This is a genomic window from Saccharopolyspora sp. 6V (genome assembly GCF_020176785.1).
GTDB lineage: Bacteria > Actinomycetota > Actinomycetes > Mycobacteriales > Pseudonocardiaceae > Saccharopolyspora_C > Saccharopolyspora_C gregorii.
This window is the reverse complement of record NZ_JAIUKB010000036.1, coordinates 56,331-114,001: the sequence shown is the minus strand read 5'-3', so window position 1 is coordinate 114,001 and position 57,671 is coordinate 56,331. Positions and strand designations below refer to the sequence as shown.

The 57,671-nt window shown below is 74.0% G+C and carries 45 protein-coding genes and 1 pseudogene (1 of these 46 only partly in view); 22 read left to right on the top strand and 24 right to left on the bottom strand.

Features of this window, described 5'->3' with window-relative positions; translation table 11 throughout:
- The 5 genes from hydA to LCD35_RS08560 form a co-directional block, all read right to left on the bottom strand.
- Window positions 1-278, bottom strand: partial view of a dihydropyrimidinase gene (hydA, locus tag LCD35_RS08580; RefSeq protein ID WP_224966530.1) — the start only. It extends 1,123 nt beyond the left edge of the window; only the first 278 of its 1,401 coding nucleotides appear in the window; its start codon is at window positions 276-278; its stop codon lies off the left edge, out of view.
- Window positions 275-1,570 (bottom strand): aspartate aminotransferase family protein, encoded by a 1,296-nt coding sequence (locus tag LCD35_RS08575; RefSeq protein WP_374108048.1) that lies wholly within the window; start codon window positions 1,568-1,570, stop codon window positions 275-277. The genes hydA and LCD35_RS08575 overlap by 4 nt, the downstream gene beginning before the upstream one ends.
- 55 nt (window positions 1,571-1,625) lie before the next feature.
- Window positions 1,626-2,468, bottom strand: coding sequence for a nitrilase-related carbon-nitrogen hydrolase (locus tag LCD35_RS08570; RefSeq protein WP_224959111.1), 843 nt, complete (start codon window positions 2,466-2,468; stop codon window positions 1,626-1,628).
- A gap of 260 nt (window positions 2,469-2,728) precedes the next feature.
- Window positions 2,729-4,129 (bottom strand): FAD-binding oxidoreductase, encoded by a 1,401-nt coding sequence (locus LCD35_RS08565; RefSeq protein ID WP_225044015.1) that lies wholly within the window; start codon window positions 4,127-4,129, stop codon window positions 2,729-2,731.
- Window positions 4,120-4,536, bottom strand: coding sequence for a DUF5313 family protein (locus tag LCD35_RS08560; RefSeq protein ID WP_224959115.1), 417 nt, complete (start codon window positions 4,534-4,536; stop codon window positions 4,120-4,122). The genes LCD35_RS08565 and LCD35_RS08560 overlap by 10 nt, the downstream gene beginning before the upstream one ends.
- A gap of 380 nt (window positions 4,537-4,916) precedes the next feature.
- Between LCD35_RS08560 and LCD35_RS08555 the strand changes: the two genes are divergently transcribed.
- The 5 genes from LCD35_RS08555 (at window position 4,917) to LCD35_RS08540 (ending at window position 10,318) form a co-directional block, all read left to right on the top strand.
- Complete coding sequence (locus LCD35_RS08555; RefSeq protein ID WP_224978076.1) at window positions 4,917-5,894, top strand: formylglycine-generating enzyme family protein; 978 nt, start codon at window positions 4,917-4,919, stop codon at window positions 5,892-5,894.
- Window positions 5,895-5,960: 66 nt separating this feature from the next.
- Window positions 5,961-6,032, top strand: coding sequence for a putative leader peptide (locus LCD35_RS30700; protein WP_373690076.1), 72 nt, complete (start codon window positions 5,961-5,963; stop codon window positions 6,030-6,032).
- A gap of 124 nt (window positions 6,033-6,156) precedes the next feature.
- The gene (locus LCD35_RS08550; protein WP_224978075.1) at window positions 6,157-7,494 is read left to right on the top strand and encodes a bifunctional o-acetylhomoserine/o-acetylserine sulfhydrylase; all 1,338 of its coding nucleotides are present in this window, start codon (window positions 6,157-6,159) and stop codon (window positions 7,492-7,494) included.
- Between the two features lie 4 nt (window positions 7,495-7,498).
- Window positions 7,499-8,626 carry a homoserine O-acetyltransferase gene (locus LCD35_RS08545; RefSeq protein WP_225044014.1) on the top strand — a complete coding sequence of 376 codons (1,128 nt, stop codon included), beginning with the start codon at window positions 7,499-7,501 and terminating at the stop codon, window positions 8,624-8,626.
- 126 nt (window positions 8,627-8,752) lie between these two features.
- Window positions 8,753-10,318, top strand: coding sequence for a class I adenylate-forming enzyme family protein (locus tag LCD35_RS08540; protein ID WP_225044013.1), 1,566 nt, complete (start codon window positions 8,753-8,755; stop codon window positions 10,316-10,318).
- On the opposite strand, the gene LCD35_RS08535 is transcribed toward LCD35_RS08540, so the two are convergent.
- Window positions 10,319-11,488, bottom strand: coding sequence for a 4-hydroxybenzoate 3-monooxygenase (locus LCD35_RS08535; protein WP_224966537.1), 1,170 nt, complete (start codon window positions 11,486-11,488; stop codon window positions 10,319-10,321).
- 155 nt (window positions 11,489-11,643) lie between these two features.
- On the opposite strand from LCD35_RS08535, the gene LCD35_RS08530 reads away from it, so the two are divergent.
- A complete protein-coding gene (locus LCD35_RS08530; RefSeq protein ID WP_224966538.1) occupies window positions 11,644-12,087 on the top strand; it encodes a MarR family winged helix-turn-helix transcriptional regulator in 444 nt (147 codons plus the stop codon).
- 30 nt (window positions 12,088-12,117) lie between these two features.
- On the opposite strand, the gene LCD35_RS08525 is transcribed toward LCD35_RS08530, so the two are convergent.
- On the bottom strand, window positions 12,118-13,440 hold the full coding sequence (locus tag LCD35_RS08525; protein ID WP_224966548.1) for a M1 family metallopeptidase: 1,323 nt from the start codon (window positions 13,438-13,440) through the stop codon (window positions 12,118-12,120).
- On the bottom strand, window positions 13,437-17,480 hold the full coding sequence (locus LCD35_RS08520; RefSeq protein ID WP_225044018.1) for a Pls/PosA family non-ribosomal peptide synthetase: 4,044 nt from the start codon (window positions 17,478-17,480) through the stop codon (window positions 13,437-13,439). The genes LCD35_RS08525 and LCD35_RS08520 overlap by 4 nt, the downstream gene beginning before the upstream one ends.
- Before the next feature lie 526 nt (window positions 17,481-18,006).
- Here LCD35_RS08520 and LCD35_RS08515 point away from each other — a divergent pair.
- From LCD35_RS08515 to LCD35_RS08495, 5 genes are all read left to right on the top strand, one after another.
- The gene (locus tag LCD35_RS08515; RefSeq protein ID WP_224978072.1) at window positions 18,007-21,147 is read left to right on the top strand and encodes a BTAD domain-containing putative transcriptional regulator; all 3,141 of its coding nucleotides are present in this window, start codon (window positions 18,007-18,009) and stop codon (window positions 21,145-21,147) included.
- Window positions 21,148-21,257: 110 nt separating this feature from the next.
- The gene (locus LCD35_RS08510) at window positions 21,258-22,982 is read left to right on the top strand and encodes an alpha/beta hydrolase (RefSeq protein ID WP_225044012.1); all 1,725 of its coding nucleotides are present in this window, start codon (window positions 21,258-21,260) and stop codon (window positions 22,980-22,982) included.
- A 24-nt stretch (window positions 22,983-23,006) separates the two neighbouring features.
- On the top strand, window positions 23,007-23,750 hold the full coding sequence (locus tag LCD35_RS08505) for an SDR family NAD(P)-dependent oxidoreductase (RefSeq protein ID WP_224966541.1): 744 nt from the start codon (window positions 23,007-23,009) through the stop codon (window positions 23,748-23,750).
- 116 nt (window positions 23,751-23,866) lie between these two features.
- Entirely contained in the window at window positions 23,867-24,259 is a 393-nt protein-coding gene (locus tag LCD35_RS08500; RefSeq protein WP_224959131.1) for a DUF2237 family protein, read from the top strand.
- A gap of 391 nt (window positions 24,260-24,650) precedes the next feature.
- On the top strand, window positions 24,651-26,729 hold the full coding sequence (locus tag LCD35_RS08495) for a diguanylate cyclase (protein ID WP_224959132.1): 2,079 nt from the start codon (window positions 24,651-24,653) through the stop codon (window positions 26,727-26,729).
- Window positions 26,730-27,067: 338 nt separating this feature from the next.
- On the opposite strand, the gene LCD35_RS08490 is transcribed toward LCD35_RS08495, so the two are convergent.
- The 5 genes from LCD35_RS08490 to LCD35_RS08470 all read right to left on the bottom strand — a co-directional run bounded on the left by LCD35_RS08490 (window position 27,068) and on the right by LCD35_RS08470 (window position 33,508).
- Window positions 27,068-27,748, bottom strand: a complete 681-nt coding sequence (locus LCD35_RS08490; protein WP_224956705.1) for a transcriptional regulator — start codon at window positions 27,746-27,748, stop codon at window positions 27,068-27,070.
- A gap of 80 nt (window positions 27,749-27,828) precedes the next feature.
- On the bottom strand, window positions 27,829-28,434 hold the full coding sequence (locus LCD35_RS08485) for an acetoacetate decarboxylase family protein (protein WP_224956706.1): 606 nt from the start codon (window positions 28,432-28,434) through the stop codon (window positions 27,829-27,831).
- Between the two features lie 55 nt (window positions 28,435-28,489).
- A complete protein-coding gene (locus LCD35_RS08480; RefSeq protein WP_224956707.1) occupies window positions 28,490-30,178 on the bottom strand; it encodes a GMC family oxidoreductase N-terminal domain-containing protein in 1,689 nt (562 codons plus the stop codon).
- A gap of 73 nt (window positions 30,179-30,251) precedes the next feature.
- A complete protein-coding gene (locus LCD35_RS08475) occupies window positions 30,252-31,724 on the bottom strand; it encodes an NAD(P)/FAD-dependent oxidoreductase (RefSeq protein ID WP_224956709.1) in 1,473 nt (490 codons plus the stop codon).
- A 149-nt stretch (window positions 31,725-31,873) separates the two neighbouring features.
- Window positions 31,874-33,508, bottom strand: a complete 1,635-nt coding sequence (locus LCD35_RS08470; protein ID WP_225044011.1) for an AMP-binding protein — start codon at window positions 33,506-33,508, stop codon at window positions 31,874-31,876.
- 434 nt (window positions 33,509-33,942) lie between these two features.
- Between LCD35_RS08470 and LCD35_RS08465 the strand changes: the two genes are divergently transcribed.
- The 3 genes from LCD35_RS08465 to LCD35_RS08455 all read left to right on the top strand — a co-directional run bounded on the left by LCD35_RS08465 (window position 33,943) and on the right by LCD35_RS08455 (window position 36,409).
- On the top strand, window positions 33,943-34,524 hold the full coding sequence (locus LCD35_RS08465) for a chorismate mutase (RefSeq protein WP_224966544.1): 582 nt from the start codon (window positions 33,943-33,945) through the stop codon (window positions 34,522-34,524).
- Window positions 34,525-34,672: 148 nt separating this feature from the next.
- Window positions 34,673-35,428: an SDR family oxidoreductase gene (locus tag LCD35_RS08460; protein WP_224956715.1), complete on the top strand. Its 756-nt coding sequence runs from the start codon at window positions 34,673-34,675 to the stop codon at window positions 35,426-35,428.
- A gap of 108 nt (window positions 35,429-35,536) precedes the next feature.
- Window positions 35,537-36,409 carry a LysR substrate-binding domain-containing protein gene (locus LCD35_RS08455; RefSeq protein ID WP_224956717.1) on the top strand — a complete coding sequence of 291 codons (873 nt, stop codon included), beginning with the start codon at window positions 35,537-35,539 and terminating at the stop codon, window positions 36,407-36,409.
- A 25-nt stretch (window positions 36,410-36,434) separates the two neighbouring features.
- Here LCD35_RS08455 and cynS read toward each other — a convergent pair whose 3' ends face one another.
- On the bottom strand, window positions 36,435-36,878 hold the full coding sequence (gene cynS / locus LCD35_RS08450; protein WP_224956718.1) for a cyanase: 444 nt from the start codon (window positions 36,876-36,878) through the stop codon (window positions 36,435-36,437).
- Between the two features lie 175 nt (window positions 36,879-37,053).
- On the opposite strand from cynS, the gene LCD35_RS08445 reads away from it, so the two are divergent.
- The 3 genes from LCD35_RS08445 to LCD35_RS08435 are packed head-to-tail and all read left to right on the top strand — an operon-like array spanning window position 37,054 to window position 41,035.
- Window positions 37,054-39,429 (top strand): WS/DGAT domain-containing protein, encoded by a 2,376-nt coding sequence (locus LCD35_RS08445; protein ID WP_224956719.1) that lies wholly within the window; start codon window positions 37,054-37,056, stop codon window positions 39,427-39,429.
- Window positions 39,426-40,325, top strand: coding sequence for a DMT family transporter (locus tag LCD35_RS08440; protein ID WP_225044010.1), 900 nt, complete (start codon window positions 39,426-39,428; stop codon window positions 40,323-40,325). Before LCD35_RS08445 ends, LCD35_RS08440 begins: the two co-directional genes overlap by 4 nt.
- Entirely contained in the window at window positions 40,322-41,035 is a 714-nt protein-coding gene (locus tag LCD35_RS08435) for an SDR family oxidoreductase (RefSeq protein WP_225044009.1), read from the top strand. Before LCD35_RS08440 ends, LCD35_RS08435 begins: the two co-directional genes overlap by 4 nt.
- 67 nt (window positions 41,036-41,102) lie before the next feature.
- Here LCD35_RS08435 and LCD35_RS08430 read toward each other — a convergent pair whose 3' ends face one another.
- From LCD35_RS08430 to hpnC, 8 genes are all read right to left on the bottom strand, one after another.
- Window positions 41,103-41,753, bottom strand: a complete 651-nt coding sequence (locus LCD35_RS08430) for a VC0807 family protein (protein WP_224956722.1) — start codon at window positions 41,751-41,753, stop codon at window positions 41,103-41,105.
- Window positions 41,754-41,835: 82 nt separating this feature from the next.
- A complete protein-coding gene (hpnH, locus tag LCD35_RS08425) occupies window positions 41,836-42,837 on the bottom strand; it encodes an adenosyl-hopene transferase HpnH (protein ID WP_224956723.1) in 1,002 nt (333 codons plus the stop codon).
- 41 nt (window positions 42,838-42,878) lie between these two features.
- Window positions 42,879-43,520, bottom strand: coding sequence for a hypothetical protein (locus LCD35_RS08420; protein ID WP_225044008.1), 642 nt, complete (start codon window positions 43,518-43,520; stop codon window positions 42,879-42,881).
- 13 nt (window positions 43,521-43,533) lie between these two features.
- On the bottom strand, window positions 43,534-45,471 hold the full coding sequence (shc, locus tag LCD35_RS08415; RefSeq protein ID WP_374108047.1) for a squalene--hopene cyclase: 1,938 nt from the start codon (window positions 45,469-45,471) through the stop codon (window positions 43,534-43,536).
- Window positions 45,465-46,478, bottom strand: a complete 1,014-nt coding sequence (locus tag LCD35_RS08410) for a polyprenyl synthetase family protein (RefSeq protein ID WP_225044007.1) — start codon at window positions 46,476-46,478, stop codon at window positions 45,465-45,467. The genes shc and LCD35_RS08410 overlap by 7 nt, the downstream gene beginning before the upstream one ends.
- Entirely contained in the window at window positions 46,475-47,839 is a 1,365-nt protein-coding gene (gene hpnE, locus LCD35_RS08405; protein WP_225044006.1) for a hydroxysqualene dehydroxylase HpnE, read from the bottom strand. Before hpnE ends, LCD35_RS08410 begins: the two co-directional genes overlap by 4 nt.
- Window positions 47,836-48,699 (bottom strand): presqualene diphosphate synthase HpnD, encoded by an 864-nt coding sequence (gene hpnD / locus LCD35_RS08400; RefSeq protein WP_224956728.1) that lies wholly within the window; start codon window positions 48,697-48,699, stop codon window positions 47,836-47,838. Before hpnD ends, hpnE begins: the two co-directional genes overlap by 4 nt.
- Window positions 48,696-49,595: a squalene synthase HpnC gene (hpnC, locus tag LCD35_RS08395; protein WP_224956729.1), complete on the bottom strand. Its 900-nt coding sequence runs from the start codon at window positions 49,593-49,595 to the stop codon at window positions 48,696-48,698. The genes hpnD and hpnC overlap by 4 nt, the downstream gene beginning before the upstream one ends.
- A gap of 261 nt (window positions 49,596-49,856) precedes the next feature.
- Between hpnC and LCD35_RS08390 the strand changes: the two are divergent.
- Window positions 49,857-50,082: pseudogene (locus LCD35_RS08390) on the top strand (Atu4866 domain-containing protein).
- A gap of 103 nt (window positions 50,083-50,185) precedes the next feature.
- On the top strand, window positions 50,186-51,226 hold the full coding sequence (locus tag LCD35_RS08385; protein ID WP_225044005.1) for an aldo/keto reductase: 1,041 nt from the start codon (window positions 50,186-50,188) through the stop codon (window positions 51,224-51,226).
- Between the two features lie 407 nt (window positions 51,227-51,633).
- Here LCD35_RS08385 and LCD35_RS08380 read toward each other — a convergent pair whose 3' ends face one another.
- Window positions 51,634-52,467: an RNA polymerase sigma factor gene (locus LCD35_RS08380; protein WP_224956731.1), complete on the bottom strand. Its 834-nt coding sequence runs from the start codon at window positions 52,465-52,467 to the stop codon at window positions 51,634-51,636.
- Between the two features lie 61 nt (window positions 52,468-52,528).
- Here LCD35_RS08380 and LCD35_RS08375 point away from each other — a divergent pair, with 61 nt between their 5' ends.
- From LCD35_RS08375 to LCD35_RS08365, 3 genes are all read left to right on the top strand, one after another.
- A complete protein-coding gene (locus tag LCD35_RS08375) occupies window positions 52,529-53,728 on the top strand; it encodes a TetR/AcrR family transcriptional regulator (RefSeq protein ID WP_225044004.1) in 1,200 nt (399 codons plus the stop codon).
- Window positions 53,729-53,943: 215 nt separating this feature from the next.
- Window positions 53,944-55,086 carry an acyl-CoA dehydrogenase family protein gene (locus LCD35_RS08370; protein WP_224956733.1) on the top strand — a complete coding sequence of 381 codons (1,143 nt, stop codon included), beginning with the start codon at window positions 53,944-53,946 and terminating at the stop codon, window positions 55,084-55,086.
- Between the two features lie 6 nt (window positions 55,087-55,092).
- A complete protein-coding gene (locus LCD35_RS08365; RefSeq protein ID WP_225044003.1) occupies window positions 55,093-56,568 on the top strand; it encodes an aldehyde dehydrogenase family protein in 1,476 nt (491 codons plus the stop codon).
- 40 nt (window positions 56,569-56,608) lie between these two features.
- On the opposite strand, the gene LCD35_RS08360 is transcribed toward LCD35_RS08365, so the two are convergent.
- Complete coding sequence (locus LCD35_RS08360) at window positions 56,609-57,625, bottom strand: NAD-dependent formate dehydrogenase (protein WP_224956736.1); 1,017 nt, start codon at window positions 57,623-57,625, stop codon at window positions 56,609-56,611.
- Window positions 57,626-57,671: the final 46 nt, after the last annotated feature.

Below are 57,671 nucleotides of genomic sequence, written 5' to 3'. Positions count from 1 at the left end.
GTGGTGCCGCCCCACGCGGCCGCCCGGGTGCCGGTCTCGAAGGTGTCGGCGGAGGAGGTGCCGCCGAACGGCATCTCCATGTGGGTGTGCCCGTCGACGCCGCCGGGGATGACGTAGAGCCCCTCCGCGTCGAGGACCGCGTCGGCGCCGGGCAGCCACTGCTCGGCGAGTTCGGGGGTGCCGAGCGCGGCGACCTGCTCGTCGACCACGAGCACGTCGGCTTCGACCTCCTCGGTCGCGGTGATCACCAGTCCGCCGCGGATCACCGTCCTGGTCATGGCCGCTCCCCCGCTCTGCCCAGCGCGTCGACCAGGATCGCGGCGCCCTCGCGGGCCTCCTGCTCGGTGAGGCTCAGCGGCGGGGCGATGCGCAGCACGTTGCCGTCCAGCCCGCCCTTGCCGATGAGCAGCCCGTCGCGGCGGGTGTGCTCCAGCACCGCGGTGGCGGCGGCCGGGTCGGGGGCGCCGGTGCCGGGGTCGGCGAGTTCCACGCCGAGCATCAGCCCCTTGCCGCGCACGTCGGCGACGAGCGGCAGTCGCGGCCGGGCCTCGTCGATGGCCGCGCGCAGCACGGCGCCGACGCGCAGCGCGTTGCCCTGCAGGTCGTGCTGGAGCAGGTGTTCCAGATTCGCCAGCGCCCCGGCGGTCGTGACCGGGCTGCCGCCGAAGGTGGACAGCGAGTTCACCCCGATGCTGTTCATGATCTCGGCGCGGGCCACGACGCCGCCGATGGACAGCCCGTTGCCGAGCCCCTTGGCGAAGGTCACGATGTCCGGCGCTCCGCTGCCGCCGTGCGCCTGCCAGCCCCAGAAGTGCTCGCCGGTGCGGCCCCAGCCGGTCTGCACCTCGTCGCTGATCCACAGGATGCCGTGCCGGTCCAGCACCTCCTTGAACCGGGCGAACAGCCCGTCCGGTGGGACGGCGAACCCGCCGACGCCCTGGATCGGTTCGGCGATCAGGCAGGCCACGTTGCCGTGCAGCTGCCCGAGCACGTCCTCCAGGTCCTGCACGCAGGCGTCGGTGAACTCCGCGTCGGGCAGGTCGGCGAGCGGGGTGCCGCGCCGCCTGCTGCCGTGCACGTAGCTGGTCTGCACCGGGGACAGGCTGGTCGGCGACCACGCCCGGTTCCCGGTGATGGCCAGCGCCGAGAAGGACCGGCCGTGGTAGCTGTTGCGCAGCGCCAGCACCTGGTTGGAGCCGCGGTACCCGGTGGCCAGCAGCAGCGCGGTGTCGTTGGCCTCGGTGCCGCTCGCGGTGAAGAACACCCGCGGGTCGTCGATGCCGGACAGCTCGGCGACGCGTTCGGCCAGCTCGACCATCGGCCGGTTCAGGTACAGCGTGGAGGAGTGCAGGATGCGCCCGGCCTGCTCGGAGACGGCGGCGGTGACCTCGGGCAGCGCGTGCGCGGTCATCGTGGTGAGGATCCCGCCGAAGAAGTCCAGGTACCGGTTCCCCTCGGCGTCCTGGACGTGGCGGCCCTCGCCGCTGACCAGGTCGATCGGCTGCTCGTAGTAGGTGGACAGCCAGTCCGGCAGCACCGCCCTGCGCCGCTTCGCCAGCTCTTCGTGCATGCCCTCGTCGGTCATGGCCGTCCTTCCTCTCCAGCGGGTCCGGAACGGGTGTCGGTCAGGGCGCGGTGAGCGGCCCGTAGGCGTCCGGGCGGCGGTCCCGGTAGAAGGCCCACTTGGCGCGGACCTCGTCGATCAGGTCGAGGTCGAGGTCGCGCACCACGAGTTCCTCGTCGCGGTCGCCGGCGACGTCGCCGACGAACCGGCCGTACGGGTCGACGAAGTAGCTGCTGCCGTAGAAGTCGTTGTCCCCGTACTCCTCCACGCCGACCCGGTTGATCGCGGCGACGAAGTACTCGTTGGCGACCGCGGCGGCCGGCTGCTCCAGCCGCCACAGGTAGGAGGACAGGCCCCGGCTGGTCGCGGACGGGTTGTAGACGATCTGCGCCCCGGCGAGCCCGAGGGCCCGCCAGCCCTCCGGGAAGTGCCGGTCGTAGCAGATGTAGACGCCGACCTTGCCGACCGCGGTGTCGAACACCGGCCAGCCGAGGTTGCCGGGGCGGAAGTAGAACTTCTCCCAGAACCCGGGCAGGTGCGGTAGGTGGTGCTTGCGGTACTTGCCGAGGTATTCGCCGTCGGCGTCGATGACGGCGGCGGTGTTGTAGCAGAAGCCGGGACCGTCCACCTCGAAGATCGGCACGACGATCACCATCCGCAGCTCGCGGGCCAGCGCGCGCATCCGCTCGGTGGTGGGGCCGTCGGGGACGGCTTCGGCCCACCGCTGGTGCTCGGTGTTCTGCACCTGGCAGAAGTAGGGGGCGTTGAACACCTCCTGGAACCCGATCACTTGCGCGCCCTGCGCGGCGGCGGCGCGGGTGTGCTGCTCGTGGACGTCGATCATGGACCGGGCGTCGCCGGTCCACTTCGCCTGGACCAGTGCGGCGCGAACCAGGTTCGGCATGGCGGCACCTCTCGGACTGTGACCGGCCGGGGACGCTCCGAACATATGGCGCGGTACCGGGACCTGCAATGACCGCGCGGCCCAGGATCACCGGCGCTGAGCACCACCGGCGCCGCGGGCGCGGTCGCTCGCTGCGGGAACGGGTGCGGCGGGCTCCCGGCGCGGGGCCGCGGGTTCGCTCGGAAGGAGGAAGCGCCGGTGTGTCGGCACCGGTGGACGCGGTGCGGCGGACGGCGGTCCGGCGGCCGCCGGGCGGGCGATCAACTCCCGAGGCCGATCCCGTGCCGGTCCAGCAGCCGCAGCCACCACCCGCGCCGGCCCGCGGTGGCGTCGGCGCGGGCCAGCGCCCGGTGGGTCAGCCGCACCAGCGGCCAACGCAGCGGTTCCGGCGGGTACAGCAGTGGCCGGGTCCGCGCCAGGGCGGAGCGGGTGCGCCGCGTCTCGGCGCCCGCCAGCAGGTCCAGCGCGACCTGCGCGCCGAACCGGGAGGCGGCCACGCCGAGCCCGGTGAAGCCGGTGGCGTAGGCGACGCGGCCCGCGCAGGCCGTGCCGAACACCGGGGTCGAGCGGGTGGTGGCGTCGATGGGCCCGCCCCAGCGGTGGGTGAACCGGGTGCCCTCCAGCTGCGGGAACGTCGCGAAGAACCGGGCCGCGAGCCTGCGGTGCACCTCCGGCCGGTCGGCGAAGCGGCCGGAGGTGCGCCCGCCGAAGAAGTACTCCGGCGCGCCGCCGCCCCACAGGACCCGGCCGTCCGGGGTGGGGCGGAAGTAGTGGAACAGGTTGTGCGAGTCGGTGACGCCCTGGCGTTCGCGCCAGCCCAGGGAGTCCCACGCCGCCGCGGACAGCGGTTCGGTGACCAGCACGTGGTCCCAGACGGGCAGCACCCGGCGGCGCAGCCCGCGCAGCGGGGCGGGGAACGCGTTGGTCGCGAGCACCACCCGCCCGGCCTCGACAGTCCCTTGTGGACACCGAAGTCGCACGGCCGCCGAACCGGCGCGCACCGAGCGGACCGGGCTGCCCTCGTGCACCCGCACCCCGGCCCGCTCGGCGGCCGCGAGCAGGCCGCCGACGAGCTTCACCGGGTCGACCAGTCCCCCGGCCTCCGGCAGGCGCAGTCCGGCGCGGAACGAGTCGGAGCGCAGGTCCGCCCGGACGCCGCCGGCGCCCTGGAAGAGCGCGGTGAACCCGTGCTCGCGGTAGAGGTCGGCCTCGTCCCGCAGCTCGCCGACCTGGTGCGGTTCGGTGGCCACGGCGGTCTTGCCGCACCAGCTCAGGTCGGCGTCGATGCCCTCCGCGTCGAGGAACTCCCCGATCTCGCGCAGGTTCCGCCTGCCCAGCTCCACCAGCCCGCCGATCTCGGCCGGCCACAGCCAGGTGCCGTGGGCGAGGCCGTGGGTGAGGGACTCGGACAGGAATCCGCCGCTGCGGGCGCTGCCGCCGGACCCGGCGCGGCCCGCGTCCAGCACGAGCACGTCGAGGCCCGGGTCGCGCTGCTTGGCCAGCACCGCCGTCCACAACCCGGTGAGCCCGGCGCCGACCACGGCGAGGTCGGCCCGGCTCGGACCGGGCAGCGGCGGGCGCGGCGCGATCGGCGAGCGCTGCGGCCAGAACGCGACCGGTTCCGCGTCGGCGAGCGCGGAACGCGGGACGGTCAGTGCCACCACGGGCGGAACCCGGTGCCGTGCTTGCCGGCCCGCTCCACGTCCTTGCGCACCTGCCGGGTCTCGCGGGCCAGGCCGGGCGGATGGCCGTGCTTGATCGACCGGTGCTCGCACGCCTCCCCCATCAGGTACAGCGAGCAGAACAGCCCCACGAACAACCCCATCCCGATCGTGCTGAGCCGCAGGTCCAGCGGCCCGGGCAGCAACAGCAGCAGCAGGCAGAACGGCGCGAGCTGGGTCAGCGCGCGGGCCACGTGCCGCAGCGCCCAGGTCCGGCAGGTCACGTCGTGCAGCACCCATTCCGCGCAGCGCGCGGGCAACCGGCCGCCGAACGCGTACCAAACCCACTGCGCCGGGTTGGGCCGCCCGGAGACCGGCCGCGGTGAAGGTGGCCGAGGTGTCCGCACCCGCCTAGATTAGTGGTCCCGGCGGAACTCCCGAAGGGTGCGGGTGACCGCGTCGCGCGCGTCACCCGGACGCCCCGTAACGATCATGGCCGGTCGACGATGATCCAGGTGAAAGGGGTTGTGTCGATATGTTCGCTGTTGTCGTGGTGATGTTGTTCGTTCTCGTGGTGGGCGCGGTGATGTTCACCGACGTCCTGGACGACGGTTTCCGGGGCGCCGGTGCCGCTCTGGTGCAGCGGCTGCGCGGGCCGCGCACGCATCCCTGACCGTCCTCAGTGGACTGATCCGGTCGTGGACCCGGCCGGATCGGTCCCCGTGCCTCCCGATGCGGCCCACCCCGCTCCCCGGTTCCGGCGCCGAGCGCTCCTAGAGTGGACGCCGTGAGCGAAGCGGACCCGAAGACCTCCGAGCGGCACGACGGCTGCTGCGCGCCCGGGCGCACCCGCGAAGCCGGCGACGCCCCGGCCGTGGCGCCGGGCGCCGCGGCCGAGACCGTCGAGCACCGGTGGATCGCGCTCGACGGCGGCGCGTTCCTGATGGGCACCGCCGACGCGGACGGGTTCCCGCAGGACGGCGAAGGCCCGGTGCGCGAAGTGCGGGTGAGCCCGTTCGAGATCAGCGCGCTCGCCGTCACCAACGCCGAGTTCGCCCGCTTCGTCGCCGACACCGGGTTCACCACCGACGCCGAGCGCTTCGGCTGGTCCTACGTCTTCGCCTCGTTCCTGCCCGGTTCGCTGCGGCGCTCGGCGCCCCGGCCGGAGCAGACCCCCTGGTGGTGCGGTGTGGAAGGCGCGACCTGGAACCGGCCGGAAGGCCCCGGTTCCGACGTCGACGACCGCGCCGACCACCCGGTGGTGCACGTGTCCTGGCACGACGCGGTCGCGTACTGCCGGTGGGCGGGGGCGCGGCTGCCCACCGAGGCGGAGTGGGAGTTCGCGGCGCGCGGCGGCCTGGAGCAGCGCCGCTACCCGTGGGGCGACGAGCTCACCCCGGACGGCGAGCACCGCTGCAACATCTGGCAGGGCTCGTTCCCGGTGAAGAATCTCGCCGAGGACGGCCACCGGGGCACCGCGCCCGCCGACGCGTTCCCGCCGAACGGCTTCGGTCTGCACAACGCGGCGGGCAACGTGTGGGAGTGGTGCGCGGACCGCTGGGGCACCGAGCACGCCGCGGCGGGCGCCACCGATCCGCAGGGGCCCGCCGAGGGCGAGAACCGGGTGATGCGCGGCGGTTCCTACCTGTGCCACGACTCGTACTGCAACCGCTACCGCGTCGCGGCCCGCACCTCCAACACCCCGGACAGCTCCGTCGGCAACCTCGGGTTCCGCTGCGTACGGCACTCAGGACACGCTGGGTGACCGGCCTTGCTCCCGAATGGTGAACGTTCTGTTGCTCCGGGTGGTGCAACGGTTAGGCTCGCCGCCATGATCCGCTTAGTGGAGCGCCGCCACGTCGACCTCGTGCGCGTGACCGCGTCCGCTTGTCGCACTCGCTGATCTCCTCGCGAGGCCGTTGAACCGCGGCCACCCTCCTCTCGGCCCGCCGCCGCGCATCCGCCGCGGGGGCCTCGTCCGCACGCTCGATCTCGACGCGTCCGCGTCGTCACACCGTGGAGTACTCATGTCCGCTGACGTCCCCGCCCAGAACGAGTCGCCCGAGGCGAACTGGTCGTTCGACACGCTCCAGATCCACGCCGGGGCGCAGCCCGACCCGGCGACCGGCGCCCGCGCGACGCCGATCTACCAGACCACCTCGTACGTCTTCCGCGACACCCAGCACGCGCAGGACCTCTTCAGCCTGGCCGAGCCCGGCAACATCTACACCCGCATCACCAACCCCACCCAGGACGTGCTGGAGCAGCGCGTCGCCAAGCTGGAGGGCGGGGTCGGCGCCGTCGCGGTGTCCTCCGGGCAGGCCGCGGAGACGCTGACGGTGCTGACCCTGGCGCAGGCCGGGGACCACCTGGTCTCCAGCTCCTCGCTGTACGGCGGCACCTACAACCTGTTCCACCACACGCTGCCGAAGCTGGGCATCGAGGTCACCTTCGTCGACGACTTCGACAACCCGGAAGCCTGGCGGGCCGCGATCCGCCCGAACACGAAGCTGCTGTTCGCGGAATCGCTGGGCAACCCGCGCAGCAACGTGCTCGACGTGCGGGCGATCGCCGACATCGCGCACGAGGCCGGGGTGCCGCTGGTCGTGGACAACACGGTCACCACCCCGTACGTGCTGCGACCGCTGGAGCACGGCGCGGACATCGTGGTGCACTCGGCGACCAAGTACCTCGGCGGCCACGGCACCGCGGTCGGCGGCATCGTGGTGGACGGCGGCACCTTCGACTTCGGCGCCGACCCGGAGCGCTTCCCCGGCTTCAACGAGCCGGACCCGAGCTACCACGGCCTGCGCTACTGGCCCGCGCTCGGGCACGGCGCGTTCGCCGCGAAGCTGCGGGTGCAGGGGCTGCGGGACCTCGGTCCGGCGATCTCGCCGTTCAACGCGTTCCTGATCTTGCAGGGCCTGGAGACGCTGTCGCTGCGCATCGAGCGGCACGGCGCGAACGCCCTGGAGCTGGCCCGCTGGCTGGAGGAGCGGGACGAGGTGGCGAAGGTGCACTTCGCGGGCCTGCCGTCGAGCCCATGGCACGAGCTGGGCAACCGCTACCTGAACAACGGCTTCGGCGCCATCGTGTCCTTCGAGCTGCGCGGCGGGGTGTCGGCCGGCCGGAAGTTCGTGGAGGGCGTGTCGCTGTTCAGCCACCTGGTCAACATCGGTGACGTGCGCAGCCTCATCGCCCACCCGGCGAGCACCACGCACAGCCAGCTGACCGAGCAGGAGCAGTTGGACGCGGGCGTGACGCCCGGCCTGGTGCGCCTGTCCGTCGGCATCGAGAACGTCGACGACCTGAAGGCGGACCTGGAGTCGGCGTTCCGCGCGGCGAAGGCCGAGCTGGAGAGCTGAGCGGATGAACACGCGGTTCCTTCCCGCCACCGGTGCCTGGCGGGAAGGGGATCCGCCGGGGCGGCGGCGGTTCCTGCACCTCGATCGGCCACGGCTGGAGTCGGGTGCGGTGCTGCCCGGCGCGCGCCTGGCGTACGAGACGTGGGGTTCCCTCGACCCCGACGGCGGCAATGCGGTGCTGGTGCTGCACGCGCTCACCGGTGACGCGCACCTGCGCGGACCCGCCGGGCCGGGGCATCCGGCCGCGGGCTGGTGGGAAGGCGTGGTCGGGCCCGGCCTGGCGCTGGACACCGACCGCTGGTTCGTCGTGGCGCCGAACGCGCTCGGCGGCTGCCAGGGCAGCACCGGCCCGGCCGACCCGGCACCGGACGGGCGACCGTGGGGCGGCCGGTTCCCGTCGCTGACCGTGCGGGACCTGGTGCGTTCGGAGGTCGCGCTCGCGGAGGCCCTGGGCGTGCCCCGGTGGGCGGCGGTGATCGGCGGTTCGCTGGGCGGGATGCGCGCCTTGGAGTGGGCCGTGGACCAGCCGGACCGGGTCGGTTCCGCACTGGTGCTGTGCTGCGGGGCGGCCGCGACGGCGGAGCAGATCGCCTGGTCGTCGACGCAGCTGCACGCGATCCGCGCCGATCCGGACTGGCTGGGCGGTGACTTCCACGAGCTGCCCGACGGGCGCGGACCGCACGCCGGGCTCGGCCTGGCGCGGCGGATCGCGCACCTGACCTACCGCAGCCCGCAGGAGCTCGAAGCCCGGTTCGGTTCGGCTCCCCAGGACGGTGAGGATCCGGCGGCGGGCGGGCGCTACGCGGTGGAGTCGTACCTGGACCACCACGCGGCGAAGCTGGTGCGGCGCTTCGACGCCGCCAGCTACGTGCGGCTCACCGAGGCGATGAGCGGGCACGACGTGGGGCGGCTGCGCGGCGGGCTGGCGGCGGCGCTGGGCCGGGTGCGGGCGCGGACGCTGGTCGCCGGGGTGGACAGCGACCGGCTGTTCCCGCCCGCCGACCAGCACGCCCTCGCGGAGGGGCTGGGGACCAGCGCGCGGATCATCCGGTCCGCGCACGGCCACGACGGGTTCCTGGTGGAGACCGAGCAGGTCGCCGAACTGGTCGCCGAGCTGCTCAAGGGAGCTTGACGCGGAGCTCGGCGGGGCCAACGGTGGTCGCATGGCCGCCCACGAGGAGCACCCCGGCACGACGCGGCGCAGCACGACCTGGCGCCGCCCCACTCCCGGCGCTCCGAGGCCGAGCCCCCGCACGCGGTGGCCGCGTTCGCCGACGCGGTGCGCCGGTGCCCGGACGCCCCGCTGATCCGCTACTTCGACGCGACGATCACCACCACCGAGCTCGACGAGCTCACCGACGCGTTCGCCGCCGCGCTGCAGGACCGCGGGGTGGTACCGGGCGAGCGGGTGGCGCTGTACCTGCAGAGCACGCCGCAGTTCGCCATCGCGCTGCTCGGCGCATGGAAGGCCGGCTGCACCGCGGTGCCGGTCAACCCGATGAACAAGCGGCGGGAGCTCGCGCTGCTGCTGGCCGATTCGGGAGCGGCGGTGCTGGTGGCGCTGCGCGGGCTGCACGAGTCGGTGGCCGCCGAGGTGCTCCCGGACACCGCGGTGCGGCTGGTGATCACCACCGCCGAACGCGCCTTCCAGGGCCGCGACGACGCGCGGGTGCTGCCGGAACCGGACGGGCCGGTGCCCGCGGGCACCACCGATCTCGGCGAGCTGCTCGCGGCGCACCGCGGACGCCGGCCGGAGCCGGTGGAACCGGGCCCGGAGGACGTGGCGGCGCTGAGCTACACCTCCGGCACCACCGGCCCGCCGAAGGGCGCGATGAACACCCACCGCAACGTGGTGTTCGACGCGCGGGTGTGGCGGGACCTGGCCGGGCTCGGCGCGGACGGCTCGGTGCTCGGCGTGGCGCCGCTGTTCCACATCACCGGCCTGGTGGGGCACGTGGCGCTGGCGCTGCTCACGCCGGTGCCGCTGGTGCTCACCCACCGGTTCGAGCCGGAGGTGGTGCTGGACGCGATCCGCGAGCACCGGCCCACCTTCGCGGTCGGGGCGATCACCGCGTTCATCGCGTTGCTCGGTACCGAGGGCACGGCGGCGGACCTGGCGAGCCTGCGCCGCGTCTACTCCGGTGGCGCGCCGATCCCGCCGAGCACGGTGCGGGACTTCGAGCGGCGGTTCGGGCAGCGCATCCACAACGTCTACGGCCTCACCGAGACCACCTCGGCCGCGTTCGCGCAGCCGTGGGGCGTGGCGGGCCGGGTCGACGAGGCCTCGGGCGCGCTGTCGGTGGGCGTGCCGGTGGGCTCGACGCGCGCCCGCGTCCTCGGCGAGGACGGCCGCGAGCTGCCGCCCGGCGAGATCGGCGAACTGGCGATCTCCGGTCCGCAGGTGGTGCCCGGCTACTGGGGCAGGCCCGCGGAGACCGAGGCGGCGCTGCCCGGCGGCGAGCTGCGCACCGGCGACGTCGCGCACCGGGACGCCGACGGCTGGTTCTACCTGGTGGATCGCAAGAAGGACCAGATCAACGCGGGCGGCTACAAGGTGTGGCCGCGGGAGGTGGAGGACGTGCTCTACGAACACCCCGCCGTCCGCGAGGCCGCCGTCGTCGGCGTGCCGGACCCGTACCGCGGCGAGACGGTGCGGGCGTACGTGAGCCTCCGCGCCGGGCAGCGCGCCGATCCCGCGGAGCTGGTGGAGTTCTGCCGCGCGCGGCTGGCGGCCTACAAGTACCCGCGGCAGGTCGAGGTGCTGCCCGAGCTGCCGAAGACCGCCACCGGCAAGCTGCTGCGCCGCGCCCTGCGGGACCGCTGACTACAGCGGGAGGCCCGCGTAGTTCTCGGCCAGCGAGGTGGCGGCCGCGGCCGAGTCGACGAGGTGGTCCAGCTGCGCGCGCTGCAACCGGCGGCCGAACTCGTCGGCCGCCGGATCGGCGTGCAGCAGCGTCGTCATCGAGTACGAGAAGTGCTCGGCCCGCCACACCCGCCGCAGCGCGGTGTCCGAATAGGACTCCAACGGGCGCGGGTCGCCGTGCTGCACCGCCGCGGCCAGCGCCCGGTCCAGCAGCACCACGTCGGCGACCGCGAGGTTCAGCCCCTTCGCCCCGGTGGGCGGCACGATGTGCGCGGCGTCCCCGGCCAGCAGCAGCCTGCCGTGACGCATCGGTTCGGCGACGAAGCTGCGCATCGGCGTGATGGAGCGGTCGGTGATCGGTCCGCGCCGCAGCCGCCACCCGTCGGCGGCGAAGCGCACGTCCAGCTCGTCCCAGATCCGCTCGTCCGGCCAGTCGGCCAGGTCGGCGTCCGGCGGGACCTGCAGGTACAGCCTGCTCACCTGCGGCCCGCGCATGCTGTGCAGCGCGAATCCCCTCTCGTGGCAGGCGTAGACGAGCTCGTCGGTGGACGGCGGCACGTCGGCGAGCACGCCCAGCCAGGCGAACGGGTAGCTGCGCTCGTAGGTGCGGATGCGGTCGGCGGGGATGGATCTCCGCGCCACGCCGTGGAACCCGTCCGCGCCGACCACGTGGTCGGCGGTGAGCTCGTGCTCGGCGCCGCCGTGGCGGTAGCGGACCCGCGGCCGCTCGGTCTCGGCGTCGTGCACCGCGAGCACGTCGGCGTCGAACAGCAGCGGCGCGCCCGAGTCGAGGCGCAGCGCCACCAGGTCGCGCACGACCTCGGTCTGCGCGTAGACCATCACCCGGCGCCCGCCGGTGAGCGCGGCGAGGTCGATGCGGTGGGCGGCGCCGCCGAAGCGCAGTTCGATGCCGTCGTGCACCAGGCCTTCGCGGTCCATCCGCTCCCCCGCACCGCAGGCGCGCAGCACGTCGACGGTGCCCTGCTCCAGGATCCCGGCGCGCTGCCGGTGCTCGACGTGGTCGCGGGAGCGGGATTCCAGCACGACCGACTCGATGCCCCGCTGCTGCAGCAGCCGCGCGAGCAGCAGGCCCGCCGGTCCCGCTCCGATGATGGCCACGCTGGTCCGCATCGACCGCTCCTCCGGGCTCGATTCGATCCGTGCACGGATCAATTGGGTTGCACGTTCCACCCGGAAGGACCGCTTGTCAACGAGTTCGCGCCGCCTTGCTCGATGCAGATCTGCTCCGTGCCCGGATCGTTCTGCGGGCGGGGCACAATGGCGCGGTGGTTTCCATCGATCTGAACGGTCATCCCGGGCACCTGATCCGCCGGGTCCAGCAGGTGCACACGATGCTGTGGACGGCCGCGGTGTCCGAGGAGATCACGCCGCCGCAGTTCGCCGTGCTCAACGGGCTCGCCGACGAATCCGGGCTGGACCAGCGCACCCTCGCGGGGCGGGTCGCGCTGGACCGCTCCACCGCGGCCGACGTGATCGCGCGGCTGGTGCGGCGCGGGCTGGTCGAGCGCGCCAGGGACAGCGCGGACGGCAGGCGCAACGTGCTGCGGCTGACCGGCACCGGCCGCGAGGCGCACGCCGGTCTGCTGCGGCGCACCGAGCGGATGATCGAGATCCTGCTGACCCCGCTGGACGGCGCGGAGCGCGAGCAGCTGCTCGGCCTGCTGGAGCGGGTCGCGCAGGCCGGGGAACGCATCCGCGACCCCGGCTGATCCACCTCCCGCAGCGGGACGGACCGCGGGTCAGAAACCGGGGTCCGCGGGCGGTTCGGTGCCGTGCAGCCAGCCGGCGAAGAACTCGGCCAGGGAACGACCGGCGATCTCCTCGGCCAGCGCGGTGAACTCGGCGGTGCGCACCGTGCCGTGCCGGTGCTCGGCGGCCCAGCGGCGCAGCAGGCCGATGAACGGTTCGTCGCCGAGCTCGACGCGCAGCGCGTGCAGCGCCAACGCTCCCCGCTTGTACACGCCCTCGTCGAACAGCCGCGCCACGCCCGGATCGGCCACCCGCAGTCCGGGTTCGGCCTGCCGCATCCGCCGGTGCCAGTCGCGGGCGTGCTCGGCGGCGGTGCGCTCGCCGACGGCCTCCGCGAACAGCCACTCCGCGTAGGTCGCGAAGCCCTCGTTGAGCCAGATGTCGCGCCAGTCGCCGATGGTGAGGCTGTTGCCGAACCACTGGTGCGCCAGCTCGTGCACCACCAGCCGCTCGTGGGTGCGAGTGCCGTCGAGCAGGTTCCGGCCGAACACCGCCATGCCCTGCGCCTCGATCGGCTCGTCCAGCTCGTCGTCGGTGATCACCACGACGTACTCGGTGAACGGGTACGGGCCGAACAGGCCGCACAGCACCCGCATGATCTCGTCGTGGCGGCCGAACATCTCCCGGAACGACGCCACCAGGTGCGGCGGCACCGCGGCGCGCTGCGGCACCGGGCCGGTGGCCAGCGGCACCTCCCGGTAGCGGCCGGTGTGCACGCCCATCAGGTAGGTCGGGGTCGGTTCGGTCCGCTCGTAGACCCACCGCTCGGTGCCCGCGCCCGCCGCGCGCCGGGACACCAGGTCTCCGGTGACCAGCACCTCGAACCCGGTGTCGGCGGTGACCGCGACCCGGTAGGCGGCCTTGTCGGACGGGTGGTCGTTGCACGGGAACCAGGACGGCGCCCCGACCGGCTGGCCGGCCACCAGCGAGCCCTCGGTCAGCTCGTCCCAGCCGATGTCGCCCCACCGGCCGCGGATCGGGCTCGGGTTGCCGGCGTACCGCACCCGCACCCGGAACCGGGCGCCGTCGGCGATGGGCGCCGCCGGCCGGATGCGCAGCTTGCCCGCGCGGTGGGTGAACTTCGCGGGACGGTCGTCGACGGTCACCCGGCGCACCCGCAGGTCCGCGAGGTCCAGGCTCAACGCGGACAGCGCCTGCCCGGCCACCGCGGTGAGCACCGCCTCCCCGGACAGCCGGTTCGGGCCGACCCGGTAGTCCAGGTCCAGGTCGTAGTGCTCCACCCGGTAACCGCCGTTGCCGTGCTCCGGCAGGTACGAGTCCGTCGAGCGGTCCGCTCCCGGCGCGGCCGTCATGCCCGCCACGCCGAGATCGGGTTGCCGCACCAGCGCGAGTCCGCGGGCACCGCGTCGCCGCGGGTGATCAGCGAGCCCGGCCCGACGGTGGTGCGCGCCCCGATGCCCGCACCGGGCAGCACGATGCCGTGCGGGCCCAGCGTCGCGCCCTGCTCCAGCGCCACCTCGTCCATGCTCATGATCCGATCATGGAACAGGTGGGTCTGCACCACGCACCCCCGGTTGACCGCGGCGCCCGCGCCGATGCGCACCAGGTCCGCCTCGGGCAGCCAGTAGGTCTCCACCCAGGTGCCGCGCCCGATGCGCGCCCCCATGGTGCGCAACCACATCGACAGCAGCGGCGTCCCGGTCGCCGGGCCCGCCAGCCACGGCACCGCGAGCACCTCGACGAAGGTGTCGGCGAGTTCGCCGCGCCACACGAAGGAGCTCCACAGCGGGCGCTGCCGCACCCGGAACCGGCCGATCAGCAGCCACTTCGCCGCCGTCGTCACCGCGCACGCCAGCACACCCGCCACCAGCAGCACGATCCCGGACAGCGCCGCGGCCGCCCACGGACCCGCGACCAGCCACACCTCGGCGAGGGCGCCGAGCACCAGCACGGCCAGCGCCGCCGACACCATCACCGGCACGAGGCGGCACAGCTCCACCAGCGCCCGGGCGAACACCAGCCGCAGCGGCGGGTCGAAGGTGCGCTCGGCGTCCGCGGCGACCTGCGCGCGCCGCAGCGGCATCGGCGGCAGGCCCAGGTACGAGGAACCCTTCTTCGCCTTCCGCGGCGTCGAGGACAGCACCCCGACCAGCCCCCGCTTCGGCACCGAGCGGCCCGGCGCCGTCATCCCCGAGTTGCCGAGGAACGCTCCCTTGCCGATGCGGGCCGGGGCGACGTGCAGCCAGCCGCGGGAGAGCTCGTAGGTGGCGACCATCGTGTCGTCGGCGAGGAACGCGCCGTCGGCGACCTTCGTCATCTTCGGCACCGCGAGCACCGTCGAGATCTCCGTGCCGCGCCCCACCTTCGCGCCGAGCAGCCGCAGCCACGTCGGCGTGAACGTGCTGGCATACAGCGGGAACAGCGCGGTGCGCGCCATGCCCATCAGGCGTTCCGAAGCCCACACCTGCCAGCCGATCCGGCCGTGCACCGGGTGGTGCCCCTCGCGCAGCCCGATGCCGAGGACGCGGACCGCCACCAGCACCAGCAGCGCGTAGCCGCCGAAGCAGGCGACCGTGGCGGCCGGGACCAGCGGTAGCACCCGCCGCACCGCGTCCTGCGCGGTGGCCGACGCCACCAGCTCGGGGACGACGACGGGCAGCGCGGGCAGCACCGCCAGCACCGGCACCAGCGCGAACAGCACCGAGGTCAGCCCGTACACCGCGCTCCACCGGCGGGAGCGCGGCGCCCGCCGCGCCGGCCACTTCGCCGGGGAACCGGAGGTGCGGGCCGCGGGCGAACCGGACCAGCGCTGCCGGGCGGGGATCACGCCGTGCACGGTCGATCCGGCCGCGGCCTCCGCGCCCTTGCCGACGTGCGCGCCCGGCAGCAGGGTGCTGCGCGCGCCGACCCGCGCCCCCGCGCCCACCTTGATCCGTCCGATGTGGACGACGTCGCCGTCGACCCAGTGCCCGGACAGGTCCACCTCGGGTTCGATCGCCGCCCCGCGACCGATCTTGAGCAGGCCGGTGACCGGCGGCGGCGAGTGCAGGTCGACGTCGTCGCCGATCTTCGCGCCCAGCGCCTTCGCGTAGTGCGTCGTCCAGAACGCGCCGGAGACCGCGCTCGCCCCGCACCGCTGATCCCACTGCTGCGCGGCCCACAACCGCAGGTGCACGCCACCGCCGCGCGGGTAGGTACCCGGCCGGACCCGGTGCAGCAGCAGCCGGATCCCGCTGACCGCCAGCGCGATCCGGCCCGGCGGGCTGAACAGCACCAGCCACGCCACCAGCAGCAGCCACCAGGACACCCGCGGCGCCCACGGCGCTCCCGCCGCCGCCAGCAGCGTGCCGCCCGCGGCCAGCACCGCGGTCCAGCGCAGCCCGGTGAGCGTGCTCAGCGGCACCAGCATCGCGAGCTGCGCCCACCCCGTCCGCTGCGGCACCTCGGCGATCTCGCGCCGGTCGGCGGTGACCGCGTCCAGCTCGTCGAGCTGCGCGGCCAGCTCGCCGAGGCGCGGGTGCTGGTAGACGTCGGCGACGGACACCTGCGGGTGCCGGGTGCGCAACCTGGTGACCAGCTGCGCGGCGGCGAGGCTGCCGCCGCCGAGGGCGAAGAAGTCGGCACGCGGGCCGTCGGGGCGCATGCCCAGGACCTCCGCCCACTCCCCCGCCAGCCACGACTCGGTGACCGACAGCGAGCCGTCCGCCGCGGGTTCCTGGCTCGGCAGCGGCCAGGGCAGCGCGGCCCGATCGACCTTGCCGGAGGTGCGGGTCGGCAGCTCGGCCACGACCGCGAGCAGCGGCACCAGCGAAGCGGGCAGCACCTCGCGCAGCCGCCGCACCGCGTCGTCGGTGTCGAACGAGTCCTCCGCCGCCAGGTAGCCGACGAGCAGCTCGCCACCCGCCTTCGTGCGGCGCACCGCCGCGGCGGCGCCCGCCACCCCGGGCAGGGCCTGCAGCGCGGCGTCGACCTCGCCGAGCTCGATGCGCCTGCCGCCGAGCTTGACCTGCTCGTCGGCGCGACCGACGAACACCAGCCCTTCCGGGTCGGCGCGGACCAGGTCACCGCTGCGGTAGGCCCGCTCCCAGCCCAGCGAGGGCAGCGGCGCGAACTTCTCCGCGTCCTTGGCCGCGTCCAGGTAGCGGGCCAGCCCGACGCCGCCGATGACCAGTTCGCCCTGCTCGCCCGGCCGGACCGGGCTTCCCACGGCGTCCACGACGGCGAGCCGCCACCCGTCCAGGGGCAACCCGATCCGCACCGGTCCCGCGCCGTCGAGGCGCGCCGCGCAGGCCACCACCGTCGCCTCGGTCGGGCCGTAGGTGTTCCACACCTCGCGGCCGTCGGCGACGAGCCGCTCGGCGAGCTCCGGCGGGCACGCCTCCCCGCCGAAGATCAGCAACCGCACCTCGGCCAGCGCCTCCGGCGGCCACAGCGCCGCGAGCGTCGGCACGGTGGAGACCACGCTGATCCGCCGCCGCACCAGCCACGGCCCCAGGTCCGCGCCGGTGCGGACCAGGGACCGGGGCGCGGGCACCAGGCAGGCGCCGCGCCGCCACGCCAGCCACATCTCCTCGCAGGACGCGTCGAACGCCACCGACAGCCCCGCCAGCACCCGGTCGCCCGGCCCGATCGGGTCGTCGGGGAGGAACAGCCGGGCCTCGGCGTCCGCGAACGCCGCCGCCGCGCGGTGCGGCACCGCCACGCCCTTCGGGGTGCCGGTGGAACCGGAGGTGAAGATGATCCATGCGTCGTCGTCCGGGGCCGGCGCGCCACCGCGGCCACCCGGCGTGCCGAGCAGTTCCGGGGCACCGCCGGTCAGCACCGCGCACACCCCGGCCTCGCCGAACACCAGGTCCGCGCGCTCCTGCGGGTCGTCGGCGTCCACCGGCACGTAGGCCGCGCCCGCGGCGAGCACCGCCAGCACCGCCAGGTACAGCTCGGCGGTGCCGGATTCGACGCGGACGCCGACCCGGTCGCCGCGGCCGACGCCGAGGTCGGTGAGCTCGAGCGCCGCGACCCGGACCCGCTCCGCCAGCTCCCGGTAGGTGAGGGTCCGCTCGCCCGCGTCCAGCGCGAGCGCGTCCGGGTGGGCGCGCGCGGTCGCGGCGAACACGTCGAGCAGGGTGCGTTCCGGCGCGGCCGGCCCAGAGTCGAACACGGCGACGGGCGCGGCACCGGCGGCCTGCTCCGGTTCCGTTCGCCCGTCGGCCACGGCCTCCGGGACGGCCGGTTCTCCCGCTGCTCCCGGGCCGGGCCGGGTGGCCGTCCGATCGGGCTCCAGCAGGGCTCGGGCCAGCGCCGCCGCCGCGGCCGTCGACCCCGGCGAGTGCGCGAGCAGATCGGTGATGGGGGTGGTGCCCGCGGCCGGCCCGGTCCCGCGGTTCATCGACACCGTCAACGGAGCGTCCTTCCGCCCGGGTCTCCCGCAGCCGGAACTCGATCACCGTTGACGCCCATGTCCCACCCTTTTCCGCCGCCGCCCGCGGACCCCACCTCCGCGGCCGCTGAGAACGATCACATTACCCCTGGTGAGCGGCACGATCGGCGGCAGCGCCCACCGGACGTGTCCCGCTTCACCGCGTTCCGGACCGGACGGTCAATACTCGGTGAACGTTCCTACCCGGGCAGGTGACCAGCCCGCGGCGCACTTCACCCGATGTGCGGGGGCTCGACGGCGGGCCGACCACGCACCGGACTCGGGCTCGCCCCCGAGGTGGCAGCGGATCACCGGCGCGCCAGCACGTTGAGGCGAACCTCGGATTCGATTCAGCACCGAGCGTCCCGACCCGCGCCACCACCTCGTTCCCGCACCCAGCGGTGGGCCCGGACCGATCTCACCATGGCTGGCAGCCCACCGGAACGGCTCCGGCGCGGCGGACCGGGCGCGGAAACCCGGAGCGGAACGGCGGGGAGGGGCGATGCGAGGTCGAGACCGGCACGGCACGAGCACCATCGCGCGCCCGGTGCTGGCGGACGCGCTCGCCACCGCCACCCGCAACCGGGTCTGCCTGGTGATCGCGGCGGCGGGCTGGGGCAAGACCACCGCGGTCCGCGCCTGGGCCGCGTCCGCGCGCGGCACCGCCTGGTGGTCTCCCGAGGGCGCCGGGGACGACGCGGGACGGCTGCTGGCGACGCTCGTCGACGCCGCGCGCCCGCACCTGCCCGGTCCCGCCCCGGAACCCGACCGCGGTGCCGTCCGAGAGTGGCTGCGCGAGCTGGCGGTGGACCTGCACCTGGTCGTCGATGACCTGCACGAGGCCGGGGAGCACGCGGCGGCGCTGCTCGCCGACCTGTGCCGGAGCGCTCCCCCGCGGCTGCGGATCGTGCTGCTGTCCCGGCACGAACCGCCGTTCTCGCTGGAACGGCTGCGCGGACAGGGCAAGGTCAGCGAGATCGACGCCGGGCTGCTCGCCTTCGACGCCGACGAGATCGCCGAGCTCATCGAGCGCTGCCTCGGCACCGCGGACATCGCGCTGGCCCACGAGCTCGGCGAACGCACCGGCGGCTGGCCCGCCGCGGTGTGCCGGGCCATCGACTCGCTGCGCGCCGTGCCCGAACCGCGCGGCGGCGGGTTGCCACCCGCCACCCGGTTCCACCCGTACCTCGCCGAAGAAGTCCTCGACCGCGAACCGGAGCGGGCGCGGCACGCGCTGCACCGGCTGGCCGTGCTCGGCGACGTCACCCACGAGGAGCAGGGCGGGGTGTTCACGGACCTGGCCCGGCGAGGACTCCTGCGGCCCGCCTCGACCGGGCGGTGGGCGCTGGTGCCACCGCTCGCGGAGTTCCTGGCCGAACCGCGCACCGTCACCCCCGAGGTCCGCACCGCGCTGCACCGGCAGGCCGCCGACGAGCACCACCGCGCGGGCAGGCACGAACGCGCGCTGCGGCACCTCGTCGCGGCCCGCGAGACCGAGCGCTGCGCCGCGCTGCTGGTGGAGGCGGGCGCCCGGCTGCTCGACGACGGGCACGTGGACGTCGTGCTCGACGCCGCCACCCTCCTCGGCGAGCAGCACGACCAGCGGATCGCCCGCGTGGTCGGGCAGGCGCACCGGCTGCGCGGACGGTGGCCGGAAGCCGCCGCGCACTGGGCCCGCGCCGGTGACCCCGCCGAACCCGGCCTGGCGTGGCGGATCGCCGACGCCGCGCTCGCCAGGGCCGAACCCGCCGAGGCGCTCGCCGCCTGCGCCGCCGCCGCGGGCACCGCGGGCGATCCGGCCGACGAAGTGCGGCTGCACGCGACCGCCGCGCTGGCGCACCGGCTCACCGGCGACACCGCCCGCGGCGAGCGGGAGGCGCGGCGGGCCGCCGACATCGCCGAGCAGCGCGGTCACCCGCGCACCGCACCGGTCGCCGCGCTCGCCGGTGCCGTGCTCGCCGCGGCCCGTGGCGACCAGCGCGCGGCGCGCACCGCGTGGTTCGCCGCCGCGGACAACGCCGCCGACGCGCACCTCGGCAGGCTGCACGTGCTGCGCGCGCTGCACCGCACCGAATCCGGCGAACCCGGCGCGGCGCTGGCGCAGGCCGACGCGGCGCTGCGAACGGCGGAGCAGCACCACGACCCGCTGCTGCGCGCGCACGCGCTCACCCAGCGCGCCCACGCGCTGACCAGGCTCGGCAGGTTCGACGAGGCGACCGTCGCGGTGGACGCGGCCTGCGAGGTGTTCGGCCGCTTCGGCACCGGGTTCCTCGCGTGGCCGCTGTGCGTGCGCGGCGACGTGCACCGCCTGCGCGGCAGGCTCGAACGCGCCCGCTCCGCCTACGAGGAGGCGCTGTCGCTGGCCGAACCGGCGCGCGACGTGCTCGCGACGAGCTCCGCGCTGGTCGGGCTCGCCCGCACCCGCGCCGCCGACGACCCGGCGCGCGCCCGGCTGCTCGCCCAGCGCGCCATCGACCTCGGCGAACACCTGCACGAGGTGCGCGCGCTGCTCACCCGCGGCTGGATCTCCTGGGAGGCGGGGGACGCGGAACCGGCCAGGGCGGACGCGGCGCTCGCCGCCGAGCAGGCCCGCGCCCGCGGGGACGAGCCGGGGCTGGCCGAAGCGCTCGCGCTCACCGCCGTCACCGCCACCGATCCGCTGGTGCACGGGCCCGCGCTGGACGAAGCGGTGCAGATCTGGCGCGACGGCGGCTTCGCCTTCGACGAGGCGCAGGCCCTGCTGCTGCGCCACCGCCTGGCCCCGGCGCCCGGCGGGGCGGGCGCGGTGGCCGAGCTCGCCGAACGCACCTTGCTGGAGCACGGTGCCGCCCCCGACGCCCGCGCCGCCGCCGGCCCGCTGGCCGCGGTCGCCCGGCTGGCGCCGCCGGTCCTGCTGCGCGCGCTCGGCGTGTTCCGGATCGAGCACGCGGGGGTGCCGGTGCCGCGCGCGGCCTGGCAGTCCCGCAAGGCCCGCGACCTGCTGAAGATCCTCGTCGCCAAGCGGCGCCCGATGCGCCGCGAAGAGTTGATGGAACTGCTGTGGCCGGAGGTGGACCCGGTACGCGCGGGCAACCGGCTCTCGGTGCTGCTGTCCACCGTGCGCGACGTGCTGGCCACGTCCGGCCCGGCCGCGGGATCGGTGCTGCGCACCAGCGAGACCGGCACGGTCGGTCTCGACCCGAGGTGCGTGCGCATCGACGTCGAATCGTTCCTCGCCCTCGCCGACAGGGCGTTGCAGGCCGACCGCGAGGACTCCCCCGCCGCGACCGCGCTGTTGCTGGACGCCGAGGCCGCCTACACCGGCGACTTCCTGGAGGACGACCCGTACCAGGAGTGGGCGGACGCGCTGGCCGACGAGCTGCGCACCACGCACGCCGCGCTGCTGCGGGCGCTGACCCGGCGCTCCCGCGACGAGGGCGACACCGACCGGGTGGCGCGGTTCGCGCTGCGGCTGCTGCGCGACGACCAGTACGACGAGGAGGCGCACCTCGACCTGGTCGCCACCCTGCTGCGCGCGGAACGCTTCGGCGAGGCGCGGCGGCGCTACGAGCTCTACCGCAAGCGGATGGAGGAGATCTCCATCGATCCGCGCCCGTTCCCCGGCGTTCCCGGAACTCGCCGCCCGGCTGACACCTCCGAGTGAGGATCCTGCCCGGGACGGGTGATACAGGCTCACCTCTAAGGAAACCCTAAACCGCCCTGAACTGCGGTTTCCTACTCTCGCGGAGTGCAATCCGCCCTCCCGGGGTGCTCATGAGCGCACCCGCACCGATCCGGCCGGCCACGTCCGCCGTGTCCAGGTCGAACTTCGGCTTCTCCCCGGATGGCCGGGAGATCGCGTGCATCCGCACCAGCGCCGAGGTCTCGACCTTGGAGCTGTGGTCGTTCGCCCCGCGCGGCCCCCGGCCGCACTCGCTGCGCGCCCGCCGCTTCGGCCAGCTGCCCGGGAAGGTCCGCGGCGAACCGGAACTCATCCACACCGACTCCGGTGTCGACCCGCGCGCCCAGGTGCTGCCGCTCGGTGACGGCCGGGTGCTGCTGCTGGTGAACCGCGGCGGCGGACTCGCCGAACTGGAACTCGTCGACCCGTCCGCACCGCGCGCGCACATCGTCGGCCAGGTGCGCGCCGCGGACGGCTATCTGCTGCCGAGCCCGTCGGCGGCGCAACTGGGCTTCCTGGTCGCGCAGGAGGACCCGGAACGAACGGCCGTCTGGCGACTCACCGACGGCCCGCCCGGTGTCGAGCCACTCGTGCGGCTGCCCGGTGCCGCCACTGGGGGTGTGTGGCTCGACACCGACGCGGATCTGCTGGCGCTGAACCTGACCCGGCCCGGGCAGGCCGTGGAAGGGGTGCTGGCCGATCTGCGGCGCGGCTCGTGGCAACCGCTGTTCTCGCTGTCCCCCAGCAGCGACGACCGGATCCTGCTGCACCACCAGCGGTCCAAGCTGCTGCTGGTGCGCTCCACCTCCAGCGGCGCGGACCGGGTCGGCTGGGTGCTGCTGGACGGGGCGGGCAGCGTCCGGTTCCCGGACCGGCTGTGCCCGACGCACATCCCGCTGACCGTCGACGACGGCGGGCAGCGGGTGCTGCTGCGGCGGGAATCGGGCGCGCTGTCGGCGCTCGACCTCTACGCGCCGCGGGAGGACAAGCTGACCGCGCTGACCCTGCCGCCGGGCCGCACCGGCGACCGGGCGCACCTGAACGGCAAGACGGTGCGGGTGCCGTTCTCCTCGCCCGCGCGGCCGCCGACGCTGGTCACGGTGTCACCGAGCGGTTCCTGCTCGGCGCTGCCCGAGGAGACCGGCCCGGAGCTGCCGCCGTGGGCCTCCGCGGACCTGCTGCGCCTCGGCGGCGGCATCGAGGCCGTCGTCTACGGCGGCACCAAGTGGCGGACCTGCGACCACGTGGTGCTCGCGCTGCACCACACCGAAGGCGAGCTGTGGCGCTGGGAGTTCCACCCGCTGTTCCAGGACCTGGCGTCGGTCGGGGTGGCCGTGATCGCGCCGAACCGCCGGTCCGACGGCGGCCGGTGGGGCGGGCCGGACCTGGCCGGGGTGATCTCGCTCGGGCACCACCTGCGCTCGCAGCGCGCCGGGCTGCCCGGGCCGGTCCTGCTCGGCGGCGGGCACGGCGGGCGGCTCGCCCTGCAGGCCGCGGGCAGCACCCCCGGCCTGTGGTCGGCGTGCGCGGCGCTGGCGCCGCTGGTGGTGGAAGGCGACGAACTGGCACGCGCCTCCGCGGCGAACACGGCACCGGTGCTGCTGGTGCACGGCACCGGTGACGAGCTGGTGCCGGTGGACCGGGCCAGGTCGCTGCGCCACCAGCTGGCCGGACCGGCGCTGTCCGGGCCCGCGCTGCGGTACCTCGAGGTGGACGCCGGGCACGACGCCGTGGCCGCCGTGTCCGACGGTGCGCTGCGGGAGAAGGTCGTGGCGTTCTGCCGCGGCGGCCTCACCCCCTCACCCGAGCTGCGCTGAACCCCTCGGGCACACTGATCGGCCATGAGCTCCACGGTTCTGGTCCTCGGCGGCCGCAGCGAGATCGGTGTCGAACTGGCCGCCCGCCTCGTCGGCGACGGCAACCGCGAAGTGGTCCTGGCCGCGCGCCGCAGCGGCGACCTCGACGAGCAGGAGGCGCGGCTGCGCGAAGCGGGTGCGGTGGCGGTGGAACGCGTCGAGTTCGACGCCGACGACCTCGGATCGCACCGCCCGCTGCTGGACGAGCTCACCGCGCGGCACGGCTCGCTCGACGAGGTGATCGTCTCCTTCGGCATCCTCGGCGACCAGGAGCGGGCCGAGCAGGACGCCGAGCACGCGGTGTCGATCGTGCACACCGACTACGTCGCGCACGTCTCCGTGCTCACCCACCTCGCGAACCTGATGCGCGCCCAGGGCCGCGGCCGCCTGGTGGTGTTCTCCTCCGTCGCCGGGGTGCGGGTGCGGCGGGCCAACTACGTGTACGGGTCGGCGAAGGCCGGGCTCGACGGGTTCGCCGCCGGCCTCGCCGACGCACTGGCCGGCAGCGGCGTCCACCTGCTGGTGGTCCGGCCCGGGTTCGTCGTCGGGCGGATGACCGAGGGCATGTCCCCGGCACCGTTCTCCAGCACGCCCGGCCAGGTCGCCGACGCCGCCGCGAAGGCGCTGCGCCGGGGCCGGGTGGAGGTGTGGGTGCCGTTCGCGCTGCGGGTGCTGTTCGGGGTGCTGCGCTACGTACCGCGCCCGATCTGGCGCAGGATGCCCCGCTAGACCGCCGCGGCCACTGGACGGATACCGCTGTTCTCGCCACACTGGAACCTCATCGGGTTCCGGGCCTGAGGTGCCGGCCCGGACCGGCGTCCAGGTGTTGGAGTGAAGGTGCCCTCATGACGACCGATCGCAACGTTCTCGGTGGCGAGCTGGAGCCCTGCGGCACCGACCCGCTCACCGGTTTCTACCGCGACGGATGCTGCTCGACCGGGCCGGAGGACGTCGGCGAGCACACGGTGTGCGCCGTGGTCTCCACCGAATTCCTGGTGCAGCAGCAGGAAACGGGCAACGACCTGGTGACGCCGCGCCCCGAGCACGGGTTCGCCGGGTTGCAGCCGGGTGACCGCTGGTGCGTGTGCGCGTCGCGCTGGCTGGAGGCGTACTCGGCGGGAGCGGCGCCGCCGGTGCTGCTGGCCGCCACGCACGCGAAGGCCATCGAGGTGGTGCCGCTGAGCGCGCTGCGCGAGCACGCGGTGGACGTGCCCGCGGATCCGAGCGCGCTGACCTGATCGCGGAGGTCGGCGTCCGCACTCGTTGCGGCGCTCCCGAGGGTTCGGGGGTGCCGCGGCTCCCCCTTGCGCGCCGCGCCGGTCCGCCGGGCCCCGTCACGGGCCGCGGCAGCGTCCGGCGGTGAGGAATTTCCCCACGATCGCCGTGCAGCGGTGGGTCCACTGTGCACCGCACCCGGGCGGGACGATCATCGCTCGGACGAACCGTCCACGGCGGCGGACCGTCCACATCGCGCACCGGCGCGTGCGGATTCCGGCCACGAGCCACGTGTTCCCCGGGCCGGGACCGCGCCACTAAGGTGGTGCCGATCTTCGGCGGGCCCGCTCCGCACCGCGCGGAACCGACGCGGACGCGTCGCCGATCGGCCGGGTCCCGAGTGGAGAGGCACCGATGATCAGCACCGTCCGCCGGACGTTCGGCGGCCTCGGATGGCCGGGTTATCTGATCGGCTGCGCGCTGGTCGCGCTGGTCTACTTCGCGCTCGCGGGCGTCGACGGCACCGGTGCGCTGCGCATCGTGCTGTACTGCGGGATCAGCGCCTCCGCCGTTCCGGCGCTGCTGCTGGGCGTGCGCCGGTACCGGCCGCGGTGGCAGCTGGCGTGGCTGCTGATCGCCGCCAGCCAGACCGTGTACTTCTTCGCCGACGCGAGCTTCTACACCGCGCACTACCTGCTGGGCATCACCACGTTCCCGTTCGTGGCCGACGTGCTGTACCTGTCGCACTACCCGCTGATCGTCGCCGGGGTGCTGCTGCTGATCCGGGCCCGCGCGCCGCGGCGCGACCTGCCGAGCCTGATCGACGCGACCGTGCTGGGCGTGGCGGCGGCGCTGCTGTCCTGGCTGTACCTGATCCAGCCGTTGACCAGTGCGGACGAGTCGACGCTGACGACCTCGGCGTACGTGGCGTACCCGGTGCTGGACCTGGCGCTGCTGGCGGTGGGGCTGCGGCTGCTGCTCGACCCCGGGCCGCGGCCGCCGGCGTTCTTCCTGCTGGTCGCCAACCTGCTGGCGTTCCTCGGTGCCGACTCGATCTACGTGCTGCAACGCATCGACGGAAGCTACGCGGCAGGCAACTTCCTGGACGTGCTGTGGCTGGCAGGCAACATCGCGCTCGGCGCCGCCGGGCTGCACCCGACGATGGCGGCGGTGGCCCAGGCCGGACCCGGCAAGGACCTGAACCTGAGCCCGCTGCGGGTCACGATGCTCGCGGCCGCCTCGCTCATCGCACCGGGCGTGCTGGTGCTGGAGAACTCGCGGGTGTCCGAAGGTTCGGTGAACGCGATCGCGGTGGCGTGCGCGGTGCTGTTCCTGCTCACCCTCGGCAGGCTCGTGGTGATGGTCTCCGAGCAGCGCAGGCTCGCGGTGACCGACTCGCTCACCGGGCTGCACACCCGCCGGTACTTCGAGGCGGAACTGCCGAAAGCACTGGCGCGGGCGGGGCGCACCCGCACCCGGCTCGCCGTGTTCATCGCCGACATCGACCACTTCAAGGCCATCAACGACCGGTACGGGCACCCCGTCGGGGACCGGGTGCTGCTGGAGGTCTCGGCGCGGCTGCGCGCGGTGGTCCGCGAAGGTGACGTGCTGGCCCGCTACGGGGGCGAGGAGTTCGCGCTGCTGGCCACCGACGTCGCACCGGAGGACGTGCCCGCGATCGCCGAACGGCTGCGGAACGCGATCGCCCGCGAACCCGTCGCCCGCGCCGAACGGGCGAGCATCGCGGTCACCACCTCCGTCGGAGCCGCCCTCGCCGACGGCCACCAGGACGACCCGGTGCGCATCGTCGCCGCCGCCGACCGCGCGCTGTACGCGGCGAAGGCCGAAGGCCGCGACCGGATCTCCGTCGGCGACCGGCCCGGCTCGGCGTCGGAGCACACCGCCTCGCTGGGCTACCTGCACGCCGTCAGCGACCTGGTCGACCGGCACCTGTCCTCGCACTCGCACGGCCGCGCCGTCGGCTCCTACGCCCGGATCGTGTGCGAGGCCATGGGTGCGGCGGCGGGCACCGTGCAGGACGCGGAACTCGCGGGACGGCTGCACGACGTCGGCAAGATCGTGATCCCGGCGTCGGTGCTGGGCAAACCCGCCGCGCTCGACGACGCCGAATGGGCGCTGCTGCGCGAGCACCCCGACCACGGCTACCGGCTGGTGCGCGCGGTGCCGGACCTGGACGACATCGCCGAGATCGTGCGCCAGCACCACGAGCGCTGGGACGGCAAGGGCTATCCGCTGGGGCTGCGCGGCGAGGAGATCCGCTTGGAGGCGCGGATCGTGTCGGTGTGCGACGCGTGGGCGACGATGCTCGCCGACCGGCCGTACCGGCGCACCCTCACCGTGGACGAGGCGGTGCAGGAGCTGCGCGACGGCAGCGGCACGCAGTTCGACCCCGGCGTGGTGGACGCCTTCCTGCGCCTGCACGAGGCGGGCGAGATCCACCAGCTGCCGCCGCTCCCCGCCGTCGTCGACTAGCGCGGCGACCCAGCTCCTGGTGCAGGTGCCGGACGATGGTGTGGACGGGGCGTTCGAGTTCTTCGGGTGGCGGTGGGGAGGAGGGGCTGCCGTCGAGGTTCTCGCCTCCGCCCTTGAAGTACACGGTCGCCTCGGCATTGGCCTGCCGGAAGTGCACGATGACGGTGCGCCAACCGTTCACCACCTGGTCGCACTGCAATGTCACGTCACCGAGGTGGCGATCCTCGGGAGCGGGAACCATGCAGCGATTTCGGCTCGCCCCATCGGAACCCGCCCGGGCCGGTTCGGGGCACGGCCGTAGCGACTGCGGATCGGCGGGTGTCCACGCCGGACGGTGATCACTCGTTCGGCGGAGCGGTTCGGAGTTCGTCGGGGAGGGTGTTCCAGAACATGAGCTCGTAGTCCTGGAACAGTCGCGCGTGCTCGCGGGCGCGGGACTCGGTGATGCGGCCCGCGTCGAGCTCGGCCTGCACCGCCGCCTCCGCCTGCTCGTCGGCGCCCGGCACCGGGGTGCCGAACAGGTCGAAGAACTCGCAGTCCGCATCGGACAGTCCGTACCTGCTGCGCAGCGCCTGGGCCACCTCCGCGCAGTAGGCGCCGAACGCGGCGAAGTTCGACACGATCGCCACCGCGGCGTCCCCGGGCTCGGCGTGCAGCGCGAGCCACGACATGTACGCGGGGTAGGCCTGGCAACCCGCCTTCGGCCGGTAGTCGGCGACGTCCTGCTCGCTCCAGCCCAGCGCCGCCGACAGCTTCGGCAGCGCGCCCAGCGCCGCCCCCTCCCCCGCGGCGAGCCCGGCGAAGAACTCGCGGGTGGGCCGGTCCGCGGCGCGCGCGGACAGGGTGAGGAAGCTGCGCCAGTCGCACGGCACGATGCGGGACTCCTCCGCCGCCAGCGCGGCCAGCACCGACCTCGGCGCGGCACCGTCCCGCACCAGCGGCACCAGCCGGTTCTCCCCCTCCCTCGGGGCGAGTTCGCGGTGAATCGAGTCCAGCAGGGCGCGTGCGGAACCGGTCATGGCTCCCATGATCCCACGAACGCCCCGCACCGCGAACCCAGAATCCCGTGCCCGCAACGGAAGAACCGGGAGGAAGCGGATCAGCCGGACGCCGCGCCGAAGCTCATCGAGAAGTCGGTGAGCGCCGCGCTCGCCACCGGCCGCCGCCCGTCCAGCCACGCCAGCGGCCCGTCCGGATCGAACCGCCACACCGCCGAGCACCACGTCAGCCCGGCCGATCCGCGCACCGGGGACTGCTGGAACTCGTGCAGGTCCTGGGCGACGCGGTAGGCGAACGGCCAGCGACCGGGCACCCGGGCCAACCGGGAGAAACCGGCGGAGGCGATGCCCCCGGCCGCGCACGAGGTGACCCGCGCGCCGGTGCGCCTGCGGAACTCCGCGCTCTCCTTGGGGATCCCCCACAGCTCGCGCCCGCCCCGCAAGGATTCCGGGCTGTCCACCCAGATCTGGCTGATGTGCACCCGCGGCACCGCGCCGTCGCGCACCAGGACGGCCACGAGCAGCTCGTCGTACTCCAGGACGCTGCCCGGCCCGTAGCGCACCCACGCGGTGCCGACGAGACCGCGGTCGCCGATCAGCACCGGTGGCGTCTCCAGCGGCACTCCCGGCAGCTCCACCTCCGGCAGCGACCACAGCGACAGGTGCAGGTCGCCGTGCAGCTCCCACGGTTCTGGTGGATAGGTCATCCGTTCTCCTGTTCGGGCAAGGACTTCCACGGGCGGGATCTCCCGCCCCAGCACATCAGATCGGGCTCAGCGGCAGCCGCAGCGCCCCCGGTGCCGCCGCGGGCACCACGGGGGCCGACGGGACGCTGGGCTCGACCGGCCGGTACGGCTCACCCAGCTCGGGGCGGCGGTCCGGTTCGCCCTTGTTCGGCCACATCGCCATCGCCCGCTCCGCCTGCGCGGTGATGGTCAGCGACGGGTTCACCCCCAGGTTCGCCGAGATCGTCGAGCCGTCGACCACGTGCAGCCCCGGGTGCCCGTAGAGCCGGTGGTAGGCGTCGACCACGCCGTGCTCGGCGTCGGAGCCGATGGCGCAGCCGCCGATGAAGTGCCCGGTGATGGGGATGTTCGCCAGGTCCGCCCAGCTGCCCGCGGGCACCCCGCCGATCTTCTCGGCGACCGAGCGGGCCGCGGCGTGCCCGGCGGGGATCCACGTCGGGTTCGGTTCCCCGTCGCCCTGCTCGCTGCTGAGCTTGCGGCCGAACAGGCCGCGCTTGGTGCGCAACGTCAGCGAGTTGTCCACCGCCTGCATCACCAGCAGCACGATCGTCTGCTGCGACCAGCGGCGCGGCCGGTGCAGCGTCGGCAGGTCGCGCCAGTGGCGCAGCATGTGCCGCAGCCCCAGCAGGAACCGGTTGCGGCCGGGCTTCGGGTCGACCAGCGCGGCCTCCAGCAGCGCCAGCAGGTTGCTGCCCTTGCCGTAGCGGACCGGTTCGATGTGCGTCGTCGGGTCCGGGTGCAGCGAGGACGTGATGGTGACGCCTTCGCTGTAGTCGCGGTCGTCGCCGCGGGCGCGGGCGGCGAGGATCTGCTCGGAGTTCGTGCGGCTCAGCAGGCCCAGCCGGGGCGAGATCCCGGGCAGCGCACCGGTGTCCCGCATCCGGTGCAGCAGCTTCTGGGTGCCCAGGGCCGACGCGGAGAACACCACCTCCCGCGCGGTGAACGTGCGGCGCCGCTTGCGCAGCCGGCGGCCGGTGCGCACCGTGGAGACCGCGTAGCCGCCGCCGGGCAGCGGGCGCACCTCCGTCACCGTGGTCAGCGGGTGCACTTCGGCGCCGGCGTTCTCGGCCAGGTGCAGGTAGTTCTTCGCGACGGTGTTCTTCGCGCCGTGCCTGCACCCGGTCATGCACTCGCCGCAGTGCAGGCAGCCCTGCCGCTGCGGCCCGGCGCCGCCGAAGTACGGATCCTCAGCGGTGGCACCGGGTTCGCCGAAGTACACGCCGACCTGCGCGCGGTGGAAGGTGCCCGCGATGCCGAGGTCTTCGGCGGCGGCGCGCATCGCCTCGTCGGCCGGGGTGTCGCGCGGGTTCTCGGCGACGCCGAGCATCCGCTTCGCCTGGTCGTAGTAGGGCGCGAGTTCGCGGCGCCAGTCGGTGATGCCGGCCCACTGCGGGTGCGCGTAGAACTCCTCCGGCGGTTCGTAGAGGGTGTTGGCGTACACCAGGGATCCGCCGCCGACCCCGGCGCCGCTGAGGATCAGCACGTCCTTGAGCAGGTCGAACCGGAAGATGCCGTAGCAGCCGAGCTTCGGCAGGTACAGGTAGTCGCGCAGCCGCCACGAGGTCTTCGGGAAGTCCTCGTCGCGGAACCGCTTGCCCGCCTCCACCACCCCGACCCGGTAGCCCTTCTCGGTCAGCCGCAGCGCGGACACTCCGCCGCCGAAGCCGGATCCGATGACGAGCACGTCGTAGTCGTGGTCGGGCATGTGGGCACCTCTCAGGGGGTCCGGGCCGCCGTCGGCCCGCTCGGTCGCTGTGCAGTTCAGGTGGGGACGGTGGTCACGTGGTGGAGGCCGTCAGCACCTGGAAGTCGTTCAGGTCGGGGCAGCGGGTGCGCCTGCGGTACTCGGTCATGGATCCGGGCCAGTTGGTGCTGACCCGCCCGTCGGCGTCCCGGTACCAGCTGCGGCAGGAGGCCCACACGCTGTCGCGCAGCCGCCGCTGCATCTCGTGGTCGAACCGCTCGGCGGCGTCCGGGAGCACGTCCAGCGCGGCACCGGGTCTCCGGGCGAGCCTGCGCACGAGGCGCACCACGTACCTGGCCTGGCTCTCCAGCACGTGCACCACCGATCCGGATCCGAGGTTGGTGTTCGGGCCGTACATCACGAACATGTTCGGGAAGCCGGGCACCGCCATGCCCAGGTAGGCGCGCGCACCCCGCTTCCACACCTCGTCCAGCCGGGCGCCACCGGCGCCGGTGATGTCCAGTGTGGACAGGAAGTTGCTCGCGTCGAACCCGGTCCCGAAGATGATCACATCCGCGGGGTGCTCGACCCCGTCCGCGGTCCGCACGCCGTTCGACGTGACCCGTTCGATCGCTCCGCGCTCCAGCCGGACGCCCTCGCGGGAGAACGCCGGGTAGTACTCGCTGGAGAACAGCACCCGCTTGCAGCCGATCCGGTGGTCGGGCGCGAGGTCCGCGCGCAGCGGCTCCGCGGGCACCTGCCTGCGCCGGTGGCCACCCGCGACCACGGTGAACAGCCTGCCGATGCCCTGCGCGGTGGTCAGCCCGCGACCGGCCGCCTCGAAGAACAGCCAGACGCCGAACCGACCGACGGCCTGCGCGCCGGGGATGTGGCGGAACGCGAACCGGTGCCAGGACTGGTAGGCGCGGTCCGGCCGGGGAACGATGTGCGGCGCCGAGCGCTGGAACACCGTCATCTCCCGCACCCGGTCGGCGATCGCGGGCACGAACTGCACCGCGCTGGCGCCCGTGCCGATCACCGCGACCCGCTTGTCGCGCAGGTCGAGCTGGTGGTCCCAGCGGGCGGAGTGGAAGGCCGGGCCGTCGAACTCGTCCAGCCCGGGCAGGTTCGGCACGACCGGTTCGCTGAGCTGGCCCACCGCGGGCACCAGCACGTCGGCCTCGACGAGGTCGCCGGATCCGGTGCGCAGCCGCCACTTCCGAGCCTTCTCGTCGTAGGCGGCGGATTCGATGGAGGTGTTCAGCCGCAGGTGCCGGGTCAGCCGGTTCTGCTCCACGCAGCGCCGCAGGTACCGCAGGATCTCCGGCTGTTCGGCGAACCGGCGCCGCCACGTCGGTTCCGGCTGGAACGAGTAGGAGTACAGGTGCGAGGGCACGTCGCACGCGGCCCCCGGGTAGGTGTTGTCCCGCCACACCCCGCCCACGCCGGGGGCGCGTTCGAAGATCGTGAACGAGGTGTGGCCGGCCCGCTTGAGCTGCGCGGCCACCGCGATGCCCGCGAACCCGCTGCCGATGATGGCGACATGGGGTTGGCGGATCGGCGACATGCGGGCTCCTCGTGGTCGTGCGCTGGGGACACGATCACGTTATGCCGGGTTCGCCCGTCCGGTCTGACGCCGACGGCCAGATCATTGATACTTTCGGACAGGGCGCCGACCACCGGGTTCTCCGCCCCGCTCCGGTCCGCGCCCGGGCGTCAGCCCGCGGGCAGGGCCGTGCGCTGGACCTTGCCGGTGGCGCTGCGCGGAACCGCCCGCACCAGGTCCACCTGCCGCGGGACCTTGTGCCGGGCGAGCCGCTGGCGGACGAAGTCGACGACCTCCAGCGGGTGCAGCGCGGCACCGGGGATGGGCACCACGAACGCGTGCAGCCGCTGCCCGAACTCGGGGTCGGAGATGCCGAGGACCGCGACGTCCTTCACCGCCTGGTGGGTGGCGATGACGTTCTCCACTTCGGCCGGGAAGACGTTCTCCCCACCCGAGATGATCATGTCGTCGGCGCGGCCGTCCACGAACAGCAACCCGGACTCGTCGAAGTGGCCCAGGTCGCCGGTATCCACCAGCCCGCCGATCTGCGGCCGACCGGCGCCGGTGGTGTAGCCGGCGGAGGTCAGCGTGCCACCCGCGAAGATCCGGCCCAGCACGTCGGACCGGGTGATCCGCCGGTTCGCCCCGTCGTAGAGCCGCACCGCGCAGCCGTGCGGGCTGCGCCCCGCGGTGCCCGGTGCGCGGCGCAGCTCCGCGGGGGTGGCGACCGCGGCGACCGCGGCCTCGGTGGAGCCGTACAGGTTGTAGAGCACGTCGCCGAGCCGCTGCGCGGTGGCCCGCGCCAGCTCCGGGGCGAGCACCGAGCCGGACACGACCACCGCGCGCAGCCCGGACAGGTTCGCGCGCAGGAACTCCGGGTCGAGGTCGAGCAGCCGTCGCAGCATCGTCGGCACCAGCACCACCGCACGGCACCCGTGCTCACGCACGGCCGTCGCGAGCCGCGCGGCGTCGAACCGGCTCCGCACCACCACGGTGCTGCCGAGGCCGAACGCCACGGTCAGCTGCGAGTAGCCGATGGCGTGGAACAGCGGGGAGGCGATGAAGGTGGGTTCCCCGGCGCGCAGCGGGATGCGGTCCAGGAACTCGGCGGCGCTCAACGCGGAGCGCACCTGCCTGCGGGCCCCCTTGGGGCGACCGGTGGTGCCGCTGGTGAGCAGCACGACGCCCGCGGGGCGGCGGGGCCGGGGGATGACGGGTTCCTCCGGAGACTGCTCGGCCTCCGCGAGCAGGTCCTTCAGGGTGGTGGTTCCCGGCGCGGCCGCCGCGGGCCACGCCTCGAAGCACGGGACCCGCAGCCGAGCCCCGGCCACCAGCGGGGCGGACTCGCCGTCGGCGATGAGCGCGGCGACCTGCTCGCGCTCGACGACGTCGGCGAGTTCGGGAGCGGCGAAACCGGTGTTCACCAGCACCACATGCACACCGAGCTTCCCGCAGGCCAGCAACGACAGGACCAACCAGCGGTGGTCGCGGCAGCACACCGCGACGGTGTGCCGGTCGTCGAACCCGCGGTCCCGCAGCGCGACCGCCAGCAGGTCGGAGGCGCGGTCCAGCTCCCCGTAGGTGACCTCGCCGAGTTCGTCGACCAGGCCCACGTCGGCGGGCCGGGTCCGCGTGATGTGCCGCAGCGCCCCGACCAGCGGGCCCCAGGTGCGGACGTCGGCGAGCCCGCGCAGCGCGCGCCGCGGCGAGGTGGGCGAGGCCATGCCCGCCCTGGCCAGCACCCGCAACGCGTGCGTACCGTGCCGGGCCCCGCCCGCGCCGTCCGTTCGACCGTCTCGAACCATGCCGCTCCCTCACCACTGCGCGCTGAAACCGGTAAAGATCGGGAACACCTATCGACTTCGCGCAGAGCACGTCAAGCTGGCGGTTCGCCATGAGAATTTTCTTGTCATGCCGATGACAAACCGAGAACCCGGGTTCCGCCGAAAGGCGTAATCGGCGCACCCCGGAGATCCGCTGCGGAGCGGCCGATCGGACCACTGAGGACCGTTCTCGATAACCACACCGCAGCGCGGCGTGTTCGTCGTCGGGAGAAAACAGTTCCCGCGCGGTTCAACTCCGGTTTTCAGACGGTCCACAGTGTCTTCACAGTGGACCGTCCTCCGTCCGGAACCGCGGCTGCGCCCGAGGCGGGCCGACACGCCGAGGCATGTCGGACGTGGTGCGCGGGCCCGGGCCGGGCAGACTCCTCCACGACACCGACCGACGAGGAGCGGACATGCGACGAAGGATGCTCACGGGACTCGCGCTGAGCGCGCTGATCGCGACGACGGCCCCGGCCACCGGCAACGCGGCACCGGCACCGGACCGCGCCGAGCCCCGGCTGATCGCGCTGGTCGACCTCGCCGCCCAACGGCTGCTGCTGGCCGACGAAGTCGCCGCCGCCAAGTACGGCACCGACTCCCCCATCGAGGACCCGGCGCGGGAGCGGGAAGTGCTCGACACCGTCGCCGAGCTCTCCACCGAAGCGGGGCTCGACCCCGCCGATGGGGTCCGGTTCTTCCGAGACCAGATCGAGGCGGGCAAGGACGTGCAGCGCGGGCTGTTCGCCGAGTGGGACGCGCACCCGGAGCTGCGGCCCGGCAACCGGCCCGACCTCGGCGCGGAGGTGCGGCCCGAGCTGGACCGGATCAGCGCGGAGGCGGTGCGCGAGCTGCGGGAGACCGAAGTGGTGCGGGAACCCACCGACGAATGCCGGCTGGACCTCGCCGCCTCCGCGGTCACCGCGGTCTTCGGGCACCGGCTGGACGCGCTGCACCGGGACGCCCTCACCGCGGCCGCCGGGAAGATCTGCGGATGACCTGCTGAACCCGCCGCGGCCTGCGGCCATCAGCGTTCCTTGTCGGCGCACGCGAAGCGCGTGTTTCCCGGATCCGGGCTACGGCCCCTAGCGTCGGGGCCGGGCCGGCGGAACGCGCCGGTCGACCGATCCCGGCAAGGAGGGCGAGATGACCGAGCACACGCTGAACGGCAAGGTCGCGGTGGTCGCGGGTGGCGGCAAGAACCTCGGTGGGCTGATCAGCACCAAGCTCGCCGAAGCCGGCGCCAAGGTCGTGGTCCACCACCACTCCGAGTCCTCGAAGGACGACGCCGAGCGCACCGCCGAGGCCGTTCGCGCGGCGGGTTCGCAGGCGATCACCGTCGCGGGTGACCTGACCCGGGTCGAGGACGTGCGGCGGCTGTTCGACGCGGCCGTCGACGAGTTCGGCGGCGTCGACGTCGCCGTCAACACCACCGGCATGGTGCTGCGCAAACCGATCGTGGAGACCTCCGAGGAGGAGTACGACCGGATGTTCGGCATCAACGCCAAGGCCGCGTACTTCTTCCTGCAGGAGGCGGGCCGCCGGCTCAACGACAACGGCAAGATCATCAGCTTGGTGACCTCGCTGCTGGCGGCGTTCACCGACGGCTACTCCACCTACGCGGGCGGCAAGGCGCCGCTGGAGCACTTCACCCGGGCCGCGGCCAAGGAGTTCGCCGACCGCGGCATCTCGGTGAACAACATCGCCCCCGGGCCGATGGACACCCCGTTCTTCTACCCGCAGGAGACCCCCGAACGGGTCGAGTTCCACAAGTCGCAGGCCCTCGGCAACCAGCTCACCAAGATCGAGGACATCGAACCGCTGGTCCGCTTCCTGGCCACCGACGGCTGGTGGATCACCGGGCAGACGATCTTCGCCAACGGCGGGTACACCACCCGCTGACCGGACCGCCCGCCAGGGTGGAGCAGGATGCCGGGGGGGGGGGGGGGGGGGGGGCCCCCCCCCGGCGAGTGCGGGACGCGGCAGCCGACGAGGAGGTGGAGGACCGACGTGGGACTGGACCTGCGCAAGCTGGAGCACCTCGTCGCCGTGGCCGAAGAAGGCGGATTCACCAGGGCCGCGGCCCGGCTGCACCTCACCCAGCAGGCGCTGAGCACCTCGGTGCGCAGCCTCGAACGCGAGGTCGGCGTCCCGCTGCTGCGCCGCGACACCGGCGGGGTCACCCCGCTGCCCGCCGGGCAGGCGCTCATCGAAGACGCGCGGGTCCTGCACGGCATCGCCCGCGCCGCGCTGCACCGCGCCCGCCGCATCGGACGCGGCGGCGCCGAGACCCTGCGGATCGGGCACACCCCGGCCGTGACCAGCGACGAAGTCACCACCTTGGTGCACACCGCGCTCGCCGAGCTGCCCGCGCTCGGCACCGAAGTGCACCAGCACTACCCGCAGCAGCTCACCGAGGACCTGCTCGGCGGCGAACTCGACCTCGGGCTCTGCCGCGGCATGCGCCCCCAGCACGGGCTGACCCGCAGCACCCTCAGCCAGGACCGGCTGTCGCTCGCCGTCGCCGCGGACCACCACCTGGCCGGCCGGGACCACGTCGAGCTCACCGAACTAGCCGGGGAACGGCTCGTGGTCTGGGGCGATCCGGGGCGGTCCGGCTACACCGACCTGCTGCTGGAGCACTGCCGCCGCGCCGGGTTCGAACCGGAGCACCTGCGCAATCCGATCCAGGGCACCCCGCCGGTCACCGCGGTGATCGGCACCCGGCACGTGGCCCTGGTGACCGCCCCGCCCGGGCCCACCGCGGGCGGGCGGACCCGGGTGGTGGAGCTGCGCCCGGCGCTGTTCGCGCCGCTGCACGCGCTGTGGCCCGCGCACATCACCCACGACCTGCGCGACGCGTTCCTCGCGGCCACCGGCTGAACGCCCGCTCAGGGGCGCGGCGAGGTCACCACTGGTACGGCAGGAACTTGCCGTCCAGCGTCACCACCACCCGGTCGCCCTGCGGATCTTCCGCGCGGCTCACGTCGAGCCGGAAGTTGATCGCGCTCATGATGCCGTCGCCGAACTCCTCGTGGATCAGCTCCTTGATCGTCGGCCCGTAGACCTGCAGCACCTCGTAGAACCGGTACATCGTCGGGTCGGTGGGCACCGGCTGGTCCAACGCGCCCCTGGTGGGTTGCAGCCGCAGCGCGTGCAGCACGTCCGGTCCCAGTTCCAGCAGCTCCCCCGCCGCGCGCGCCTCCGCCTCCGGCATCGGGTGCTGGCCCAGCAGCGCCGCCGTCGTCCACGCCACCGGGCGCCCCACGGCCTCCGCCAGCTGCGCCCACGTGATGCCGAGCTCCACCTTCTTCGCCCGGACCGCGGCCGCCGCCTCCTGCTTGCTGGTCATGCCCACTCCCGTCCCGCCCGGTCGCCCGGGCCTCAGCTGATCCACCACGGCCATCCTCACCCGGAACCGGCCGCCGAGTCATCCGGCTGCGCGACGTTCGCTCATCCGGCCGGGCCTCCGGGACGCCGTTAGCCTCCGGACCACGAGCCGTTCTCGGAGGGGGGGAGCTCGCCTCGTGACTCAGCCACCGCACCGACTCCTGCTGGTCAGCGCCACCATCGGGGAAGGCCACAACGCCACGGCGCGGGCCGTGGAGGAGGCCGCCCGCGCCCGCTGGCCGGGATGCGCCGTCACCTGGGTGGACGCGCTGCAGGTCATGGGTTCGTGGGTGCCGGGCGCGTTCCAGCGCATCTACGTCACCAACGTCGAGAGCACCCCGTGGCTGTACGACTTCTTCTACGCCGCGCTGTGGCGGCAGCGCTGGTTCGCCGACGGTTGCCGCCGCTTCGTCGGGTCCTGGTGCGGGCGGCGGCTGCGGCCGGTGCTGGCCGAGCACCGCCCGGACCTGATCGTCTCGACCTACCCGCTGGGTACCGCGGGCCTCGACTGGCTGCGCGGGCGCGGCGAGCTCGACGTGCCGATCGCGGCGGTGATCTCCGACTTCGCGCCGCACCCGTTCTGGGTGTACTCGCGGATCGACCTGCACTACGTGATGAGCGAGAACGGGCTGCGGGCCGCACGGCGTGCCCAGCCCCGCTCGGTGCACGCGGTGAGCGCCCCGCCGGTGGAGTCCCGGTTCCGGCCGCGGGACAAGGCCGAGGCCCGCCGGGACTGCGGGCTGCCCGCCGAGGGGCGGATGCTGCTGATCTCCTGCGGTTCGCTCGGCTTCGGTTCCGTGGAGCGCGCCGCCGATGCCGCGCTGCGCACCGGGATCGACCGGGTGGTGGTGCTGTGCGGGCACAACGAGGCGCTGCTGCGGCGCCTGCGGGACCGCGCCGAGCAGGACCCCCGGCTGGTGCCGCTGAGCTGGGTGCGGAACGTGCCCGCCTACACCACGGCCGCCGACGTGGTGGTGACCAACGCGGGTGGTGCGACCGCGCTGGAGGCGCTCGCCTGCGCACGGCCGGTGCTCATGGTGGAACCGATCGCCGGGCACGGCCGCGCCAACGCCGAACTGATGGCCGACGCCGGGCTCGCCTTGCTGTGCGAGGACGCCGACGCGCTGGCCGGGGCGCTGGACCGCCTGCTCACCGACCCGGACGAGCTGCACGCGGTCGAGCAGCGCGTGCACGAGCACCTGCGGGTCACCGGCCGGTTCGCCGACCAGGTGCCCGAGCTCGCCGACCTGCGCCCCCCGCCGCGCCCGCGGCGGCTGCGCGGGCAGGACGCGTTCTTCGTGCACGCCGCCACCCCGGAGGTACCGCAGCGCACCGGCGCGGTGCTGACGCTGAGCGACCCGGACCGGGTGATGACGACCGCGGACTGGATCGACCACCTCGGCGCCCTGATCACCAGCCGGGCGCCGCGGCTGCCGATGCTGCACCACCGGCTCAGCGGCGGGCGCTGGATCCCCGTGCGGGAGATCTCGGTGCCCGAGCACCTCGGCCACCACGAGCTGAGCGGCGCTCCCGGCGAGCGGGAACGGGTCGAGCGGGAGTTCTTCACCGCCCCGCTGCGCGCCGACCGGCCGCCATGGGCGTTGAAGGTGCTGCGCGAACCCGGCTCGGCGCAGGTCGTGCTGCTGGTGTCGATGCACCACGCACTGGGTGACGGGCTGGTGATGACCGCGACGCTGCTGCGGTTGCTCTCCGACGACCCGCAGGAGGAGCCGCCGCCCGCCGCCCCGGAGCTGTCGGGGGCGCGCCGGGCGCTGGTGGTGCTGCGCGGTGTGCTGGGCCTGGCCGCGGCGAACGCGCTGCCCGCGGCGGGGCCGGCGCGGCGCAGCACCTCGGCCCGCCGCTACGCGTGGGTGGAGCTCCCCACCGAGCAGGTGCGCCGCACCGCCGCCGCCCACCGGGTCAGCCGGACCGCGCTGCTGCTGGCGGTGCTGGCCGAAGCGCTGCACCTGGTGGACGAGAACGACACCACGCAGCGCTCGCTGCGCGCGATGGTGCCCCGGGGCACCGGTGGCGGGACGTCCTGGTTCGGCAACCACGCGGCGGGGATCGCGGTGGACCTGCCGCTGGGTCCGATGGCGCCGCGCCGACGCCTCTCCGAGATCGCCGCCCGCCTGGACCGGGCGCAACGCGGCGGCATGCCGGTCGCCGCTGCCGCGGTGGTGGGGGCGCTGGGCAAGCTCCCGGCCCCGCTGCACGCGCGAGCGGTCCGGTCGATGTACCGGGGACGTTTCTTCCAGGCCATCGTCTCGGTCATGCCCGGTCGGGCCGAACCGCCGCGGATCGCGGGCGCGCGGTTGCACACCGTGCACCCGGTGCTGCCACTGGCCGCCGGGGTGGGCCTGGCGCTCGGAGTGATCCACTGGGCCGAGCACACGGGCGTCGGCATCACCACCGACCCCGGGTCGTTCCCGGACGTGGCCGAGTTCGCCGACCGGTTCCGGCAGGCGTTCGCCGCGCTGGGCGACCCCGCACCGGTGGGCGTCGGCTCGTGAGTTCCACGGGCACGATGCTGGGGATCGCGGTACCGGCCGCCGTCCTCGGCGCGGCCGGGTTCGGGCTGGCCAGCGCGGTGCAGCAGCGCGCCACCAAGCAGGTGCCCACCAGCCGCACGCTCGACCCGCGGCTGCTGTGGGACCTGGTGCGCAAGCCGGTCTGGCTGCTCAGCATCGGGACGGTGCTGGCCGGGCTGTCGCTGCAGATGGTGGCGCTGGCGTTCGGACCGCTGGTGCTGGTGCAGCCGCTGCTGGTGACCTCGGTGCTGTTCGGGGCGGTGTTCGCGGCGGGGATGGCGCACCGCAGGCTGGACCGGGTGCTGGTGCTGGGCGCGCTGGCGGTGATGGCGGGGCTCGCCGCGTTCCTGCTGCTGGCGCGGCCCGTCGGCGAGGGGACGGGGTTCACGGGGGCGACGGACGTGCGGCCGCTGGCGGTGGTGCTGGCCTTGGTGGTGCTGGCCTGCGTGCTCACCGCGAACCGCTTCCCCGGTGAGGTGCGGGTGCTGGCGCTGGCGCTGGCGACGGGCGTGCTCTACGGCGTCACCGCCGGACTGATCAAGGTGGTGGCCGAGCAGCTGCGGCACGGCGGCATCGCCGAACCGTTCACGCATCCGACGCTGTACGTGGTGTGCGCGCTGGGGCCGGTGGGGTTCCTGCTGAGCCAGAACACGTTCCAGCAGGGCCGGTTCATCTCCCCGGCGCTCGCGGTGATCACCGCGGTGGATCCGCTGGTGGGGATGGCGATCGGGGTGAGCTGGCTCGGCGAGCGCGTGGAGACGGCGCCGGGCGCGGTGGCCGGGCAGGTGCTGGCGGGTCTGGTGCTGATGGCGGGCATCTGGGTGCTCACGCACCGCGGCGAGCACCTGCGGCGGGCCATCGAGGAAGGTGCCGGGTGAGGTGGCGCTCCGCGCTGGTCACCGGCGCGTCCTCCGGCATCGGCGCGGCGCTCGCGCTGGAGCTGGGGGCGCTCGGGTGCGATCCGGTGCTGGTGGGCCGGAACCGGGAGCGGCTGGCGGCGGTGGCGCGGCGCAGCGGCGGGCGCGCGCTGGTGGCGGACCTGGCGGATCCGGATGCGGTGCGCCGGGTCGCCGAGGTCGCCGCCGACACCGACCTGCTGATCAACAACGCCGGGGCCGGGTGCGCGGGTCCGTTGCCGGAGATGCCGGAGGCGCGGGTGGCGGAGCTGGTGGCGCTCAACCTCACGGCCCCGCTGCAGCTGACGCGCGCGGCGCTGCCCGGGCTGGTCGCTCGGGGCGGCCAGGTGGGGTTCGTCTCGTCGATAGCCGCGACCGGGGTGCGCGGGGAGGCGGTGTACTCGGCGACGAAGGCGGGGCTGCGGGCGTTCGCGGCGAGCGTGGCGCACGAGGGCGTGCCGGTGACCACCGTGTTCCCGGGCTTGGTCGCCACCCGCTTCTTCGACCGCCGGGGTGCCCCGGAGCGCCGCTTCCCGCGGCCGGTACCGCCGGAGCGGGTGGCGCGGGTGCTGATGCGCGCGCTGGAGGAGGGCACGGCGGAGGTGTTCGTGCCGAGCTGGCTGGGTCTCGCCGCCCGGGCGCAGGGCGCGCTGCCCGCGACCTTCCACCGCCTCGCCCACCGCTTCGGCTGAGGGCGCTCACGAGAACGGCCCACCGACCCGGCTGGACCGGATCGGTGGGCCGTGCGACCGCGGATGCTCAGGCCGCGCGGGCGAAGCGCAGCGTGATCCCCTCACCGCGCAGCTCGCGGCGCAGCCACCAGATCGAGGCGACCGCGGCCACCGCGACCAGGCTGAACGAGCCTGCCGTGCTGGCCAGCAGGAAGTGCCCGATGGTGGCCTGGGCGAGCGCCCACAGCGTGGTGAAGCCGTTGATCGTGAACACCAGCGCCCACAGCAGCGACACCCGCCGGAAGAACCGCTGCACCCGGGCGTTGCCGATCAGCGACGGCGGCAGGATGCAGAAGTCGTCGGCGAGCTTGGCGATGAGCGTCCGTTCGAACAGCAGCGACCCGAGGAACAGCACGGCCACCAGGAAGTTCTGCAGGCTCGGTTCCAGGAAGTACAGGAACGAGCTGTTCGTGGCGAACCCGACGACGGTCCGCACCACCAGCACCCCGGTGGTCAGCATCAGCACCAGCGGCACCCGCAGCCGGAGCACGAGGCGGACGGCGACGGCGCCGACGCCCCACACGAGTGCGGCGATCAGTCCACCGGTCAGACCGGTGAAGGTGAACAGGACGTAGAACAGCACCAGCGGTGCGACGACCGTTTCGCCCAGGTGCTTGGCGGCGTGCCACAGGTGCGATGGGAGCGCGTCGAGGTGCACGACCTGCGATGGCTGCTTCATGCGTATCGGTGTCCGTCGTCGGGGGCGGGACCACAAGGGTAACCGCATCGTTGCTGATCAACAGTGGTTCGGGTGGTATCCCTCACCCCTTCAGGGCACGAATCGATTCGCGTAGTGAACCCATCGTGGCCAGTACCGCGGTGGGCTCATAACCGCAATGAGCCATGCAGTTGGCGCACCGCGGATCCCGGCCGCGCCCGTAGGACTCCCAGTCGGTCTCGTCGATCAGCTCCCGGTAGCTCTGCGCGTACCCGTCACCCATCAGGTAGCAGGGCCGCTGCCAGCCGTGCAGCGAGAAGGACGGGATCGCCCACGCGGTGCAGCCGAAGTCGACCTTGCCCTCCAGGAAGTCCAGGAACCGCGGCGAGTGGTTGAACCGCCACTTCTTGCGCCTGCCGTCGGCGAAGACCTTCGCGAACAGCTCGCGGGTCTCGGTGACGCCGAGGAAGTGCTCCTGGTCGGGCGCCTTGTCGTAGGCGTAGGCGGGCGAGAGCATCATCTGGTCGACCTGGAGCTCGTCGTTGAGGTAGTCGAGCACCTCGATCACCGACGCGGGCGTGTCGGTGCTGAAGAACGTGCTGTTGGTGGTGACCCGGAAGCCGCGGCGCTGCGCCTCGCGCACGTTCTCCACCGCCTGGTCGAACACGCCCTGCTTGCACACCGAGGCGTCGTGGCGCTCCTGCAGCCCGTCGATGTGCACCGCCCAGGAGAAGTACGGCGACGGCGTGAACTTATCGATCTTGCGGGGCATCAGCAGCGCGTTCGTGCACAGGTAGACGAACTTCTTGCGCCGCACCAGCTCGGCGACCATCACCTCGATCTCGGGGTGCATCAGCGGTTCGCCACCGGCGATGGACACGACCGGGGCGCCGCACTCCTCGACGGCGGCCAGCGCCCGGTCCACCGGCATGCGCTGCTTGAGCACGCTGGCCGGGTGCTGGATCTTGCCGCAGCCGGCGCAGGCCAGGTTGCAGGCGAACAGCGGTTCGAGCTCCAGGGTGAGGGCGAACTTCTCGCGTCGCGCGAGCTTCTGCCGCACGAGGTAGGAGCCGACGCGGACGGCTTGGCGCAGCGGAATTCCCATGTCAGTACCTCCAGCTCGGGTGGGGTCGGGACGGCGGGTCGTCACCGCGGGTGGTCGGTCGTCGCGGGCCGACATCGCCGCGACGAGGCGGCCCACGCGGTCACCGCGGGAGCGAGCCGCCGCAGCCGCAGCAGGGCGCGCAGCCCCCGGTCGGCGGTGCGCGGGTGCAGCAGCGGAGTCCGCGCGGTGTCGACGACGACCCGCACCACGGCGCACAACCGGTCCCCCGCCGAGCGCGCCACCGCGGCCGATTCCATGTCCACCGCCACCACGCCCGTGGTGGCCAGCGCGGCGCGCTCGACGCCGCCGACCAGGTGGTCCGCGCTGGCGACGGGACCGACCAGCACCGGGAACCCGGCGCCGCGGAGGAGCTCGGCCAGCCCGGCCGCCCCGGGCAGCAGCACGCTGCCCGCCTCGTCGCGGTCCTCGTCGACGACCACGACCGCGCCGGGACCGGTATCCCCCACTCCCCCGCCCAGGCCGAGCAGGACCGGCGCGTCCTCGGGACCGAGCGGAACCCCGGCGACGCGGCGCGCGCTGCGCCCCGGCCCGAGCCCGGCGCGCAGCACCGGTGAACCGGTCGCGCCGCGCAGCGCGACCGCCTCGCAGCGCAGCGGCGCGCACAGCAGCACCCGGGAACCGGTGGCTGCACCACCGGTCCGCCGTCGCGCCGCCGCGCTCACCGCCGCGCCCCGATCACCGCTCGGCGACCGCGCGCTCGTACCGGCCGAGCGCGGTGAGCGGGAAGATCAGCCGGTACAGGTGGTAGTTGATCGAGAAGTCGCCGGGGAACCCGGTGCCGGTGTAGTGCGGCTCGTCCCAGGTGCCGTCCGCGCGCTGGGTGGCCGCCAGGTGCTCGACCCCGTTGCGCACCGCCTCGGTGGTGTGCCTGCCCAGCGCGAGCAGCGCCATCAGCGCCCACCCGGTCTGCGAGGCGGTGGAGGTGCCGACGCCGATCCAGCGCTCGTCGGTGTAGGAGCGCATGTCCTCGCCCCAGCCGCCGTCGGCGTTCTGGTGCTGCTCCAGCCAGCGCGCCGCGCGCCGCAGCGACGGGTGGTTCGCGGGTACCCCGGCCTCGACCAGCGCGGGCACCACCGCTCCGGTGCCGTAGACGTGGTTGGCGCCCCAGCGGCCGAACCAGGAACCGCCGGCCTCCTGGTTCTCCAGCAGCCAGCGGACCCCGGCGCGCACCGCCGGGTCGTCGCGGTGCCCGACCGCGGACAGCGCCTCCACCACGTGGGCGGTGACGTCCGCCGACGGCGGGTCGATGACCTCGCCGAAGTCGCAGAACGGGAGCCGGGTGACGAGCTTGCGGGTGTTGTCCGCGTCGAACGCGCCCCAGCCGCCGTCGCGGGACTGCATGCCGCGCAGCCAGTGCACCCCGCGGTCGATGGCGCGGCGGACCTCGGCGGGCTTCGTGTGCTGGATCCGGTTGAGCGCCAGCAGCGCGACGGCGGTGTCGTCGGTGTCGGGGTACCCGTCGTTCTCGAACTCGAAGGCCCACCCGCCGGGCGCCAGGTTCGGCCTGCGCACCGCCCAGTCACCGGTCACCCGCACCTCCTCGTCGAGCAGGTAGTCCGCTGCGCAGCGCAGCGCCGGGTGGTCGGCGGGCAGCCCGGAGTCGCGCAGCGCCTGCACGGTCAGCACGGTGTCCCACACCGGCGACTGGCACGCCTCCAGCCTGCGCACCGGCCCGTCCGCCGTCTGCTCGTGGACGGTGAACCCGTCGAGCCCGGCGATGCCCTCCCGCAGCACGGGGTGCTCCAGCGGGTAGCCGAGCAGGTGCAGCGCCAGCAGCGAGTACACCCACGGCGGCTGGATGCCGCCCCAGGACCCGTCGGCCTCCTGCCGCGCGACGATCCACTCGGCGGCCCGGCGCATCGCCAGCTCCCGCAGCGACCGCAGCGGACGGCGCTGGTAGCGGTGCAGGACCGCGTCGAGCGCGTGGAACGCCCGGTCCCACGCGCCGGTGGAGCGCTGCGGGACCCGCCCGGTGCGCAGTTCCCCGACGCCCACGCCCAGGTCGCGACTCGGCCGCAGCGTGCACACGACGGTCAGCGGCACCACGGTCTGCCGGGCCCAGCACGCCCAGTCCGCCAGGTTCAGCGGCACCGACTTGCCCAGCAGCACCACTTCCGGCGGCATCGCGGGCAGCTCGTCCCAGGACCACTCGCCGAACAGCGCCAGCCAGATCCGGGTGAACACCCGGGTCTCCTCGATGCCGCCCCGGGCGAGGATCCAGGAACGGGCCGCCGCCATGTGCTCGGCCTCGGGGTCGTCGCCCGCGAGCTTGAGCGCGGTGTAGGCCTCGACGGTGGTGGACAGGTCTCCGGGGCCGCCGAAGTAGGTCGCCCAGGTGCCGTCCTCGCGCTGCTGGGAGCGGATCCAGCGCGCGCCGCGCTCGGTCTCGGCGGGGGTGCGGATGCCGAGGAACTGGCGCATCAGCAGGTCTTCGGCGTCCATGGTGACGTTGGTCTGCAACTCCCCCTTCCACCAGCCGTCGGTGTCCTGCAGGGACAGCAGGTGCTCCTGGGCCGACAGCAGCGCCGCGTGCGCGCGGACACCGCTGCCCAGCGGCAGGTCCGGCAGGGTCTGCTCCTCGGTCCCGGATCGGGTCAGCTGTTCGGTCACCATTGCCTCCGCACGATGAATTCCGCGAGTTCGGTCAGGGCGTCCACCGCGGGGCCGGTCCGGCCGCCGGTGGGCAGCTGCGCGAGCGCGGCGGTCAGCCTGCGTTCGCATTCGTTCTCGGCCCACTCCTTCGAACCGGCCTGGCGCACCAGGTCGGCGGCGAGTTCGGCGCGGTCGCCGACGAGCTGCTCGGGGTCCTGGTAGAGCCGGTGCAGCCGCTCTCCCGCCGCGGTCCCGGAGGTGAGGGCGTGCACGACGGGCGCCGTCTTCTTCCGCGCCCGCACGTCGGAGAGCACCGGTTTCCCGGTGGTCGCCGGATCTCCCCACAGGCCGAGCAGGTCGTCGACGAGCTGGAAGGCCATCCCCAGCTCCTCGCCGAAGGTCCGCAGCCGCGACACGACGGCCGGATCCGCGCCCGCGGCCAGCGCGCCGAGCCCGCAGGCGCACCCGAGCAGCGCCGCGGTCTTGCCCTCGACCATCCGCAGGCACTCGCCGAGCCCCACGTCGTGCCGCCGCTCGAAGTCGAGGTCGGCGGCCTGCCCGACGATGAGCCGCCCGGTCGCCGAGCCGAGCATCCGCACCGCGTCGGCGGCGTGCGGGGCCGGCGGGTCGACGAGCACGCTGGTGCCGAGCGCGAGCAGCGCGTCCCCGGCCAGCAGCGCGGCGGGCCTGCCGAACACCGTCCACGCGGTGGGCCGGTGCCGCCGGGAGGTGTCGTCGTCCATCAGGTCGTCGTGCAGCAGCGAGAAGTTGTGCACCAGTTCCACCGCGGCCGCTTCCCGGAACGGGGCGGGGGCGTCCTCGACGGCGGCGGCAGCGGCGAGCAGCACCAGCGCGGGCCGCAGCGCCTTGCCGGTGCGCCCGTCGGGTCTGCCGTCGGCGTGCACCCAGCCGAAGTGGTACTCGCAGACCAGCCGGGTGTGCTCGTCGAGCTCGCCGACCGCGGCCCGGAGTGCGGGCTCCACCTGCCGTCGCGAGGTGGTCAGCGCGCTGGGGACGGCAATGGTCATCGGGACACCTCCACGCCCGTCTGCCGGGCGTCGCCGGTGGCCGCTCGCACGACGCGCGCGGCCCGTTCTCCGCTGCGCACAGCGCCTTCGAGGGTGTCGGGCCAGCCGGTGGCGGTCCACGCGCCTGCCAGCACCAGCCCGGTGAGCCCGGTGTCCGCCGCGGGACGCATCGCCCGCGTGCCGGGGGCCTGGTCGAAAGTCGCGCGCGGTTCGCGGGTGACGAAGAAGTCGTCGACGCGGGCCTGCCGGGCCGCGGGCAGCAGATCCCGCAGGGCGGGCAGGAACAGCTCGCGCAGCTCGTCGGTGCGCCGGTCGAGCAGGTCCTGCGCGGCGGACAACGAGAGGGCCAGGTACTGGCCGTGCCGCGCGCCCGCGATCGCGGTCCGGTCGAACAGCCACTGCACCAGCGAGTCGAGCACCGCGGCCATCGGCTCGGCCAGCACCGCCCGGTCGTAGTGCACGTGCACGTTGACGATGGGCGCCGCCGAGAGCCCGGACCAGCGCGGTACCGCGGGCAGCGGCAGCCCGGTCAGCAGCGCGGTGGCGTGCTGGTGCGGCACGGCCACGACCACGGAGTCGGCGTTGAGCACGTCCTCACCGCCGCGCCCGCGCACGGGCACGCGCCAGCCGAGCGCGTCCCGGCGCAGCCCGACCGCCTTGGTGCGCAGCAGGACCCGCACCCCGGCGGCGTGCAGCGCCCGGTGCGCCGCGGTGTCGTGCAGCGCGCCGAGCGGGCGGCGCGGGATGCCGATGTCGGCGGAATCGGTGCCGTCGAGCACGCCGGTGCGGAAGACCTTCACCGCCAGCGCCAGCGAGGAGCGGTCGGGCTGGGCGTTGAGCGCGGCCACCGACAGCAGCCCCCACAGCGCGTCCACGGCTCGCGCCGATTCGCCGCGGGAGCGCAGCCAGTCCCCGAAGCTGTGCTCGTCGAGCTCCGGGTCGGCCGGGTCCAGCGCGCGCAGCGCGAGCGCGGTCCGCGCGGCGCCGAGCCGTTCGGCGGGCGTCAGGGCCCGGTAGCCGAGCAGCGCGGGTGCCAGGTGCAGCGGGGCGGGCGCCTGCCAGCGCCGCAGCACGCTCGGCGGCGCGTCGGGTCGCAGCACCGGGATCCGCAACTTCGGCTGCACGTGGATCCCGTCGGCGGCGCCGAACCGGCGCAGCAGCGCGCGGTAGGCGGTGTAGCAGCGCAGGATCACGTGCTGCCCGGTGTCGACGTCGAGGTCGCCGCGGCGGAACGATCCCGCGGCGCCGCCGAGCCGGGACCGCGCTTCCAGCAACGTCACCTCGAAGCCCTGGTCGGCGCAGCGCAGCGCCGCGGTGAGCCCGGCGAGGCCGCCGCCGACGACGAGCACGGCGCGGTTCACGGCGCCATCCCCGCCAACGAGCGGGCCGCCACGCCGGCCTTGCGCCAGGCGGGCAGCGAGGTGCGCCGCCGCATCGCCCGCGAGGGCGCGGCGGCGATGGCTTGCAGCACCTCGTGGTAGATCCCGGACATGGACGCGCAGCAGGCCCGGCTGCGGCGGTCGAGCATCGGCAGCAGCCCGAAGCCCTCCCGGTACCACTGCTCGGCGCGGGCGACCTCGAACCGCACGAGCCGGGCGAGCCCGTCGGCGTCGCTCGCGACCGGGCCGGGTTCGCCGGGGACGAGGTGCACGCCGAAGCGCTGCAGATCCTCCGCGGGCAGGTAGACGCGCCCGTTGCCGTGGTCCTCGCGCACGTCGCGCAGGATGTTGGTGAGCTGCAGCGCGACGCCGAGGGAGTCGGCACGGCGTTCGGCCACGGCCCGGTCGGTGGTGCCGAACACCCCGAGCGAGAGCCTGCCGATCGATCCGGCGACGCAGCGGCAGTAGTGCAGCAGGTCCTCGAAGGTCAGGTACTTGGTGCCGCGCACGTCCGCTTCGCAGCCGTCGATGAGCTCGTCGAAGGCGGACATCGGCAGTGCCAGCCGCGATTCGGCGTCGGCCAGCGCCACCAGCACCGGGTCCGCGGACCGCGGGCTCGCGTGGTGCAGCGCGGTGCGGGCTTCGGCCAGCAGCCGCAGCTTCTCGGCGGCGGGCAGCTCGCCGTCGCCGATGTCGTCGACGCGGCGGGCGAACGCGTACACCGCGGACAGCGCCCGCCGCTTCGGCCCCGGCAGCAACCTGATCCCGTAGGAGAAGTTGCGCGCGCGCTCGCGGGTGATCCGCTCGCACTCCCGGTACGCCTCCGGAACCGAGGTGGTCACCAGGTACCTCCTGACAGCAGCAAGCGCACCGATTCGGCGGCGGTGCGGGCGCGGGCGGGGGTCACGTCCCCGCTGATCGGGTCGAACCGGGCGGCGGTGAACGCGTGGACGGTGGCGCGTCCGCCCGCCACGTACCCGGCGACGGCGAGCCGGGCGGGCATCGGCAGCTTGCCGACCAGGGGCGCGCCGGATTCGAGCATCCGGTGCGCGCGCACGACCTGGAAGCGCAGCAGCGCCCGCCAATGCGCGGGGACCCGGCCCGATTCCAGTTCCTCGGGCGCGCAGCCGTAGTGGCGCAGGTCCGCTTCGGGCAGGTAGACGCGGCCCGCGCGGTGGTCTTCGAGCACGTCCTGGCAGTGCTCCAGGATCTGCAGCGCGGTGCAGATGCGGTCGGAGAGGGCGACCAGGTCGGGACGGGCGCAGCCGAAGACGTGCAGCACGGATTCGCCGACGGGGTTCGCCGAGAGCGCGCAGTAGTCGACGAGCTCGGTGAAGGTGCGGTAGCGGTGCACGTGCTGGTCCCGCCGGTTCGCGTCGATCAGCCGCACCAGCACCTCCTGCGGCAGGCCGCAGGCGCGGATGGTGGGTGCGAGTGCTTTGAGCAGCGGGAGCCGCGGGGTGCCGCGGTAGGCGTGGCCGAGGTCGGTTTCGAGGTGGTCGAGCAGGACTTCGCGGTTGCCGGGCGCGTCGTCCCCGGCGTAGTCGACGAGCCGGAAGTAGCCGTAGAGCGCCATCAGGTGGGTGCGCGGGCCCCGCGGCAGCACTCGCGCCGCGACGGGGAAGTTCTCGCCGTCGGCCCGCGCGAGCACGGCCGCGCTGTCGGGCAGCTGCGCCGCGAAGTCCGGTACCCGCGCGGTGGTGCGCTCGTGGGCAGGTCGTCCACGAGCCCGTGACATGTCCACAATGGCCCCCTCACCCGCCTGCGACCTGGGTGGTCCGGCAAGACTAGGACCGGCACCGGTCGCCACGCAGGATGGAGGAACACCTTCGTGTGGTGAAGGGAATTCGCGTTACCGGACTCAGTCCACTGTGTACTCAACCGGTGGCGGGCGCAAGAAACCCGGGAACCGCGCCGCCTCCCCGCCACCTACCGCCCGGCCGCATGCTCGGCTCGGCACGAACGCGATCGGGAACCCGAACAGGACCGGCCGGTGGGCGTGGCCGGCACGTGGGTGACCGCCGACGGGCCACATCCGCCAGGAGCCGCGGGCCGACGGGCGCTACGACGAGGCCCGCACGAACCGGGCGAGCGCCCGCACCGACGGCTGCACCGTCACCGGGAGTCACCTCGACGACGTCGACGACACCGGGTTCACCGCGACCGGTGACATCCGGGACGGCGTAGTCCACCACGAGCACCTGCCGCTCCACCGGGAAGGGTGAACGCGTCCGGGCGCGGTCGGGACCGGGAACTACACCCTTCCGCTGATCGTTGATCCTGGGGACCGCGACCGGTCCGCCGCGCACGCCGACAGGAGGAACAACAGTGGAGTACCGCCAGCTGGGACGATCCGGACTGCGTGTCTCGACGCTGACCTTGGGCACGATGACGTACGGCGGCGAGGGCAACTTCGCCAAGCTCGGCGACGTGGACGTCGACGGCGCCAAGCGGCAGATCGACATGTGCCTCGACGCCGGGGTCAACCTGATCGACACGGCGAACATGTACTCGACCGGCGTCGCCGAGCAGATCGTCGGCAAGGCCATCGCGGGCAAGCGCGACGACGTGCTGATCTCCACGAAGGTCCGGATGGTCATGGGCGACGGCCCGAACGACGCCGGGCTCTCCCGGCACCACATCATCTCGCAGGCGGAGGCCAGCCTGCGCCGGCTCGACACCGACCACGTCGACCTCTACCACGTGCACGAGTGGGACGGGCAGACGCCGCTGGAGGAGACCCTCGAAGCGCTGGACACGCTGGTCCGCTCCGGCAAGGTCCGCTACCTGGGGGTGTCCAACTACGCGGGCTGGCAGCTGCTCAAGGCGCTGGGCCTGGCGGACCGGCTCGGCTACCAGCGGTTCGTGGCGAACCAGATCTACTACTCGCTGGAGAGCCGCGACGCCGAGTACGAGCTGATCCCGGCCTCGATCGACCAGGGCCTGGGCGTGCTGGTGTGGAGCCCGTTGGCCGGCGGGCTGCTCTCCGGCAAGTACCGGCGCGGCCAGCAGGCCGCCGACGGCAGGCACCTGGAGGAGGACTGGAACGAGCCACCGGTGCGCGACGCCGAGAAGCTCTACGACACCATCGAGGAAGTGGTGGACATCGCCTCCTCGCACGGGGTGTCCCCGGCGCAGATCTCGCTGGCCTACCTGCTGCGCAAGCCGGGGGTCACCTCGCTGGTCATCGGCGCCCGCAAGGACGAGCAGCTGCGGGACAACCTCGGGGCGACCGAGGTGCGGCTCAGCGACGACGAGTTCCGGAAGCTCGACGAGATCAGCAAGCCGTACCTGATCTACCCGCACTGGCACCAGGAGCTGAGCGCCTCCGAGCGGTTCGGCGTTCCGGACCGGGCGCTGCACGGCTGAGCCACCCGGCCCGCCGGTGCCGTCGTCGTCGAACGCAGGCGCGGCGCGGCCGCTGAGGGACGCGGTTCGGTGCGGGCCCCCCGGGGGGGGGCGGCCGGGGGCCCCCCCCCCCGGGGGGGGCCCCCCCCCCCCGGGGGGGGGGGGCCCGGGGGCCGACCGGGGGCCGACCGGGCGGGCGCGCTGTCGCCGCAGCCGACGACCGGGAGGCGCCGGCACGTCGATCCTGTTGCGCGCCGTCCAGCGCACCGGTCGGCGGCGGGTTCGCGCGCGCCGCGGCAGGCCACCCCGCCGATGGCGGAGCACATCGAGCATGCGGATGGGACCGGGCCGGTTCGAAGGTCACCGGATCTCCGCGGAACACCGCCGCGGCCTCCCGGTCTGGCCGGAAGCGAGCCGGGGCGATGCGGTCACCGGGGATGCGGGACGTGCTCCCAGGAGTCCTCGCGCAGCAGCGCGCCGAGCCGCCGGACCGCCCGGTACTGCAGGGCGCGCACCGCGCCGCCATCGCGCCCCATCCGGCTGGCGGTCTGCTCCACGGTCAGGCCCAGTGCGAACCGCAGCACCAGGCAGCGGTGCTGGTCGTCGCTGAGGTCACCGGCTCGGGACCACAGCCGGTCGGCCATCAACCGGTCCAGCACCAGGTCCTCCAGCGCGTCGGCGCTGCGCCGGTCCGGGTCGAAGTCGGCGGTGACGACCTCGCGGCGGTTGCGCGCGGACTTGAGGTGATCCAGCAGCAGGTGGCGGGCGATGGTGACGAACCACGCGCCCGGATCGTCGCTGCCGCGCCGGACGGTGCGGATGTTGTGCAGCGCTCGCGCGAACGTCTCGTGCACGAGGTCCTCGACGGTGCTGAAGTCGCGGATCCGCGCGCACAGGAAGTTGCTGACCAGCGGGCGGTACCGCTCGTAGAGCCTGCCGAACGCGATCCGGTCACCGCGCTGGGCCCGTTCGACCAGTTCCCACGCCGCGTCCCCGGTCAGCGGTTGCGGGACGCGCACCGCGGCGGTCATGCCGCCCGCCCGGAACGCCGGGGCACCGGGGTCGCGCCGGGTGGTCGCCTGCTGCCTGCGGTGTCGTTCACTGGGCGCCTCCACGATCGACGGTGATCCGGGGAAGGGTCGGCGCACCGGGCGCGGTGGCTCCTCCACGTGCGGGTCGGGAACCCGGGCACGATGCGAATTACGATTAACATAGGTGTCGTCGTCGAAGACCGTCAAGGCCACGACCGCCAGCTCTGCCACCGAGAGCGCCGAAGTGTAAAGTCGGCGCGCGACGGTGCGGCGAGCAACGGAGGTATCACTCATGGCATCTCCGGGCACGCGCGGCACCGGCACCCGCGGCACCTCGCGCCTGCGCACCGGCGACCGGCGGGCGCAGATCTCCGCCATCGCCGCGGAGCTGTTCAGCGAACGCGGCTACCACGGCGTCGGCCTCGGCGAGATCGCCTCCGCCGCCGGGATCACCGGACCGGCGATCTACCGCCACTTCCCCAACAAGCAGGGCATCCTCGCCCACGCGGCCCGCGAGTTCGCCGCGGCGCTCACCGAATGCGCGCGGAGGGCCGACGCCGAACCCGGCAGCGACCGGGACAAGCTGGACGCGGTCGTGCGGGCGGTCGCCGAACTGGTCGTGCACCGCCGCCGCAGCATCCGGCTCTACCAGTGGGAAGCGCGCCACCTCGACGACGAGGACCGCAGGCACGTGGCCCGCTGCCTGGGCGACCTGATCTCGGTGCTCGCGCACCGGCTCGCCGCGGTGCGCCCGGAACTGCCCGCGGCCACCGCACGGCTGCTGGCCTCGGCTTCGCTCAGCGGCATCGCCGGCTGGTCCACGCACCGCGTCGCGCTCGGCGACAAGGTGGCCCAGGCGAGGTTGCGCTCGATCGCGGCGGTGCTGCTGGCCGCCGATCCGCCCGCCGACTCCCCCACCTCGGCCGCACCGGCCGGGAACGGGGTCCCCGACCTGGCCGCGCGGCGGGAGAAGCTGCTGGCCGCGGCCGTGCCGCTGTTCCGGCGGCGCGGCTTCCACGCCGTGAGCATGGAGGAGATCGGCACCGCGGCGGGCATCAACGCTTCCAGCGTGTACCGCCACTTCAGCGGCAAGGCCGACCTGCTGGCCGCGGTGTACTACCGGGCCGCCGACCGGCTCACCTCGGCGTGCGGGCAGGCGGTGGCCGACGCCCCGGACGCCGAGGCCGCGCGGCGCGGGCTGGTCGCGGCCTACGTGGACTTCGCGTTCCGCAACCGGGACCTGCTCGCCGTCTACCTCTCGGAGTACAAGAACCTGCCCACCGGGGACCGGCACGAGCTGCGGCGGGCGCAGCGCGACCACGTGCGGCAGTGGACGCTGGTGGCCGAGCGGGTGCGCCCGGACGCCCAGCACGCGCAGGTGACCGCGCAGGCCGCGTTGAACATGATCAACGACCTGGCGATGGCGAGCGCGCAGCCGGCCACCCCGGAGCAGGCCGCGCACCTCGCGCTGGACGTGCTGCACCGCGTCTGACCGCACCGCGTCCGGCGCAACCGGAGCGCCCGCTCGGGTGAACCGTGAATCGCACGCGCATTGCTCCTCCAGCTGGTTTTTCCCCGTCGCAGCAGGTGGATCGGCACGTCCTTGCCACTAAGTTAATCGGGATTTACAGTTCACCGGAGGTCCGGCCCGCCGCGGCCGACCACTCTCCGAGGGATCACGTCCGGCCATCCCGGAAGGAAACGACCATGCCCCGAGTCCTCAGCGACGAGCGACGCGACTTCGTCCAGGCGATCTCCGAGTTCTGCCGCCGCGAATGCGGCAGCAAGCAGCAGCGCGACGAGCTCACCGACGGCGGGACGCACCTGCACAACCAGGAGCTCTACGCCAAGATGGCCGATCTGGGCTGGCTGGGCGTCCACATCCCCGAGGAGCACGGCGGCGCGGGGCTCGGCATGACCGACCTGTGCCTGTTCCTGGAGGAGACCGCCTACGGCCGCGCACCCATCGGCGGTTTCGCCACCACCATCATCTCCGCCGCCGCCTACGCGAAGTTCGGCACGCCGGAGCAGAAGCGCACCATCCTCGAAGGCGTCGTGCGCGGCCGGGTCGAAGCGATCTCCATGTCCGAGCCGGGCGCCGGATCCGACGTCGGCGCGCTCACCTGCAAGGCCGAGCGGCGCGACGGCGGCTGGGTGGTCAACGGGCAGAAGACGTGGTGCTCCAACGCGCACCTCGCCGACCACGTGCTGCTCATCGCCCGCACCGGGTCCGGCGGCACCAAGCACGAGGGACTGACCCAGTTCGTGGTGCCCACCGGCACCCCCGGCCTCCAGATCCAGGGCATCGACACCATGGGCGGGCGCGAGGTCAACGACCTGTACTTCACCGACTGCTTCCTGCCCGACGACGCCGTGGTCGGCACCGTGGACCAGGGCTGGAAGCAGCTGATGGCCGGGCTGAACCTGGAGCGGATGATCCTCGCCGCGCTGATGCTCGGCACCGCGCGCCGCGCGTTCGACGACACCGTGGCCTACGTGAAGGAGCGCGAGCAGTTCGGCCGCCCCATCGGCACCTTCCAGGCGCTGCGGCACCGGATCGCCGACATGGCCACGGAACTGGAATGCGCCCGGCTGCTCGTCGACGACGTGGCGCGGCAGATCGACGAGGCACCGGAGCGCACCTTTCCGCGCGAGGCGTCGATGGCGAAGCTCAAGTGCACCGAGCTGGCCAAGCACGTGTCCTTGGAAGGGATGCAGATGCTCGGCGGCTACGGCTACGCCACCGAGTACGGGATGGAGGCGTTGCTGCGCTCCACCGTCGTGTCCACCGTGTACGGCGGCACCAGCGAGATCCAGCGCGACATCATCGGCAAGACCTACGGGCTGTGAGCGACCATGACCGACCCGACACCGCGGCTGCGGTCCACCGATCCCGCTGATGGCGGCCTGGTCGCCGAGTTCGACGTCGACGGCCCCGAGCAGGTCGCCGCCGCCGTCGCCCGCGCCCGCGAGGCCTCGACCTGGTGGGCGGGCCTCGGCTTCGCCGACCGGGAACGCCGCCTGCTGCGCTGGGCCGCGCACCTGACCCGGCACGCCGAGGAGATCACCGCGCTCGTCCGCGCCGAGAACGGCAAGCCCCGCGACGACGTGTTCCTCGAACTCACCCTCACCCTGGAGCACATCCGCTGGGCCGCGCGCCACGCCCGCTCGGTGCTGCGTCCCCGGTCGGTCTCTCCCGGCCCGCTGATGGCCAACCACGCGGCGCGGGTCGAGCAGCGTCCACTGGGCGTGGTCGGCGTGATCGGGCCGTGGAACTACCCGCTGTTCACCCCGAACGGCTCCATCGCCTACGCGCTCGCCGCGGGCAACGCGGTCGTGTTCAAGCCCAGCGAGCACACGCCCGCCGTCGGCCGCTGGTACGTCGAGGCGTTCGCGGCGGCGAACCCGGACGCGCCCGCCGGCGTGCTGAGCGCGGTGCAAGGCGGTGGGGAGACCGGGGCGGCGCTGTGCCGGGCCGGAGTGGACAAGCTCGCGTTCACCGGCTCCACCGCCACCGGTAAGAAGATCATGGCGACCTGCGCGGAGACGCTGACCCCGGTGCTCGTCGAGTGCGGCGGCAAGGACGCGCTGATCGTCGCCGCCGATGCCGACCTGACCGCGGCCGCGGACGCCGCCGCGTGGGGCGCGATGTCCAACAGCGGGCAGACCTGCGTGGGCGTGGAGCGGATCTACGTGGTCCGCGAGGTGCGGGATCGGTTCCTCACCGAGCTGGAGCACAGGCTGCGCCGGGTGCGGGCCGGGGTGCACTACGGGCCGATGACGGTGCCCGCGCAGGTGGAGATCGTGCGCGGGCACGTCGCGGACGCGCTCGAGCACGGCGCCACGGCCCGGGTCGGCGGCGCGGAGTCGGTGAGCCCGCCGTACGTGGATCCGGTGCTGCTGGTGGACGCCGACGAGGATTCCGCCGCCGTCCGCGAGGAGACCTTCGGCCCGACGGTCACGGTCCGCACCGTGGAGTCGGTCGACGAGGCGGTGCGGCTGGCCAACGCCACCGACTTCGGGCTGGCGGCCACCGTGTTCTCCCGCGGGCGCGGCATGGAGATCGCGCGGCGGATCCGCGCCGGGGCGACCTCGGTGAACGCGGTGCTGGGCTTCGCGGCGGTGGCGGCGCTGCCGTTCGGCGGGGTCGGCGCCTCCGGGTTCGGCCGCATCCACGGCGCGGAGGGCCTGCTGGAGTTCAGCCGATCGCACTCGCTGACCCGGCAGCGGTTCGCGCTCCCGGGCATGGCGCTGATGAGCTTCGAGCGCACGGCCCGGACGATGCGCCTGGTGGAGCGGATCGTCCGCTGGCGCCACGGCCGAGCGCGCTGAGCGGACGGCCCGTTCAGGACGGGCCGTCCACCCGATGGGCTCAGGCGACGACGTAATCGTCCTGGATGGGCTCGCCCGCGAGGAACCGGCGCACCGAGTCCCGCACGCCGGCCGCGTAGCGCTGCTGCGCTTCGAGGCTGGTGCCCGAGACGTGCGGGGTCAGCGCGTGCCCCGGCATGCTGCGCCACGGGTGGTCGGCGGGGGCGGGCTGCGGGTACCAGACGTCGCCCGCGTAGCCGCCGAGGTGCCCGTCCTCCAGCACCCGCACCAGCGCGTCGGTGTCGACGATCTGGCCGCGCGCGATGTTCACCAGCCACGCGCCGGGCCGCATCGAGCGCAACCGCTCCTCGCCGAACATCCCCTTGGTCTCGGACGTCAGCGGGCAGGACAGCACGATCGCGTCCGACTGCGCCACCAGGTCGTCGAGGTGCTTGAACCGGGCGCCGAACACGGCTTCTTCGGTGCTGCTGCGGCGGTGCCGGGTGTTGTACAGCATCCGCACGTCGAACCCCTTGAGCCGCAACGCGATCCGCTGCCCGATCTGGCCCATGCCGATGATGCCGACGGTCTTGTCCTCGATGTCGTGCGACCGGGCGGCGATGTCGGCGATGTCCCAGCGGCCGTCGACCACCTGCTGGTAGGCCGGGATGTAGTTGCGCACCAGGGTCAGCAGCTGCATCACGGCGTGCTCGGCGACGCTGACCACGTTGCTGCCGGTGACCTCGGCGACGGTGATGCCGAGTTCGGCCGCGGTGTCCGAGTCGACGTGGTCGGAGCCGACGCCCGCGGTCAGCACCAGCTTCAGCCGCGGCGCGCGGCGGAGGTCGTCGCCGGAGAGGTAGGTCGGCCAGAACGGGGTCGTGATGAACACGTCGGCGTCGGGCAGGTGCTCGCGCAGCGCCTCGTCCCGATCGCTGAGCACGACGTACTCGTGGCCTTCGGATTCGAGCTGCTTGCGCAGCCCCAGCGCGCCTTCGGTGCTGCCGAGCACTTCCAGCCCGGAGTGGTCGACGTGCTGCTCGGTGGGGCCGGGGTACAGGACGGCAACGATCTTCACGGCCGCCTCCTTCGCGGGGTGGACGTCATCGCGCCCTCCCGGCTAC

Coding starts and splice junctions, on each gene's coding strand:
- LCD35_RS08575 (WP_374108048.1), bottom strand. CDS start 1,570: ATGCACGAAGAGCTGGCGAAGCGGCGCAGGGCGGTGCTGCCGGACTGG.
- LCD35_RS08570 (WP_224959111.1), bottom strand. CDS start 2,468: ATGCCGAACCTGGTTCGCGCCGCACTGGTCCAGGCGAAGTGGACCGGC.
- LCD35_RS08550 (WP_224978075.1), top strand. CDS start 6,157: ATGTCCGCTGACGTCCCCGCCCAGAACGAGTCGCCCGAGGCGAACTGG.
- LCD35_RS08545 (WP_225044014.1), top strand. CDS start 7,499: ATGAACACGCGGTTCCTTCCCGCCACCGGTGCCTGGCGGGAAGGGGAT.
- LCD35_RS08535 (WP_224966537.1), bottom strand. CDS start 11,488: ATGCGGACCAGCGTGGCCATCATCGGAGCGGGACCGGCGGGCCTGCTG.
- LCD35_RS08525 (WP_224966548.1), bottom strand. CDS start 13,440: ATGACGGCCGCGCCGGGAGCGGACCGCTCGACGGACTCGTACCTGCCG.
- LCD35_RS08515 (WP_224978072.1), top strand. CDS start 18,007: ATGCGAGGTCGAGACCGGCACGGCACGAGCACCATCGCGCGCCCGGTG.
- LCD35_RS08510 (WP_225044012.1), top strand. CDS start 21,258: ATGAGCGCACCCGCACCGATCCGGCCGGCCACGTCCGCCGTGTCCAGG.
- LCD35_RS08505 (WP_224966541.1), top strand. CDS start 23,007: ATGAGCTCCACGGTTCTGGTCCTCGGCGGCCGCAGCGAGATCGGTGTC.
- LCD35_RS08500 (WP_224959131.1), top strand. CDS start 23,867: ATGACGACCGATCGCAACGTTCTCGGTGGCGAGCTGGAGCCCTGCGGC.
- LCD35_RS08495 (WP_224959132.1), top strand. CDS start 24,651: ATGATCAGCACCGTCCGCCGGACGTTCGGCGGCCTCGGATGGCCGGGT.
- LCD35_RS08490 (WP_224956705.1), bottom strand. CDS start 27,748: ATGACCGGTTCCGCACGCGCCCTGCTGGACTCGATTCACCGCGAACTC.
- LCD35_RS08485 (WP_224956706.1), bottom strand. CDS start 28,434: ATGACCTATCCACCAGAACCGTGGGAGCTGCACGGCGACCTGCACCTG.
- LCD35_RS08480 (WP_224956707.1), bottom strand. CDS start 30,178: ATGCCCGACCACGACTACGACGTGCTCGTCATCGGATCCGGCTTCGGC.
- LCD35_RS08475 (WP_224956709.1), bottom strand. CDS start 31,724: ATGTCGCCGATCCGCCAACCCCATGTCGCCATCATCGGCAGCGGGTTC.
- LCD35_RS08470 (WP_225044011.1), bottom strand. CDS start 33,508: ATGGTTCGAGACGGTCGAACGGACGGCGCGGGCGGGGCCCGGCACGGT.
- LCD35_RS08465 (WP_224966544.1), top strand. CDS start 33,943: ATGCGACGAAGGATGCTCACGGGACTCGCGCTGAGCGCGCTGATCGCG.
- LCD35_RS08460 (WP_224956715.1), top strand. CDS start 34,673: ATGACCGAGCACACGCTGAACGGCAAGGTCGCGGTGGTCGCGGGTGGC.
- cynS (WP_224956718.1), bottom strand. CDS start 36,878: ATGACCAGCAAGCAGGAGGCGGCGGCCGCGGTCCGGGCGAAGAAGGTG.
- LCD35_RS08430 (WP_224956722.1), bottom strand. CDS start 41,753: ATGAAGCAGCCATCGCAGGTCGTGCACCTCGACGCGCTCCCATCGCAC.
- hpnH (WP_224956723.1), bottom strand. CDS start 42,837: ATGGGAATTCCGCTGCGCCAAGCCGTCCGCGTCGGCTCCTACCTCGTG.
- shc (WP_374108047.1), bottom strand. CDS start 45,471: ATGGTGACCGAACAGCTGACCCGATCCGGGACCGAGGAGCAGACCCTG.
- LCD35_RS08410 (WP_225044007.1), bottom strand. CDS start 46,478: ATGACCATTGCCGTCCCCAGCGCGCTGACCACCTCGCGACGGCAGGTG.
- hpnC (WP_224956729.1), bottom strand. CDS start 49,595: ATGTCACGGGCTCGTGGACGACCTGCCCACGAGCGCACCACCGCGCGG.
- LCD35_RS08375 (WP_225044004.1), top strand. CDS start 52,529: ATGGCATCTCCGGGCACGCGCGGCACCGGCACCCGCGGCACCTCGCGC.
- LCD35_RS08370 (WP_224956733.1), top strand. CDS start 53,944: ATGCCCCGAGTCCTCAGCGACGAGCGACGCGACTTCGTCCAGGCGATC.
- LCD35_RS08365 (WP_225044003.1), top strand. CDS start 55,093: ATGACCGACCCGACACCGCGGCTGCGGTCCACCGATCCCGCTGATGGC.